52 protein-coding genes (1 of these 52 only partly in view) are annotated in these 57,671 nt (G+C 48.2%); all 52 read left to right on the top strand.

Annotation, left to right across the window (positions count from 1 at the left end):
* Positions 1-180, top strand: partial view of a flagellar biosynthesis protein FlhF gene (gene flhF / locus NSQ39_RS10760; protein ID WP_046128946.1) — the 3' portion only. Its footprint begins 933 nt before the window's first position; the window shows 180 of its 1,113 coding nt (coding positions 934-1,113); its start codon lies beyond the left edge, outside the window; it ends in the stop codon at positions 178-180.
* Positions 181-182: 2 nt separating this feature from the next.
* On the top strand, positions 183-1,067 hold the full coding sequence (locus NSQ39_RS10755) for a MinD/ParA family protein (RefSeq protein WP_046128945.1): 885 nt from the start codon (positions 183-185) through the stop codon (positions 1,065-1,067).
* Positions 1,064-2,122: a protein-glutamate methylesterase/protein-glutamine glutaminase gene (locus NSQ39_RS10750; RefSeq protein ID WP_065894400.1), complete on the top strand. Its 1,059-nt coding sequence runs from the start codon at positions 1,064-1,066 to the stop codon at positions 2,120-2,122. The genes NSQ39_RS10755 and NSQ39_RS10750 overlap by 4 nt, the downstream gene beginning before the upstream one ends.
* An 18-nt stretch (positions 2,123-2,140) precedes the next feature.
* A complete protein-coding gene (locus tag NSQ39_RS10745) occupies positions 2,141-4,168 on the top strand; it encodes a chemotaxis protein CheA (protein ID WP_175076226.1) in 2,028 nt (675 codons plus the stop codon).
* Between the two features lie 55 nt (positions 4,169-4,223).
* A complete protein-coding gene (locus NSQ39_RS10740; protein ID WP_373688015.1) occupies positions 4,224-4,670 on the top strand; it encodes a chemotaxis protein CheW in 447 nt (148 codons plus the stop codon).
* Between the two features lie 8 nt (positions 4,671-4,678).
* Positions 4,679-5,308, top strand: a complete 630-nt coding sequence (locus NSQ39_RS10735) for a chemotaxis protein CheC (RefSeq protein ID WP_046128941.1) — start codon at positions 4,679-4,681, stop codon at positions 5,306-5,308.
* A complete protein-coding gene (locus tag NSQ39_RS10730) occupies positions 5,305-5,811 on the top strand; it encodes a chemotaxis protein CheD (RefSeq protein WP_082094012.1) in 507 nt (168 codons plus the stop codon). The genes NSQ39_RS10735 and NSQ39_RS10730 overlap by 4 nt, the downstream gene beginning before the upstream one ends.
* Before the next feature lie 22 nt (positions 5,812-5,833).
* A complete protein-coding gene (locus tag NSQ39_RS10725) occupies positions 5,834-6,598 on the top strand; it encodes a FliA/WhiG family RNA polymerase sigma factor (RefSeq protein ID WP_046128940.1) in 765 nt (254 codons plus the stop codon).
* Between the two features lie 71 nt (positions 6,599-6,669).
* Complete coding sequence (locus NSQ39_RS10720) at positions 6,670-7,188, top strand: DUF6115 domain-containing protein (protein WP_046128939.1); 519 nt, start codon at positions 6,670-6,672, stop codon at positions 7,186-7,188.
* A gap of 150 nt (positions 7,189-7,338) precedes the next feature.
* Complete coding sequence (gene rpsB, locus NSQ39_RS10715; protein WP_046128938.1) at positions 7,339-8,082, top strand: 30S ribosomal protein S2; 744 nt, start codon at positions 7,339-7,341, stop codon at positions 8,080-8,082.
* A gap of 99 nt (positions 8,083-8,181) precedes the next feature.
* Positions 8,182-9,063, top strand: coding sequence for a translation elongation factor Ts (gene tsf / locus NSQ39_RS10710; protein ID WP_046128937.1), 882 nt, complete (start codon positions 8,182-8,184; stop codon positions 9,061-9,063).
* Between the two features lie 147 nt (positions 9,064-9,210).
* Positions 9,211-9,933: a UMP kinase gene (pyrH, locus tag NSQ39_RS10705; RefSeq protein ID WP_046128936.1), complete on the top strand. Its 723-nt coding sequence runs from the start codon at positions 9,211-9,213 to the stop codon at positions 9,931-9,933.
* A gap of 16 nt (positions 9,934-9,949) precedes the next feature.
* The gene (gene frr, locus NSQ39_RS10700; protein ID WP_202049319.1) at positions 9,950-10,492 is read left to right on the top strand and encodes a ribosome recycling factor; all 543 of its coding nucleotides are present in this window, start codon (positions 9,950-9,952) and stop codon (positions 10,490-10,492) included.
* 129 nt (positions 10,493-10,621) lie between these two features.
* Positions 10,622-11,401 carry an isoprenyl transferase gene (locus NSQ39_RS10695; RefSeq protein ID WP_175076227.1) on the top strand — a complete coding sequence of 260 codons (780 nt, stop codon included), beginning with the start codon at positions 10,622-10,624 and terminating at the stop codon, positions 11,399-11,401.
* 12 nt (positions 11,402-11,413) lie between these two features.
* The gene (locus tag NSQ39_RS10690) at positions 11,414-12,217 is read left to right on the top strand and encodes a phosphatidate cytidylyltransferase (protein WP_046128933.1); all 804 of its coding nucleotides are present in this window, start codon (positions 11,414-11,416) and stop codon (positions 12,215-12,217) included.
* 44 nt (positions 12,218-12,261) lie between these two features.
* On the top strand, positions 12,262-13,413 hold the full coding sequence (gene dxr / locus NSQ39_RS10685; protein ID WP_046128932.1) for a 1-deoxy-D-xylulose-5-phosphate reductoisomerase: 1,152 nt from the start codon (positions 12,262-12,264) through the stop codon (positions 13,411-13,413).
* Positions 13,414-13,419: 6 nt separating this feature from the next.
* A complete protein-coding gene (gene rseP / locus NSQ39_RS10680) occupies positions 13,420-14,685 on the top strand; it encodes an RIP metalloprotease RseP (protein ID WP_099047038.1) in 1,266 nt (421 codons plus the stop codon).
* Positions 14,686-14,731: 46 nt separating this feature from the next.
* The gene (locus NSQ39_RS10675) at positions 14,732-16,450 is read left to right on the top strand and encodes a proline--tRNA ligase (protein WP_046128930.1); all 1,719 of its coding nucleotides are present in this window, start codon (positions 14,732-14,734) and stop codon (positions 16,448-16,450) included.
* A gap of 85 nt (positions 16,451-16,535) precedes the next feature.
* Positions 16,536-20,852, top strand: a complete 4,317-nt coding sequence (locus tag NSQ39_RS10670) for a PolC-type DNA polymerase III (RefSeq protein ID WP_046128929.1) — start codon at positions 16,536-16,538, stop codon at positions 20,850-20,852.
* A 441-nt stretch (positions 20,853-21,293) separates the two neighbouring features.
* Positions 21,294-23,192, top strand: a complete 1,899-nt coding sequence (locus tag NSQ39_RS10665) for a glycoside hydrolase family 9 protein (protein ID WP_396335463.1) — start codon at positions 21,294-21,296, stop codon at positions 23,190-23,192.
* Between the two features lie 60 nt (positions 23,193-23,252).
* Complete coding sequence (locus tag NSQ39_RS10660) at positions 23,253-25,367, top strand: glycoside hydrolase family 48 protein (RefSeq protein WP_046128927.1); 2,115 nt, start codon at positions 23,253-23,255, stop codon at positions 25,365-25,367.
* A gap of 112 nt (positions 25,368-25,479) precedes the next feature.
* On the top strand, positions 25,480-27,135 hold the full coding sequence (locus NSQ39_RS10655; RefSeq protein ID WP_046128926.1) for a cellulase family glycosylhydrolase: 1,656 nt from the start codon (positions 25,480-25,482) through the stop codon (positions 27,133-27,135).
* Positions 27,136-27,214: 79 nt separating this feature from the next.
* Positions 27,215-28,390, top strand: a complete 1,176-nt coding sequence (locus NSQ39_RS10650) for a glycoside hydrolase 5 family protein (protein WP_046128925.1) — start codon at positions 27,215-27,217, stop codon at positions 28,388-28,390.
* Between the two features lie 195 nt (positions 28,391-28,585).
* Entirely contained in the window at positions 28,586-29,059 is a 474-nt protein-coding gene (rimP, locus tag NSQ39_RS10645) for a ribosome maturation factor RimP (protein WP_046128924.1), read from the top strand.
* 31 nt (positions 29,060-29,090) lie between these two features.
* The gene (gene nusA / locus NSQ39_RS10640; protein ID WP_046128923.1) at positions 29,091-30,206 is read left to right on the top strand and encodes a transcription termination factor NusA; all 1,116 of its coding nucleotides are present in this window, start codon (positions 29,091-29,093) and stop codon (positions 30,204-30,206) included.
* 13 nt (positions 30,207-30,219) lie between these two features.
* Positions 30,220-30,495: an RNase P modulator RnpM gene (gene rnpM, locus NSQ39_RS10635; RefSeq protein WP_082094016.1), complete on the top strand. Its 276-nt coding sequence runs from the start codon at positions 30,220-30,222 to the stop codon at positions 30,493-30,495.
* Complete coding sequence (locus tag NSQ39_RS10630; RefSeq protein ID WP_046128922.1) at positions 30,496-30,798, top strand: YlxQ family RNA-binding protein; 303 nt, start codon at positions 30,496-30,498, stop codon at positions 30,796-30,798.
* A 19-nt stretch (positions 30,799-30,817) separates the two neighbouring features.
* Positions 30,818-32,986 (top strand): translation initiation factor IF-2, encoded by a 2,169-nt coding sequence (gene infB, locus NSQ39_RS10625; RefSeq protein ID WP_046128921.1) that lies wholly within the window; start codon positions 30,818-30,820, stop codon positions 32,984-32,986.
* Positions 32,983-33,261, top strand: coding sequence for a DUF503 domain-containing protein (locus tag NSQ39_RS10620; RefSeq protein ID WP_046128920.1), 279 nt, complete (start codon positions 32,983-32,985; stop codon positions 33,259-33,261). Before infB ends, NSQ39_RS10620 begins: the two co-directional genes overlap by 4 nt.
* An 18-nt stretch (positions 33,262-33,279) precedes the next feature.
* Positions 33,280-33,630: a 30S ribosome-binding factor RbfA gene (rbfA, locus tag NSQ39_RS10615; protein ID WP_046128919.1), complete on the top strand. Its 351-nt coding sequence runs from the start codon at positions 33,280-33,282 to the stop codon at positions 33,628-33,630.
* 77 nt (positions 33,631-33,707) lie between these two features.
* On the top strand, positions 33,708-34,637 hold the full coding sequence (gene truB / locus NSQ39_RS10610) for a tRNA pseudouridine(55) synthase TruB (protein ID WP_046128918.1): 930 nt from the start codon (positions 33,708-33,710) through the stop codon (positions 34,635-34,637).
* 16 nt (positions 34,638-34,653) lie between these two features.
* Positions 34,654-35,613, top strand: a complete 960-nt coding sequence (ribF, locus tag NSQ39_RS10605; RefSeq protein ID WP_175076228.1) for a bifunctional riboflavin kinase/FAD synthetase — start codon at positions 34,654-34,656, stop codon at positions 35,611-35,613.
* Between the two features lie 198 nt (positions 35,614-35,811).
* Positions 35,812-36,081: a 30S ribosomal protein S15 gene (rpsO, locus tag NSQ39_RS10600; RefSeq protein WP_006638123.1), complete on the top strand. Its 270-nt coding sequence runs from the start codon at positions 35,812-35,814 to the stop codon at positions 36,079-36,081.
* 199 nt (positions 36,082-36,280) lie between these two features.
* On the top strand, positions 36,281-38,398 hold the full coding sequence (gene pnp / locus NSQ39_RS10595; protein ID WP_046128916.1) for a polyribonucleotide nucleotidyltransferase: 2,118 nt from the start codon (positions 36,281-36,283) through the stop codon (positions 38,396-38,398).
* Positions 38,399-38,616: 218 nt separating this feature from the next.
* The gene (locus NSQ39_RS10590; protein WP_099047104.1) at positions 38,617-39,516 is read left to right on the top strand and encodes a polysaccharide deacetylase family protein; all 900 of its coding nucleotides are present in this window, start codon (positions 38,617-38,619) and stop codon (positions 39,514-39,516) included.
* 37 nt (positions 39,517-39,553) lie between these two features.
* Positions 39,554-40,783: a M16 family metallopeptidase gene (locus NSQ39_RS10585; RefSeq protein WP_046128914.1), complete on the top strand. Its 1,230-nt coding sequence runs from the start codon at positions 39,554-39,556 to the stop codon at positions 40,781-40,783.
* A gap of 87 nt (positions 40,784-40,870) precedes the next feature.
* On the top strand, positions 40,871-41,128 hold the full coding sequence (locus NSQ39_RS10580; protein WP_046128913.1) for a YlmC/YmxH family sporulation protein: 258 nt from the start codon (positions 40,871-40,873) through the stop codon (positions 41,126-41,128).
* Between the two features lie 165 nt (positions 41,129-41,293).
* Entirely contained in the window at positions 41,294-42,178 is an 885-nt protein-coding gene (gene dpaA / locus NSQ39_RS10575; protein ID WP_046132722.1) for a dipicolinic acid synthetase subunit A, read from the top strand.
* Positions 42,179-42,189: 11 nt separating this feature from the next.
* A complete protein-coding gene (gene dpaB / locus NSQ39_RS10570) occupies positions 42,190-42,783 on the top strand; it encodes a dipicolinate synthase subunit B (RefSeq protein ID WP_096892162.1) in 594 nt (197 codons plus the stop codon).
* Positions 42,784-42,908: 125 nt separating this feature from the next.
* Positions 42,909-43,949 (top strand): aspartate-semialdehyde dehydrogenase, encoded by a 1,041-nt coding sequence (gene asd, locus NSQ39_RS10565; RefSeq protein ID WP_335498334.1) that lies wholly within the window; start codon positions 42,909-42,911, stop codon positions 43,947-43,949.
* Positions 43,950-44,047: 98 nt separating this feature from the next.
* Positions 44,048-45,262, top strand: a complete 1,215-nt coding sequence (dapG, locus tag NSQ39_RS10560) for an aspartate kinase (protein WP_046132845.1) — start codon at positions 44,048-44,050, stop codon at positions 45,260-45,262.
* 30 nt (positions 45,263-45,292) lie between these two features.
* Positions 45,293-46,162, top strand: a complete 870-nt coding sequence (dapA, locus tag NSQ39_RS10555; protein ID WP_046132846.1) for a 4-hydroxy-tetrahydrodipicolinate synthase — start codon at positions 45,293-45,295, stop codon at positions 46,160-46,162.
* A 146-nt stretch (positions 46,163-46,308) separates the two neighbouring features.
* On the top strand, positions 46,309-47,973 hold the full coding sequence (rnjB, locus tag NSQ39_RS10550; protein WP_046132847.1) for a ribonuclease J2: 1,665 nt from the start codon (positions 46,309-46,311) through the stop codon (positions 47,971-47,973).
* Positions 47,974-48,076: 103 nt separating this feature from the next.
* On the top strand, positions 48,077-48,823 hold the full coding sequence (locus tag NSQ39_RS10545) for a ClpP family protease (protein WP_046132848.1): 747 nt from the start codon (positions 48,077-48,079) through the stop codon (positions 48,821-48,823).
* Positions 48,820-49,035: a YlzJ-like family protein gene (locus NSQ39_RS10540; protein WP_046132849.1), complete on the top strand. Its 216-nt coding sequence runs from the start codon at positions 48,820-48,822 to the stop codon at positions 49,033-49,035. The genes NSQ39_RS10545 and NSQ39_RS10540 overlap by 4 nt, the downstream gene beginning before the upstream one ends.
* Before the next feature lie 119 nt (positions 49,036-49,154).
* Positions 49,155-51,488: a DNA translocase FtsK gene (locus NSQ39_RS10535; protein ID WP_175076230.1), complete on the top strand. Its 2,334-nt coding sequence runs from the start codon at positions 49,155-49,157 to the stop codon at positions 51,486-51,488.
* A gap of 141 nt (positions 51,489-51,629) precedes the next feature.
* Positions 51,630-52,355: a GntR family transcriptional regulator gene (locus NSQ39_RS10530; protein ID WP_046132851.1), complete on the top strand. Its 726-nt coding sequence runs from the start codon at positions 51,630-51,632 to the stop codon at positions 52,353-52,355.
* Positions 52,356-52,444: 89 nt separating this feature from the next.
* On the top strand, positions 52,445-53,686 hold the full coding sequence (locus NSQ39_RS10525; RefSeq protein ID WP_175076231.1) for an MFS transporter: 1,242 nt from the start codon (positions 52,445-52,447) through the stop codon (positions 53,684-53,686).
* Between the two features lie 130 nt (positions 53,687-53,816).
* Positions 53,817-55,097, top strand: a complete 1,281-nt coding sequence (gene yfmF, locus NSQ39_RS10520) for an EF-P 5-aminopentanol modification-associated protein YfmF (protein ID WP_046132853.1) — start codon at positions 53,817-53,819, stop codon at positions 55,095-55,097.
* Entirely contained in the window at positions 55,094-56,380 is a 1,287-nt protein-coding gene (gene yfmH, locus NSQ39_RS10515) for an EF-P 5-aminopentanol modification-associated protein YfmH (RefSeq protein WP_046132854.1), read from the top strand. Before yfmF ends, yfmH begins: the two co-directional genes overlap by 4 nt.
* 75 nt (positions 56,381-56,455) lie before the next feature.
* Positions 56,456-57,187 carry an elongation factor P 5-aminopentanone reductase gene (ymfI, locus tag NSQ39_RS10510; RefSeq protein WP_046132855.1) on the top strand — a complete coding sequence of 244 codons (732 nt, stop codon included), beginning with the start codon at positions 56,456-56,458 and terminating at the stop codon, positions 57,185-57,187.
* 70 nt (positions 57,188-57,257) lie between these two features.
* A complete protein-coding gene (locus tag NSQ39_RS10505) occupies positions 57,258-57,515 on the top strand; it encodes a DUF3243 domain-containing protein (RefSeq protein WP_046132856.1) in 258 nt (85 codons plus the stop codon).
* The last annotated feature ends 156 nt before the right edge of the window (positions 57,516-57,671 follow it).

Here is a 57,671-nt window from a genome sequence, read left to right as displayed (position 1 = left end):
ATTCCGATCGATCAGCTCATTTTAACGAAGGTGGATGAAACCGACTCGCTCGGAAGCGTCATGAATCTGCTTGCCGAATCGAGGATCGGCCTCGGCTATATTACCAACGGCCAGAACGTTCCCGAAGATATTCGTTCTGTATCAAATGCATCTTTTGTCAAATTGCTTACGGGGTGTTGAACATGGATCAGGCAGAAAGCTTGAGAAAGCGAATGGAAGAGCGATTTGCCGGGACGCCCGCCGTCTATCGCAATAAAGCGAAAACGCTGGCGGTTGTCAGCGGAAAAGGGGGCGTCGGGAAATCGAACATATCGCTTAATACGGCGCTGGCATTATCCGACAAAGGGAAAAAAGTTCTTGTCATCGATCTTGATGTGGGAATGGGCAATATCGACATCTTGATCGGCCGCCAGGCGCTTTATACCGTCGTGGACGTGCTGAATCACAAAATGCCGATTCACCGCGCTTTGTCAACGGGCCCGAAAGGCATCCGGTATATTTCCGGAGGAACCGGGCTCAACACGATGTTCGAATTAAGCAGAGACAAATGGGCGTTTTTTCTGAAAGAACTGTCAACTGTCATCAATGATTTCGACCTTGTCGTGTTTGACATGGGAGCGGGACTGTCAAAAGACCAGTTGCCATTCGCCCTTTCAGCGGATGAAATTCTGGTCGTCACCACCCCTGAGCCGACGTCGATTATGGATGCATACAGTGCGATCAAGCATTTGACTTTAAACGGACCGGAGCTCAGGCTGAAGGTCGCCGTCAACCGCTGCATGAACCAGAAAGACGGAATTTCTGCTTTTTTGCGGCTCTCGAATACGGTGAACGCATTTTTGCAGCAAAAATTGGAATACGCCGGACCGATTCCCGAAGATCCTCTAGTGTCAAAAGCAGTCGTCGAGCAGCAGCCGTTTTTGATCAGACATCCGCGCTCCAAGCTGAGCAGCGCGGTTTATCTTTTGGCGGACTCACTGCTTGAAAGCGGCACGGTGAAGACGGGAGGAAACCGGTCATTTATTGATAAATTATCTTCATTTTTCAGAAGGGGTAATGCTACATGATTCGTGTTCTTGTCGTTGATGACTCTGCTTTTATGAGAAATATGATCACCGAGTTTTTAACATCCAATCAACAGATTGCTGTAGCGGGAACGGCAAGAAACGGGGAGGAGGCCCTCCAAAAAATCGAGGAGCTCCGCCCGGATGTGGTCACATTGGATATCGAAATGCCCGTGATGGATGGAAAAGAAACATTGAAACACATCATGGCCAAAAGGTCCCTTCCGGTCATCATGGTATCAAGCCTGACACAGCGCGGAGCGGATATTACCATCGAGTGTCTGGAGATCGGTGCAGTCGATTTTGTCGGAAAGCCGTCAGGCTCGATTTCATTCGATTTATACAAAGTAAGGGAAGAATTGATAGAAAAGGTTTTGGCAGCCGGACGGGCGAAAGTAAATCCTGCCTCAGCCCGCTTGCCTCACCCAGCGCCTCTTCAAACACCCGCTGCAAAAAGCGGCGGCCGGTTCATTCCTTCCGGGGCTTCTAAACAGCTGGTCTGCATCGGTACATCGACAGGGGGGCCGAAAGCGCTGCAAAGAGTGCTGCCGAAGCTGCCCCGTACGCTGAAGGCGCCTGTATTTGTTGTCCAGCATATGCCGGCGGGGTTTACGGCTTCACTTGCAAACAGGCTGAACTACCTCTCAGAAGTAACCGTAAAGGAGGCTGAACACGGCGAGAGAGCAAAAGCCGGATGGGTCTATATCGCGCCGGGCGGAAAAAACATGACGGTGCACCTTGCAAACGGCGAACTTGTGATTTCGCTTGATGACAGGGACACAGGCAGCCGCCACAAACCGTCTGTCGACTACCTGTTCAACTCGCTGTCGACGCTGACAGGCTTTGAAAAAATCGCCGTGATCATGACGGGCATGGGATCGGACGGAACAGAAGGCGTCAAAAGCCTCTTGAGACATTCGCGGGGTCCGGTAATCGCCGAGTCGGCAGAATCCTGCGTCGTCTTCGGGATGCCCAAAGCGGTCATTAACAACGGACTAGCAAATGATGTTAAGCATGTTGACGAAATAGCTGCAGCTATTATGACGTATACGAAATAAAGAGAGGGCGTGACTTAAATGGAGATGAATCAATATTTAGACGTCTTTATAGAAGAAAGTAAAGAACATTTGCAAACCTGTAATGAAAAACTGCTCGAGCTCGAAAAAAATCCATCAGACCTGCAGCTTGTCCACGATATTTTCAGGGCGGCCCATACGCTAAAAGGCATGAGCGCCACGATGGGCTATGAAGATATGGCGCATTTGACGCACAGCCTAGAAAATGTGCTGGATGCCATCCGGAACGAGGAGATGACGATTACGTCAGAATGGATGGATATCATGTTTGAAGCGCTCGACGATCTGGAGGCGATCGTCCTTTCGATCATCGAAGGCGGCGACGGAAAACGGGATGTTTCAGAAGTCTGCGCCAAGCTTGATGTCACAGGAGCCGGCAAGGAAACGGCGGCAGCGGCCGAAGCCCCTGAAGCGGCACCTTCCAAATCGAAATGGTCCTATGACGAGTTCCAAAGAACCGTCATTGCAGAGGCGGAAGAACAGGGCTTTAAATGCTATGAAATCACCGTTTCTCTTAAAGAGGATTGCTTGCTTAAAGGCGTCCGCGTCTACATGGTGTTTGAACAGCTGAATGAAATCGGCGAAGTCGTCCAAACCATTCCGGAAACGGAAGTGCTGGAAGCCGAAGACTTTGACTCCGAATTTGTAATTTGTTTTTTAAGCAAACACAATGAACAGGATATTTTCAATAAAATTAACGGCGTCTCGGAAATTGAAAAGGTTGAAGTGACTGAGCTGAAAATCGACGCTGCAGCACCTGAAGAGGAGAAGGAGGGCGCCGAAAAAGAAGCAGCTCCGAAACAGCCGGAGAAAAAACCGGAAAAGCCGGCAAAACAGGCAAATGACAAAAAAGAACCGGCAAAACCTGCGGCCGGCGGCGGAACGAAAACGATCCGCGTCAACATTGACCGCCTCGATTCACTGATGAACCTCTTTGAAGAGCTTGTCATTGACAGAGGCCGTCTCGAGCAGATTGCAAAAGAGCTTGACCATGGCGAATTAACGGAAACCGTCGAACGGATGACACGAATTTCCGGAGATCTCCAATCGATCATCCTCAATATGAGAATGGTGCCTGTCGAAACCGTATTCAACCGTTTTCCGCGAATGGTCCGCCAACTGACGAAAGAGCTGAACAAAAAAATCGAGCTTTCCATTTTCGGAGCGGATACAGAGCTTGACCGGACAGTGATCGATGAAATCGGTGATCCGCTTGTCCATCTGCTGCGAAACAGCCTTGACCACGGAATCGAAGCCCCTGAAGTCAGAGTGAAAAACGGAAAGCCTGAAACAGGACACGTCCGGCTGAAAGCATACCACAGCGGAAACCACGTCTTTATCGAGGTTGAAGATGACGGAGCGGGCATCAACCGCAAAAAAGTGCTTGAAAAAGCGATAGAGCGAAATGTCATTTCTGAACGTGATGCGGAAACGATTGAAGATCATGAAATCGATGCGCTCATTTTTGCGCCGGGATTTTCGACCGCGGATCAGATTTCGGATATTTCCGGCCGCGGCGTCGGCCTGGATGTCGTCAAAAGCAAGCTTGAATCATTGGGCGGATCTGTCAGCATCAAATCAACCGAAGGGGAAGGGTCGCTGTTTTCAATCCAGCTTCCGCTGACGCTGTCGATCATCTCTGTGCTTCTCGTCAAGCTTGAAAAAGAAACGTTCGCGATTCCGATTTCTTCTATTATAGAAACGGCCGTCATCGATAAGAAAGACATTCTTCTGACACACGACCGCGAAGTGATTGATTTCAGGGGCCATATCGTACCGGTGGTTTACCTGAAAGAAGAGTTTAACGTTGAGGATTCATCAGACGATCTCGACCAGCTCCATGTCATCGTCGTGAAAAAGGGAGACAAGCTGACCGCGTTTGTCGTCGATTCTTTCATCGGCCAGCAGGAAGTCGTCCTAAAATCGCTTGGCGATTATTTGACAAACGTCTTTGCGATATCAGGAGCGACGATCCTTGGAGACGGACAAGTCGCGCTGATCATTGATTGCAACGCCCTTATTAAATAGAGATAGCGAAAGGAGAGCGATCCTCTTGACCACACAGACTACCACCGGTGAAAAAATGATTGTATTCAAAGTGAATCATAAAGAATATGCCATATCCGTTTCAGAAGTCATGTCGATCGAAAAGTGGCAGCAGCCTACAAGGGTTCCTGGAGTTGAACCGTATATTTGCGGCGTCATCAATTTAAGGGGCGTCGTCACGCCTGTCATCGATTTAAGAAAGCGGATCGGGGCGCCCGGTGATGACATTACGGATGAAACGAGAATTATCATCATTACCTATCAGGACATCGAAGTCGGCTGGGTCGTAGATGAAGCAAACGACGTTATCACCGTCGAAGAGCACGAGATCGAATCAGCTCCCGAAACGGTCGGGAAAGACGGCAGGCAATGGATAAAAGGCATTGTGAAGCAAGGCTCCAGACTTCTTAATCTAATTGACTCTGAAGCCGTATTAAACAGGAAGTCCAGCCTTTCTGCAGCTTCAGAAAACGCGAAGAAGTAGGTAGAGAGATGAGCATATTTAAGGGAATTACAGAACAGCATCTTGATATTTTGCGGGAAGTAGGAAACATTGGAGCCGGTCATTCGGCGTCAGCTTTGGCCCAGTTGCTCAACAGGAAAATCGAGATGGAAGTGCCGTTTGTCAAGCTGCTGTCATTTGATGAACTGGTGAACTTCTTCGGCGGAGCAGACCTTCCTGTCGCCAGTATTTTTTTAAGGATGGAGGGGGATTTTCCGGGCTCCATGTTCGTTATCATGCCTTTTTCAGAGGCGGAGCAGTTAATCAGGGAGCTTGTCGGCAATCCGGAATTCGAGATCGACAGCATGACGCCTGATGATATCGGTGCCTCCGCCCTTCATGAACTGGGCAACATTATGGCGGGGTCTTATTTGACGGCTCTCGCCGATTTGACAAACCGGCAAATGTATCCGAGCGTTCCCGAACTTACGCTTGATATGTTCGGAGCCGTCATCAGCGAAGGGCTGATCGAGCTCAGCCAAATCGGGGACCAAGTGATCGTCATTGACAATTCCATTTTTGACGAAGAGCACAACCGGAAGGTAAATGCGCACCTTTTCCTTTTGCCTGACTATGATTCGTTTGAAAAGCTCTTCCGGACATTGGGTGCAGCGCTATGAAAATGATAGAAAAAGAGACTACTATTATCAGGGTGGGCATTGCAGATGTGAAGATTGTCCGCACTCCGGACCGCATCAGAACATCCGGGCTCGGCTCGTGCGTCGGGCTTGTGCTTTACGATCTGGAAGCGAAAACAGCCGGACTCGTCCATGTCATGCTTCCCGATTCTTCCCTTTCAAAGACCCCGGATATCAATCTGGCAAAATACGCGGACACGGCTGTTGCATCAACGGTTGACATGCTGCTTAAAGCCGGCTGCCGCAAATTCGCCCTGAAAGCGAAGATGGCCGGAGGAGCCGAAATGTTTAAATTTAAAATGACGAATGATTTGATGAAAGTCGGGCCAAGAAACGTGTTGGCGATAAAAAAACATCTATCTCTCTTGAACATTCCGATTGTAAGCGAGGATACAGGCGGAAACAGCGGAAGGACCATCGAGTTTGATCCGCAGACTGCGGAGCTTGTCATCCGCACTGTGAAACAAGGTATAACGACGATTTAATAAGCAATTTAGGGGGATAACGATGCAATCCTTGAACTACGAAGATCAAGAGCTTTGGTCGCGGTGGAAAGAATGGAAAGATCCTCAGGCCGGCGATGATTTGATCCGCCGCTATATGCCGCTTGTCACATACCACGTCGGCCGGATCGCCGTCGGCTTGCCAAAGTCCGTACATAAAGATGATCTGGTGAGCCTCGGCATGCTGGGTTTGTATGATGCCCTTGAAAAATTCGATCCGGGAAGGGATCTGAAATTCGATACATACGCTTCTTTCAGAATCAGGGGCGCGATTATCGACGGCCTTCGAAAAGAGGACTGGCTTCCGAGAACATCCCGGGAAAAAACGAAAAAAGTCGAAGCGGCGATTGAAAAGCTTGAACAGCGCTACTTGCGAAACGTATCACCGAGCGAAATCGCGGCTGAATTGGGAATGACAGAACAGGATGTCGTGACGACAATCAATGAGGGGTTTTTTGCAAATCTCCTTTCCATTGATGAAAAGCTTCACGACCATGAAGACGGGGAGAATGTCCAGGTCATGATCAGGGACGACAAAACGAGCACTCCTGAAGAAAAGATGATCAAAGACGAACTGATATCCCAGCTTTCCGAAAAAATCAGCGAGCTTTCCGAAAAAGAACAGCTTGTCATCAGCTTATTTTATAAAGAAGAGCTGACGCTGACTGAAATCGGACAGATTCTGAATTTATCGACCTCCCGCATTTCGCAGATTCACTCCAAGGCGCTTTATAAACTAAAGCACCTTCTTGATAAAGTGGTACAATAATCTTAGCTGCTGGCTTTGCCGGCAGCGTTTTTTAAGAACCTTTTAAAATCCATGGTTAGCGAGTGAAAAAAATGTCAACAATATTATGGATTACGAGCTTTATGCTCCACGGTATACTGATCTATTTCGTCATCATCCTTTACACGCGGCTCAGCGCTTTTAAAGAGGCCGAAAAAAATCAAAAACAGCTATTGGAAGAAACAGAGAATACGCTGACCGCATTTCTGATGGAGCTGAAAGACGAAAATGAAAGGCTCGTCAGCCAGCTGCAGCAAGCCGGGGAACACGAAGTGCAGCAAGCGGAAAAACACCGTCCGGCCGCCCCGGAAGAAGCCGCCGCCGACCGCCCTGGAGCAAAAGACGCGGACGATCTGCCGCTTCACATCGAATCGATGATTGATGAAGTGGAAAGAAAAGAAGATGTCCTGAATCAGGAACAAACGGGCGAAGCGGTTTCCTTTGAAGAAAAAGCCGTCGCACTGCATGAAGAGGGCTATTCACCCGAAGATATTGCAAGGCAGTTGAAAAGCGGAAAAACCGAAATCGAGCTTTTGTTAAAATTTCGCGGAAAGCTGAAAAACGATTCTTGATTGTCCGGGAAGCTTATGTTATATTAATTCGTGGTGTTAATTACACACGCTTAACGATTTATGCAAGCGGTGCTATCGCGCTGTGCGCGTTAGTCCTGCATAAAAATGACCTAAGCGGAGGAAAAAACCATTATATTAGGAGGAAATCACATGTCAGTCATTTCTATGAAGCAATTGCTTGAAGCTGGTGTTCACTTCGGTCACCAAACTCGCCGTTGGAACCCAAAAATGAAACGTTACATCTTCACGGAGCGTAACGGAATCTACATCATCGACCTTCAAAAAACGGTCAAAAAAGTTGAGGAAGCATACAACTTTACGAAAAACCTTGCAGCTGACGGAGGAAAAATCCTTTTCGTCGGTACGAAAAAGCAAGCACAAGACTCTGTTAAAGAAGAAGCGGAACGTTCTGGAATGTACTATGTCAACCAACGCTGGCTCGGCGGTACATTAACAAACTTTGAAACGATCCAAAAGCGTATCAAACGCCTTAAAGATATCGAAAAAATGCAAGAAAACGGCACATTTGACGTGCTTCCTAAAAAAGAAGTCGTTCAATTGAAAAAAGAATTAGAGCGTCTTGAAAAATTCCTTGGCGGAATCAAAGACATGAAAGAACTTCCTGACGCGCTGTTCATCATCGACCCTCGCAAAGAGCGCATCGCTGTTGCTGAAGCGCGCAAGCTGAACATTCCGATCATCGGAATCGTCGACACAAACTGCGACCCTGATGAAATCGACGTTGTCATCCCTGCGAACGACGACGCGATCCGCGCTGTCAAATTGCTTACTTCTAAAATGGCCGATGCGATTTTGGAAGCGAAGCAAGGTGAAGAAACAGCAGCTGAAACAGAAGAGAAAGAAGCAGAAACAACTGAAACGACAACTGCTTAACCTGATCAAAAGGTGATAAGGGGGAACTGCCTTTTATCACCTTTTTTTTCACCAAATGACAATTTACATAATTTGTTGAATCATAAGGAGGAAATCAAAATGGCAATTAGTGCACAAATGGTAAAAGAGCTTCGCGAAAAAACCGGTGCAGGCATGATGGACTGCAAGAAAGCGTTAACTGAAACTGACGGCGACATGGACAAAGCAATCGACCTTCTCAGAGAAAAAGGAATTGCAAAAGCGGCGAAAAAAGCTGACCGCATCGCTGCTGAAGGTCTGACGCTCGTGAAAACAGAAGGCAACACAGGCGTGATTTTGGAAGTGAACTCTGAAACTGACTTCGTTGCGAAAAACGAAGGCTTCAAAGCGCTTCTAAACGACCTGGCTGATCATATTCTTGCCGAAAAGCCTGAAAACCTTGAAACAGCTATGGCGCAAAAAATGGCAAACGGTTCAACTGTTGAAGAATACATTACGAGCGCCGTTGCAAAAATCGGAGAAAAAATTACGCTTCGCCGCTTCGCTGTGCTTACAAAAGGCGATGACGCTGCATTCGGTTCATACCTGCACATGGGCGGAAAAATCGGCGTGCTGACCGTTCTAAACGGCACAACTGACGAAGAGACTGCGAAAGACATCGCAATGCACATTGCGGCTATCAACCCTCGCTACATCTCCCGTGACCAAGTGTCTGAGGAAGAAGCAAAACACGAGCGCGAAATTTTGACTCAGCAAGCTCTTCAAGAAGGCAAGCCTGAAAACATCGTCGCTAAAATGGTTGAAGGCCGTCTGAACAAATACTTCGAAGAAATCTGCCTCCTGGATCAGGCGTTCGTGAAAAACCCTGATGAAAAAGTGAAGCAGGTTGTCGGCGCGAAAAACGCAACCGTTGAAACATTCGTCCGCTACGAAGTCGGAGAAGGAATCGAAAAACGCCAAGAAAACTTTGCTGAAGAAGTTATGAACCAAGTGAAAAAATAAGACTGAAAAGCGCTTGCCAAAGCAGTTCGGCACGATCTTTTCAAGGAAAATAAGGGACACTGACTGTGTCCCTATTTTTAAAACAGTTTACAAACCTTTTTTTCTCTTGCATAATAAATAACGGCAAGCATGCACTTGGAGGTTATTATGGAAAAACCAAAGTATAATCGTATCGTATTAAAGCTTAGCGGAGAAGCGCTTGCGGGTGAGCAGGGAAGCGGCATCAACCCGACCGTGATCCAGTCCATCGCCAAGCAGGTGAAGGAAATCGCCGAGCTTGACGTTGAAGTTGCAGTCGTTGTCGGAGGAGGCAACCTGTGGCGCGGAAAAACCGGAAGCGATCTGGGAATGGATCGCGCGACGGCAGATTACATGGGAATGCTTGCAACTGTCATGAATTCCCTCGCCCTTCAAGACAGCCTTGAAACACTCGGCGTTCAGTCAAGGGTGCAGACATCGATAGAAATGAGGCAGGTCGCTGAGCCATACATAAGAAGAAAAGCGATTCGCCATCTTGAAAAGAAGCGTGTCGTCATTTTCGCTGCCGGTACAGGCAATCCGTATTTTTCTACGGACACGACAGCTGCGCTAAGAGCGGCTGAAATTGAAGCCGACGTCATTTTGATGGCCAAAAATAATGTCGACGGCGTGTACAATGCCGATCCAAGGACTGACGAAACGGCCGTAAAATATGAACAACTGTCATATCTCGACGTATTGAAAGACGGTTTGGCCGTCATGGATTCGACTGCTTCTTCACTGTGCATGGATAACGACATCCCGCTGATCGTCTTTTCCATTATGGAAGAAGGAAATATTAAAAAAGCCGTGTTCGGCGAACCAATCGGAACAATCGTAAGGGGGAAATAACGTGTCAAATCAAGTGATGAATGAAACTAAAGAACGCATGGAAAAAGCCGTGGCCGCATACCAGCGCGAACTTGCCACAGTCCGTGCCGGACGTGCGAATCCGTCGCTGTTGGATAAAGTAACGGTCGAATACTACGGAGCGCAAACGCCTTTAAACCAGCTTTCGTCCATTACTGTGCCTGAAGCGCGCATGCTCGTCATCACACCGTATGATAAAACGGCGCTCGGAGACATCGAAAAAGCGATTCAAAAAGCCGATTTGGGCGTGACTCCGACAAACGACGGCAGCATTATCCGCATCACGATTCCTCCTTTAACAGAGGAGCGCAGAAAAGAGCTCGTCAAGCTCGTCAAAAAATATTCTGAAGATGCGAAAGTCGCCGTCCGCAACATCCGCCGCGATGCAAACGACGATCTGAAAAAATTAGAGAAAAATGGTGAAATGACTGAGGATGAACTGCGTTCTTCAACGGAAGACGTGCAAAAACTGACAGATGAATACGTGTCAAAAATCGATGAGATCACAAAAGATAAAGAGAAAGAAATCATGGAAGTTTAATGAAAAACTCTGTACAATAGATAATAGTGAAAAGACCCTCTCATGTTTACAGGGGGTTTTTTTGTTAATACTGTTGTTATCTAGCAGGATATCACAGGAAAGCAACCTTTTGGGTGATGGAGGAATCTCATGCTCAATATACTCAAAAATTGGAAGAACCAGCATTCGGCTGCTTCCAATGAATCTTACACAAAAGAAAATATATTAAAGGGAGAAATTCCTGAACATATCGCCATTATTATGGACGGAAACGGCCGTTGGGCAAAAAAACGTGCCATGCCCCGCATCGCGGGCCATCATGAAGGCATGAAGGTAGTCAGGGAGACAACAAAGCTTGCAAGCGAACTTGGTGTCAAAGCATTGACTTTGTATGCTTTTTCTACTGAAAACTGGAAACGTCCAAAGCTTGAGGTTGATTTTCTGATGAAGCTGCCTGAAGAATTTTTGGGCACGTATCTTCCTGAATTGGTGGAAGAGAATGTTCAGGTGCGCATTACCGGTGATAAGAACGGTCTGCCCCCTCATACGATCCGCGCTGTGGAAAAAGCCATCAGCGATACGGAGCACAATGACGGACTTATTCTTAACTTTGCATTGAACTACGGGGGACGTGCGGAAATCGCAAATGCTGCCAAAAGAATCGCCGAGGAAGCAAAAAAAGGGACGCTCGACATTGAAGAAATCGATGAAAAGCTGTTTTCCGATTATTTAATGACCGAATCGCTGCAGGATCCCGATTTGCTGATTCGGACAAGCGGCGAGATCAGGCTGAGCAATTTCATGCTCTGGCAGCTTGCGTACAGCGAGTTTTTATTCACCGATGTTCTGTGGCCTGATTTTAAAGAAGTTCATTTCCTACAGGCCATCGGAGAGTATCAACGTCGAGGGAGAAGGTTTGGCGGAATTTAGAGGATGGTGCAGATGAAACAGAGAATATTGACGGGTGTTCTGGCAGCGGCGATTTTTTTGCCGCTCGTGATTTTGGGCGAGCTGCCGTTCACCTTGCTGGTCTACGCGATGGGCATATTGGCCCTATTTGAACTTTTGAGAATGAAAGGCATGAAGCTTTTGAGCCCCCCGGGCATCATAAGCCTCTTGCTGCTCATGATTTTATTAGTCCCGGCTCAATTTGGCGGAACCGTGGATATCACCGTCACGAAAGGGGAAACCGTGTTTTTGGCCGTGCTGCTCTTGCTTTCTTATACGGTCCTCAGCAAAAACTCGTTTTCTTTTGATGAAGCGGCTTTTGCTGCTTTGGCTGCAATCTATATCGGATTCGGTTTTTATTATTTTATCGAAATCAGAAGCATCGGTCTCAGCTATGTATTTTTTGCGATCGGCGTCGTCTGGTCGACGGATTCGGGCGCTTATTTTATCGGAAAGGCCCTCGGTAAGCGCAAGCTTTGGCCTGAGATCAGCCCCAACAAAACGATTGAAGGCTTTTGGGGAGGCATTTTGACGGCTGTCGTCTTTTCGGCCGTTTACCAGGCCGCAACAGGCTTTCCGCATTCGTATTTATTCGTGTTTTTGATCACCGTGCTTTTGTCGATCGTCGGGCAGCTCGGCGATTTGGCCGAATCTGCGTTCAAGCGGCATTACCAGGTGAAAGACTCCGGACGGATTCTTCCCGGACACGGCGGAATGCTCGACCGCTTTGACAGCTTTTTATTTGTCATGCCGGTTTTATACTTCTTGCTTGTTCTTTTTCAGCCGTTCGGGCTATGATAGAGAAGTACTGATAGCTAGAAAGAAACAGAGGTGCGGCAATTTTGAAGAACATATGTCTTTTGGGGGCGACAGGCTCCATCGGGGAACAGACGCTTGATGTCATAAAAGCGCACGGCGATAAATTTCGTCTTGCGGCGATGACGTTTGGCAAAAATGTAGAAAAAGCGGCTGAGATCATCGAAATGTTTAAACCGAAATACGTAGCCGCCGGTGATGAGCGTACATATAAAAAATTAAAACAGCTTTCTTTTTCCTACTCCTTTCAAACGGGAGTCGGGGAAGAAGCTTTAATGGAAGCGGCTGTTTTCCCGGAAGCGGATATCGTCGTCAACGCTCTTGTCGGAAGCGTCGGACTTATTCCGACGTTAAAGGCGATAGAGCATAAAAAAACAATTGCGCTTGCAAATAAGGAAACTCTTGTGACAGCCGGACATATAGTGAAAGAACATGCAAAACAATACGATGTTCCATTGCTGCCCGTCGACAGCGAGCATTCTGCGATTTTTCAATGCCTCCAGGGCGAAAATCCGAAACAGATCAAGCGCCTCGTCATCACGGCTTCGGGCGGAAGTTTCAGAGACAGAACGAGAAAAGAGCTGGAAGGCGTAACGGTCGAGGAAGCCCTCAACCATCCAAATTGGTCGATGGGTGCAAAAATTACGATCGATTCGGCTACAATGATGAATAAAGGACTCGAAGTCATAGAAGCGCACTGGCTTTTCGACCTGCCGTACGAACAGATCGATGTTCTGCTGCACAAGGAAAGCATCATCCATTCAATGGTCGAGTTTCATGACAGAAGCGTCATCGCCCAGCTCGGCACCCCCGATATGAGAGTGCCGATCCAATACGCGCTCAGCTATCCGAAGCGCCTGCCGTTTGAAGAAGCGAAATCTCTCGAGCTGTGGGAGATCGGCCAGCTGAATTTTGCCCAAGCTGATGTTGAAAGGTTCCGCTGCTTACAGTTCGCATATGAATCAGGCAAAATAGGCGGTACAATGCCGACCGTTTTAAATGCGGCCAATGAGGAAGCCGTTGCAGCGTTTCTGTCAGGCAGGATTACCTTTTTGGAAATCGAAGACATCATCGAAAAAGCATTGGAACGTCATCAGGCGATTGCAAAACCTAGCCTTCAGGAGATCCGTGAAGTGGACAAAGATGCCAGAAGGTTTGTCCAAACATTACTCACATAAGGTGGTATGTCCGTGAATACTGTGATAGCTTTTATTCTCATTTTTGGAACGCTCGTTTTTTTCCATGAGCTGGGCCATTTAATCCTTGCCCAAAGAGCGGGGATCCTGTGCCGGGAGTTTGCCATCGGCTTCGGCCCGAAGATCTTTTCGTTTAAGAAAAATGAGACCGTCTATACGATCCGCCTGTTTCCGATCGGCGGCTTTGTCCGGATGGCCGGCGAAGATCCCGAAATGGTCGAGGTGAAGCCGGGTTATACGGTCGGGCTTTTGTTCAACAAAGAAAATAAAGTCGAGAAAATCATTTTAAATCAAAAAGAAAAATATCCTGATGCATTGGTCATCGAAGTCGAAGAGGCCGATTTGGAGCACCAGATGAGAATTTCCGGCTATGAGCAAGGCAATGAGGATCAGCTCGTTTCCTTTTCCGTCAGTGAAACGTCATTTTTCATCGTCGACGGGGAAGAAGTGCAGGTTGCACCGTACAACCGCCAATTTCATTCGAAAACGGTCTGGCAGCGAATCAAAGCAATTGCAGCCGGTCCGATCATGAATTTTATTCTGGCTTACGTGATTCTCGTCATGCTCGGGTTGATGCAGGGCGTGCCTTCAGATGAGCCGGTGCTCGGAAAGCTGATCGACAACGGACGTGCAGCTGAAGCCGGACTCAAGGAAGGAGACCGCATCCAGACGATCAACGGAGAAAAAATGTCTTCGTGGACCGATATTGTCAACACGGTCAGGGAGCATCCGGAAAAGGAACTGAAGGTCGTTCTGACGCGCGACAATGTCAAGATGACGAAATATGTGACCCCTGAATCGGTCAAATCGGGGAAAGAAACCGTCGGCAGATTCGGCGCTTATAACCCTGTGCAAAAAGGCATGTTAACATCGATTTCATACGGCGCGACCGAAACTGTCGCTGTGGCGCAGAACATCGTCACAAGCCTAAGCAAAATCGTGACGGGCCAGTTTTCGATCGATATGCTGGCTGGACCTGTCGGCATCTATGATATGACAGAGCAAGTGGCGAAAACGGGTATCATCAACCTGCTGAAGCTTGCAGCCTTTTTAAGCATTAACCTCGGGATTGTCAACCTCCTGCCGATTCCGGCTTTGGACGGCGGAAGGCTGTTGTTTCTGTTGATTGAAGCGGTCCGCGGAAAGCCGATCAACCGGGAAAAAGAAGCATTTGTCGTATTCATCGGCGTGGCGTTTCTGATGCTGTTGATGCTTGTCGTTACATGGAACGACATCCAGCGTTTATTTTTATAAAAATGAATAAAAAGTAACCAATTGACATAAATGAGGTGCGAACGAAATGAGACAGAGCAGGACTCTAATTCCGACGCTCCGGGAAGTGCCGGCTGATGCGGAGGCGAAAAGCCATCAGCTCCTTCTCAGAGCGGGTTTTATCCGACAAAATACGAGCGGCGTATACAGCTATATGCCCCTTGCCAATAAAGTAATTCAAAAGATTCAGGCCATCGTCCGCGAAGAGATGGAAAACATCAACGCGGTTGAAATGCTGATGCCGGCGCTGCAGCAGGCTGAAACTTGGCAGGAATCCGGAAGATGGTATACATACGGACCTGAGCTGATGAGGCTGAAAGACCGCCACGGCCGCGAATTTGCGCTCGGCGCCACACACGAAGAGGTCATCACAAGCATCGTACGGGACGAAATCAAATCGTACAAGCGGCTTCCGCTGACCCTCTATCAGATCCAATCCAAATTCCGCGATGAAAAGCGTCCGCGTTTCGGATTGCTGAGAGGCCGCGAATTCATCATGAAAGACGCGTATTCTTTCCATTCATCTGCTGAAAGCCTTGATAAGACATACAACGATATGTATCAGGCTTACATGAACGTCTTTACGAGATGCGGATTGAATTTCAGGCCGGTTATCGCCGACTCCGGCGCAATGGGCGGAAAGGACACGCATGAATTCATGGCGCTATCCGATGTCGGGGAAGATACGATTGCCTATTCAGATCAGTCGTCATATGCTGCCAACATCGAAATGGCAGAAGTGCTGGAATCCGCTGAAGCCAAAAACGAAGACATGAAAGAGCTCCAGGAAGTCCATACGCCAGGCGTGAAAACGATTGAAGAGCTTGCCGGATTTTTACATGTATCCCCGTCAGACTGCATCAAATCGATGCTGCTGAAGGCGGACGACCGCTTCGTCCTCGTCTTGACAAGAGGGGATCATGAAGTGAACGATATTAAGGTGAAAAATCTGCTGAACGCGCAAACGATCGAATTCGCAAGCGCTGAAGAAGTCCAATTGGTCATCGGGACAGAGCCGGGCTTTGTCGGACCGATAGGCCTTAACCCGGACATCGAGGTATACGCCGATTTCGCCGTAAAAGCGATGGCAAATGCAGCCGCAGGCGCGAACAAAGCTGACTACCATTATCAAAACGTCAATATCAGCCGCGATGCGGGCAATGTCACATACGCTGACCTCCGATTCATCCAGGAGGGAGATCCGTCCCCTGACGGCAAAGGGACGATCCGCTTTGCAAAGGGAATCGAAGTCGGACAGGTATTCAAACTCGGCACCCGCTATTCAGAAGCGATGGATGCGACATTCCTTGACGAAAACGGCCGCGCCAAACCGATGCTGATGGGCTGCTACGGAATCGGTATTTCACGGACGCTTTCCGCCATCGTCGAACAGCATCACGACGAGAAAGGCCTGATCTGGCCGCTGAGCGTGAGCCCGTATGACCTTCACATTCTCGCGCTCAACATGAAAAATGACGCACAGGCCGAGCTTGCTGAACGATTATACGGCGAATGTAAAGAGAAGGGTTATGACGTTTTATTTGACGACAGGGCTGAGAGGGCCGGCGTAAAATTTGCGGACTCCGATCTCATCGGCCTTCCGATCCGTATCACGGTCGGAAAGCGTGCTGACGAAGGCATTGTCGAAGTGAAGATCCGCAAAACCGGGGAGACTTTTGAAGTCGCAGCCGGCGAGCTTTCAGACTTCATCGAAAAGCAAATCAAGAGCTTATCTTCACATTCATAAACGTGTTACACTAATGTAAAGGAAGGTACCTCGGGAATCCCTGAGGTACCTTCCATTATGATTTTCTTTTAGGGAGGAATCTGTCTTGGAAGACCAGCTTTCTGTCAACAGAAGACAGTTTCAAATTCTTCTGCAGCAGCTGAATTTTACCGAAGATACAGTAATCCGCCATCTTGAAGGCGGGCAGATCATCAAGCTTACCGTTCATAAAAACAAGAAGACCTGGCATTTCCACTTTCAATTTAAAGCCGTGCTGCCGTATCAGGTTTTCGAACGGTTTCATCACCAGCTGACACGCACCTTTTCCCATATTGCACAAGTGACATGCTCAATCGAAGCCGAAGACCGGACGGTGGACGAGCGGCTCATCCAGGACTACTGGACGCGCTGCATTCAAGAATTAGACGGCATTTCTCCGCCGATTTTAACGCTTTTGAATGAGCAAAAGCCTAAACTTTCAGGGAACAAACTCGTACTGAAAACGAAAACAGATACAGAAGCTTCGGCACTGAAGAAAAAATACGCTTCACTCATTCAGGCAAGCTACCGGACGTTCGGGTTTCCCGAGCTTCAGCTCGAGACTGAAATTTTCGTATCAGATCAAGAGATTCAGAAATTCAGAGAACAAAAGCTGGCTGAAGACAAGGAACGCGCCCTTCAGGCCTTAATCGAAATGGAAAAGCAGGATAAAGAAAGCGCTGAAGATGAGGCGCCGCAAGGGCCGCTGCAAATCGGCTATCCGATCAAAGACACGGAAGAAATCAGGACGCTTGACAGCATCATGGATGAAGAGCGGAGAATTACGGTTCAAGGGTATGTGTTTGATGCTGAAACAAGGGAGCTCAAGAGCGGCAGAACGCTTTGCATCTTTAAAATCACAGATTATACGAACAGCATCCTCATCAAAATGTTCGCCCGCGAGAAAGAGGACGCAAACCTGATGAAATCCTTGAAAAAAGGGATGTGGGTCAAGGCGCGGGGAAGCATTCAAAACGACACGTTCGTCCGCGATTTAGTTATGATCGCCAACGATGTAAATGAAATCAAAGCGAAAACGCGCGAAGATACCGCACCGGATGACGAAAAACGGGTTGAACTTCACCTTCATTCGCCGATGAGCCAAATGGATGCCGTTACAAGCATCGGCAAGCTTGTCGAACAGGCGAAAAAATGGAACCATTCCGCCATCGCAATTACGGATCACGCCGTCGTACAGTCGTTTCCGGATGCGTATGCGGCAAGCAAAAAACACGGCGTGAAAATGATCTACGGCCTTGAAGCGAATCTCGTAGATGACGGCGTGCCGATCGCTTACAACCCCGCGCACCGTCTTTTAGAAGAGGAAACCTATGTCGTATTTGACGTCGAAACGACGGGGCTGTCCGCGGTATACGATACGATCATCGAATTGGCCGCTGTAAAAGTAAAAGGCGGGGAAATCATCGAGCGTTTTGAAAGGTTTGCTAACCCGCATCGTCCTTTATCAGCTACCATCATTGAGCTGACGGGAATTACGGACGATATGCTCAAAGACGCACCAGATGTTGAAGAAGTGATCAGGGATTTTAAGGAATGGATCGGAGACCACACGCTTGTCGCCCACAATGCGAGTTTTGACATGGGGTTCATCAATGTCGCCTATAAGCGGCTTCTGAAAACCGAAAAAGCGCAAAACCCTGTCATCGATACGCTGGAACTTGGACGTTTTCTCTACCCTGAGTTCAAAAACCACAGACTGAATACGCTCTGTAAAAAGTTCGATATCGAGCTCACGCAGCACCACAGGGCGATTTATGATACGGAAGCGACGGGCTATCTCCTCGTGAAAATGCTTAAAGACGCGGCTGAAAAAAATATTTTGTATCATGACCAGCTCAATGAAAACATGGGGCAGTCGAATGCGTATCAGCGCTCAAGACCTTATCATGCGACACTTTTGGCGGTAAACGAAACAGGCTTAAAAAACCTGTTCAAACTCGTTTCACTTTCACACATCAACTATTTTTACAGGGTGCCGAGAATTCCGCGGTCACAGCTGGAAAAGCACAGAGAAGGCCTGTTAGTCGGCTCGGCGTGCGACAAAGGCGAAGTATTTGAAGGCATGATGCAGAAATCGCCGGAAGAGGTCGAGGAGATCGCTTCGTTCTATGACTATCTTGAAGTGATGCCGCCTGAAGTCTACCGCCATCTGCTCGAGCTTGAGCTGGTCAGGGATGAAAAATCGCTCAAGGAAATCATTACAAACATCACAAAGCTTGGGGACAAGCTGAACATACCCGTCGTGGCAACAGGAAATGTGCATTACTTAAATCCGGAGGACAAAATCTACAGAAAGATTTTGATTTCCTCGCAGGGCGGGGCAAATCCGCTGAACAGGCATGAGCTGCCGAACGTTCATTTCCGTTCGACGGATGAAATGCTTGAAGCCTTTTCATTCTTGGACAAGGAAAAAGCGAAAGAAATCGTTGTGACGAATACGCGGATGATCAGCGAAAAAATCGAAGAAATCAAACCGATCAAAGACGATCTCTATACGCCGAAGATCGAAGGGGCAGATGAAGAAATCCGCAACATGAGCTATGAAAAAGCGAAAAGCATTTACGGCGAAAATTTGCCCGAGATTGTGGAGAAGCGTATCGAAAAAGAGCTGAAAAGCATTATCGGCCACGGATTTGCCGTTATTTATCTGATTTCCCACAAGCTCGTAAAACGCTCTCTTGATGACGGTTATCTCGTCGGCTCAAGGGGATCGGTCGGTTCTTCACTCGTTGCGACATTGACTGAAATTACCGAGGTTAATCCGCTGCCTCCGCACTACGTCTGTCCTGATTGCTGCCATTCGGAATTTTTCAATGACGGATCTGTCGGCTCGGGATTCGACTTGCCTGACAAAGACTGTCCGAAATGCGGGGCCGTCTATAAAAAAGACGGGCACGATATTCCGTTCGAAACGTTCCTGGGCTTTAAAGGGGACAAGGTTCCGGATATCGATTTGAACTTCTCCGGGGAATATCAGCCCCGCGCCCACAATTACACGAAAGTGCTGTTCGGGGAAGATAACGTCTACCGCGCGGGAACGATCGGCACGGTTGCCGAAAAAACGGCTTACGGATATGTCAAAGGGTATGCGAACGATAACAATCTGCATATACGCGGGGCGGAAATCGACCGCCTTGTGCAGGGGTGCACCGGCGTTAAGCGGACGACGGGCCAGCACCCGGGCGGAATCATCGTCGTTCCGGACTATATGGATATTTACGATTTTTCACCGATCCAGTTTCCGGCAGATGCCACCGATTCAGAATGGAAAACGACCCACTTCGACTTCCATTCGATTCACGACAATCTGCTGAAGCTTGATATTCTTGGACACGATGATCCGACGGTGATCCGCATGCTTCAGGATTTAAGCGGAATCGATCCGAAGACGATTCCGACCGATGATCCGGAAGTCATGAAAATCTTCCAGGGGCCTGAGTCTTTAGGCGTCACAGAAGAGCAGATCGGCTGTAAAACCGGTACGCTCGGAATCCCTGAATTCGGAACCCGTTTCGTCAGACAGATGCTTGAGGATACAAAGCCTACGACATTTTCCGAGCTCGTCCAGATTTCCGGACTTTCTCACGGCACGGACGTCTGGCTCGGGAACGCACAGGAGCTCATTCATAATAATATATGCGAGCTGAGCGAGGTTATCGGATGCCGCGACGATATTATGGTGTATCTCATCTATCAGGGCCTTGAACCTTCCCTGGCCTTTAAAATTATGGAGTTTGTCCGGAAAGGGAAAGGCTTGACACCGGAGTGGGAAGAAGAAATGAGGAATAATAATGTTCCCGAGTGGTACATCGATTCATGCAAGAAAATCAAATACATGTTCCCGAAAGCCCACGCCACCGCCTATGTGCTGATGGCCGTCCGGATCGCATATTTTAAAGTGCACCACCCTCTGCTTTATTACGCGGCATACTTTACGGTCCGCGCCGATGATTTCGATATCGATACGATGATCAAAGGCTCGACCGCGATCAGAGCCGTCATGGATGACATCAACAGCAAGGGGCTTGACGCTTCTCCGAAAGAGAAAAGCTTGCTTACCGTGCTTGAGCTGGCGCTTGAAATGTGTGAAAGGGGATTTTCTTTCCAAAAGGTGGATTTATACAGGTCAAGCGCCTCAGAATTTATTATTGACGGCAACAGCCTGATCCCTCCTTTCAACTCCATTCCGGGCCTTGGTACAAACGCCGCTTTAAATATTGTCAAGGCAAGGGAGGAAGGCGAATTTCTTTCAAAAGAAGATTTGCAAAAAAGGGGAAAGGTTTCGAAAACCCTTATGGAATACTTGGAGCGGCACGGCTGCTTAGAGTCGCTTCCGGAACAGAATCAGCTTTCTTTATTCTAAAACTGCCGGCTTTGTCGGCAGTTTTTTTGTTAGGTTTTCTTCGAATAGGACAGATGCAGGAGGAAATGCCTCATTCTGCATAAAGGGCTGCCAGATCCATTGACATAAAATATACAATAATGTTAATATCTTCAAAAGAATCTCAGATTTGAAGACAAAAAGCTATCAATCTCTTTAGTTTGTTTCTCGTTTAAACAAACTAAGTTTTTATACAGTACACCATTTCCCCATGTTAACCGCCCCCTCAAAAAAGGTTGCATTCAGAATCTCTCTGTTATTGGCAGACACTATGAGCTTTAACTGAAAGGAGGTGAGGAGGATGTAGCAAACTTTTAGTTTTATCGGTAAACAGAGGTGAGGGGGATGAATCATGTGAAACGGACCGTTTTTTCAAAAATGAAAGCGCTTTTCTCGCTTGCTGTACTTTTGGCCGCCGCGGTTATGATGCCGTTTTCTGAAAGGGACAGTACGGCATATGCGGCGGACAATCAGCAAAATTACGCTGAGCTCCTGCAAAAGTCGATCTTGTTTTATGAAGCGCAGCGCTCAGGCAAACTCCCCGACAACAGCCGGCTGAATTGGAGAGGCGATTCAGGGCTTGATGACGGAAAGGACGCCGGCCGCGATTTAACCGGCGGATGGTATGATGCCGGAGATCATGTGAAGTTCGGGCTGCCGATGGCGTATTCTGCCGCCGTTTTAGCCTGGTCGGTTTATGAATACCGCGATGCGTATATAGCAGCCGGACAGCTCGGGGCGATTTTGGACAATTTAAAATGGGCGACGGATTATTTTATTAAAGCGCATACAGCTCCTAACGAATATTGGGGGCAGGTCGGCAATGGAGCCGCTGACCACGGCTGGTGGGGGCCGGCTGAAGTCATGCCGATGAAGCGTCCCGCCTACAAGATTGATGCCGGCTGCCCCGGTTCGGATTTAGCAGGCGGTACCGCTGCTGCCCTCGCTGCAGCTTCAATCGTCTTTCAGCCGACAGATTCCTCATATGCCGCGACACTTATAACGCACGCGAAGCAGCTGTATGATTTCGCTGACCGATACCGCGGCAAATATTCCGACTGTATCACAGATGCCCGGCAATATTACAATTCGTGGAGCGGGTATAAGGACGAATTGACATGGGGAGCCGTATGGCTGTATCTGGCAACCGATGAAGAGCGATATCTGGACAAAGCGCTCTCTTCGGTCAACGACTGGGGAGATCCGGCAAGCTGGCCTTACCGCTGGACCATTTCGTGGGATGACGTCACATACGGGGCACAGCTCCTGTTGGCACGTCTGACGAACGATTCCCGCTTTACCGCGAGTGTCGAGCGCAACCTTGATTACTGGTCAACCGGCTACAAGCATGACGGAAGCACGGAAAGAATCACATATACGCCGGGAGGGCTGGCGTGGCTTGAACAGTGGGGCTCGCTCCGTTATGCATCAAATGCCGCGTTTCTCGCGTTTGTTTATTCAGATTGGGTAAAAGACGAGGCTAAAGCGAAAAGGTATCGCGATTTTGCCGAACAGCAAATCAACTATATGCTTGGAGACAATCCGGGGAAGCGCAGCTTCGTTGTCGGCTATGGAACAAATCCGCCGAAACATCCGCATCACCGGACTGCACACGGGTCATGGGCCGACAATATGAACGTGCCTGAAAACCACCGGCATACGCTTTACGGAGCACTGGTCGGCGGACCGGGAAGAGACGATTCATACCGGGATGAGACATCAGACTATGTATCAAACGAGGTAGCGATTGACTACAATGCCGCTTTTACGGGGAATATTGCGAAAATGTATGAACTGCATGGAGTGGGACAATTGCCGCTGCCCGGCTTCCCTGAAAACGAAACGCCGGATGACGAGTTTTTTGCAGAAGCGTCCGTCAACAGCTCAGGAATCAATTTCACCGAAATACGGGTGCAGCTCAACAACCGGTCGGGATGGCCGGCAAGAAAATCCGATCAACTGTCTTTCCGCTATTACATTGACCTTACTGAAGCGGCGGGTGCCGGATATTCAGCCGACGACATCAAAGTCGCACTCGGAGGATATCACGAGGGGGCAACCGTGTCTCAGCTGAAGCCTTATGATGCAAAGAATCACGTTTACTACACGGAAGTCAGCTTCAGCGGTGTGCCGATTTATCCGGGCGGACAATCGGCTCACAAAAAGGAAGCGCAATTTCGCATTTCGGCACCGTCGGGAACGGCCTTTTGGAATCCGAATAACGATTACTCCTACCAAGGACTGTCATATATGCTTGCGAAAACCCGGTATATCCCTGTTTATGATGGAGGACGGCTCGTATTCGGAAACGAGCCGAAGTAAAAAGCCGGGATGGAAACCCGGCGTGCAAAACATGGAGAAGCTTTAAAAGGAGGACACACCATGGACAACAAAACCCGTTTTATGCAATTGTATGAGCAGATTAAAAATCCGAATAACGGTTATTTTTCCCCGGAGGGCATTCCGTACCACTCCATTGAAACACTCATCTGTGAAGCTCCGGACTACGGCCATATGACGACATCTGAAGCATACAGCTATTGGCTGTGGCTCGAAGCGATGTACGGGCGTTACACGCAAGACTGGGCTAAGCTTGAAGCCGCTTGGGACAACATGGAGAAATATATCATCCCCGTCAATGAAGGAGACGGAAAAGAAGAACAGCCGACGATGCGCTACTACAACCCTTCAAGCCCTGCCACATACGCCGCTGAACATCCCTTTCCTGACCGCTACCCGTCGCCTCTTACCGGACAGTATCCCGCAGGAAACGACCCGCTTGACGCCGAGCTGAAAGCCACATACGGAAGCAATGAAACGTATTTGATGCACTGGCTGCTGGACGTTGACAACTGGTATGGATTCGGCAATCTTCTGAACCCTTCCCATACTGCTGCCTACGTCAACACTTATCAGCGCGGAGAACAGGAATCAGTCTGGGAAACGATTCCGCATCCGTCCCAGGATGATCAGACCTTTGGAAAAGCAAATGAAGGGTTTATGAGCCTGTTCACAAAAGAAAATCAGGCGCCTGCTCCGCAATGGCGCTACACGAACGCGACGGATGCCGATGCCCGCGCCATTCAGGCGATGTACTGGGCAAAGCAGTGGGGCTACAACAATTCAACGTATTTGAACAAAGCCAAAAAGATGGGGGACTTTCTCCGCTACGGCATGTATGATAAATATTTCCAAAGGATTGGGAGCGCTTCTGGAGGATCGCCGCAAAGGGGATCGGGCAAAGACGCCTGCCATTATTTAATGGCATGGTACACCGCATGGGGAGGCGGGCTCGGACAGTATGCGAACTGGGCTTGGCGGATCGGCGCAAGCCATGTGCATCAAGGCTATCAAAATCCGGTTGCCTCATATGCGCTGTCTACGTCTGAAGGTGGCCTGATTCCAAATTCGCCTTCGGCGCGCGCCGACTGGGAAACCGCGCTGAAACGGCAGCTTGAACTGTATACGTGGCTGCTTTCTTCAGAAGGTGCGATCGCCGGCGGCGCTACAAACAGCTGGAACGGCAACTACAGCCGGTATCCGGAGGATGTCAGCACGTTTTATGGCATGGCGTACACAGAAGCGCCGGTTTACCATGATCCGCCTTCAAACAATTGGTTCGGCATGCAAGCCTGGCCGATGGAAAGGGTCGCTGAACTGTATTATATTTTGGCTGCAAAAGGCGACACATCTTCCGAGAATTTTAAAATGGCAAAGACCGTCATTGAAAAATGGACCGCTTATTCGATGGACTATGTTTTTGTTAACGAACGTCCGCTGTCAGACGATGAGGGCTATTATTTGAATGAAGCGGGAGAAAGAATTTACGGCGGCAACAACCCGAATGTTGCCACAGAGCCTGATCCGGGCGAATTTTGGATTCCGTCCAATCTAGAATGGAGCGGTCAGCCCGACACGTGGAAAGGTTTCGCTTCCTTTACGGGCAACCCGGGGCTGCACGTTACGACAAAGAGCCCGTCACAGGATGTCGGTGTTCTCGGAAGCTATATTAAAACGCTTGTTTTCTTTGCGGCTGGAACAAAAGCCGAAACAGGAAGCTTCACCGCTCTCGGAAACCGCGCCAAAAACCTCGCGAAAGGCCTGCTCGATTCGGCGTGGAATAAAAATGACGGGATCGGTATTGCGGCAGAGGAAGAGCATGCCGATTACGTCCGCTACTTTACGGAGGAAATCTACTTCCCGAACGGCTGGAGCGGAAGGAACGGCCAGGGAAACACCATCCCCGGACCGAATACCGTGCCGTCCGACCCTGCTAAAGGAGGAAACGGCGTCTATATCAGCCATACGGATCTCCGTCCAAAGATCAAAAACGATCCGAAATGGACTTATTTGGAAAACAAATACCGAACATCGTGGAACCCGGATACCGGCAAATGGGAAAATGGTCTGCCGACATTCATTTACCACCGTTTTTGGTCCCAAGTCGACATCGCGACAGCGTATGCCGAGTATGACCGCTTAATCGGAGATGCGTAGAGAACTCAGCATATTTTTGAAAACGCTTTAAATAGAGGCGGTGCTGACCTTAAGCGAACGGCGCCGCCGCTTTACTCTACAAATAAAGATGCGAAATAAGGAGGATAAAAGATTGAGAGATAAGTGCATAAAATCGATCATCGTCTTATTTTTGTTCATGGGAACGGCTGCTCTTGGCGCGATTCCGGCCTCGGGAACAGAAAGGGAAACAAAAGCGACAGTTGAGAATAAACCGTTAGACCTTTTGGAAAAGATGAGCCCCGGCTGGAATCTCGGCAACACGCTTGATGCCGTCCCCACCGAAGGCTCATGGAACAACCCGCCTGTTCAGGAGCACACATTTGACGATATTCGCGAGGCAGGGTTTAAAAGCGTCAGAATTCCCGTGACCTGGGATTCGCATATCGGCGGCGCTCCGGATTACAAGATTGCCCCGGAGTGGATGAATCGGGTGGAACAAGTCACAGACTGGGCGTTAAAAAGAGACTTCTATGTCGTATTAAATGTCCATCACGATTCATGGCTGTGGATCAACCGCATGGGAAGCAGCCAGCAGGAAACGCTGGAAAAACTGGGTAAAGTATGGACACAGATCGCAGACCGCTTCAAAAACAAAAGCGACCGTCTGCTCTTTGAAATCGTCAATGAACCGACGGGAATGAGCGCCTATCAATTGAATCTCCTCAACCGTGAGATGTTGAGGATGATCCGCGCTACAGGCGGGCAAAATGCCGAGCGTCTCGTTATCGTCGGCGGGCTGGAAGACAACAAGGATGAGCTGCTCAATACATTTGAACCGCCTGATGATGACAGAATCGTGCTGACCTTCCACTACTATTCCCCATGGGACTATGTCTCCAACTGGTGGGGCCGGACGACTTGGGGAACGTCCAAAGATATCGAAGACATGGAGCGGGATATTAAACCGGTTTATGAAACATTCGTTGCGAAAGGTTATCCGGTCATTATCGGCGAGTACGGGACGCTGGGCGCCAATGAGAAGTATTCCAAGCGTCTTTACCACGATGCGCTTGTCGGACTGGCTCACAAATATCAAATGGTCACCATGTGGTGGGATAATGGGAATGACCAGTTCGACCGGACAACAAGAACCTGGCGCGATCCGGTTGTAAAAGACATCGTCATTCAAGCGGGGCGGGGCATCTCTAATGCCATCGTCAATCCGGGAGACCTTTATATCAGAAAAGGGCAGTCCATCACCGATCAGACGATGGAAATCCGCCTGAGCGGAAACAAGTTTGCGGGAATCCGGCACCGATCGGAACAATTGCAAAACGGAACTGATTATACGGTCTCCGGACAGTCGGTGACGATCAAAGCATCATATTTGGCAAAGCTCATTGACGGATCGCCGGCATTCGGAACGAAGGCAGAGCTTACCTTTGCGTTTGACAAAGGAGCGAGCCAGGTGGCCGACGTGATTCTGTATGGCGCGCCGAAGCTTGAGAAAGATGAGTTTACGATCAGCAGGTCGAATATCAAGGGAGATTTGGAAATCCCCGCTTCTTTAAACGGGACGAAGCTCGCCACCGTTAAAGGTGTCGTGGACTCGACCGGCAGGCCGGTTCTTGAAGACGTATGGTCATGGACGCCATACTTGAACTATGACGAAGATTTTTATGAAAAAGCCGGGAAGCTGTATCTCAGAGAGCGCGTTTTACACTTCTTGAAGAGCGATTCGACCTTTACATTTGAAATGTGGCCGAAGGGTGTCGAAGTAGCCGTGAAAGTGAAAGTCACGCCTTAAAGAAACGGGCGATTAAAAAGACAGGGAGCGGCGGCGAAAATCAGATGCCGCCGTCACCTCAGTGAAAGCGGGGAGAACCATGAAAGCGCGAAAAATGTTGCTGCACTTGCTGATGGTGCTGTTAGCGGCATGTTCGGCCATGCTGCCCGGCGATAACCGGGCATTTGCCGCATCTCCTTTTGTGGAGACATCGGGAACAATTTTTAAATTGAACGGAAAAGATTTTTATTTTGCAGGAACCAATAACTATTATTTTCACTACAAATCTAAAAAAATGGTCGATGATGTATTTGAAGATATGAAAGCGATGAATCTGAAAGTGATCCGGATTTGGGGCTTTCTTGACGGCACGCCGCAAGAAAACTCCGTCATGCAGCCAAGGCCCGGGGTATTCGATGAATCAGGCTTTTCAAAGCTTGATTACGCCATTTACAAAGCGGGCCAGACCGGGATAAAACTGGTCATTCCCTTTGTGAACAACTGGGACGATTTCGGCGGGATGAATCAATACGTCAGATGGTTTCAGGCTTCCGGACATGATGCGTTTTATACCCATCCCGGCATTAAACAGGCTTATAAAGATTATGTCGCTTATATGCTGAACCGGGTAAACACTTATACGGGCGTAAAGTATAAGGACGATCCCGCCATTATGACATGGGAACTGGCAAACGAGCCAAGGGTTCAGTCGGATAATAGCGGCGACACGCTCATTGAATGGGCTGATGAAATGAGCGCATTTATTAAATCAATCGATCAAAACCATCTTGTCGCGGCAGGAGATGAAGGGTTTTATCGGATTGAAGGCCATCCGGACTGGACATACGGAGGCGGAGAAGGCGTTGACTGGAAGCGGCTGACCGCCTTGCCCGGCATTGATTACGGAACCTTCCACCTGTATCCCGACCATTGGGGCAAAACCGCGGAATGGGGAAACCGGTGGATTTTGGATCATATTCGTGACGGAAACGAAATCGGCAAGCCCGTCGTTCTGGAGGAATACGGCTACCTGGACAAAGCGAGGCGGGATGCCGTCTACAGCACCTGGCTTGATATCATCGAGTCACAGGGCGGCGCCGGAAGCCAATTTTGGATTTTAACCGGCATTCAGGACGACGGCACCCTTTATCCGGATTATGACGGCTTCCGGATTATTCATCCGAGTACGTCTGCTTCCGTCATTTCAGAACATGCGGAGCGAATGAACGAAAAGTCGTTCAAAATAAAGGAGAAAACCGCAACCGATTTGCAATAAAAATATGGTTATGGTATAGTTTTATTGGAAATGCTAACGATAGCCGAGGCGAAGAGTGGGGAAACCCGCTCTTTTGTATTGAACAGGCAATTTTGTCTCGACATGTTCATCGTCTTTTCTTTAGCCCCTGCTTCTTAAAAAGCGGGGTTTTTACGAGAGAGCTGATGAATGGGAGCCTGCACAAGGAGGAAAAGTATGAGTAGCAAAGTGGTCGAAACAGCAAGCGAAATGGTTCAGCCCATATTAGACAATCTTCAGCTTGAACTCGTTGACATCGAATTTGTCAAGGAAGGGCAAAACTGGTTCCTTCGCGTGTTTATTGATTCTGATGACGGCGTCGACATCGAAGAATGTGCAAAGGTTAGCGAAGCGCTGAGTGAAAAGCTTGACGAGGCTGATCCGATTCAGCAGAACTACTTTCTTGAAGTATCATCTCCCGGAGCGGAACGGCCTTTAAAGAAAGAAGCCGATTTCACGAAAGCGCTCGGAAAAAACGTATACATTAAGACGTACGAACCTATTGAAGGCAATAAAGAATTCGAAGGCGAGCTTTCTGCATTTGACGGTGAAACCGTAGAAATTACAGTCACGATCAAAACACGGCAGAAAAAAATCCAGATACCGTACGAAAAAATAGCAAAAGCAAGGCTGGCTGTTTCGTTCAATTAATTTTTGACTGTTTAAGGGGGAAACCATAAACATGAGTAGTGAGTTGTTAGATGCCCTGACTGTTCTTGAGAAAGAAAAGGGAATCAGTAAGGAAATTATTATTGATGCAATTGAGGCTGCGCTCATTTCCGCATACAAGCGGAACTTTAACCAGGCGCAGAATGTCAGGGTCGATTTAAACCGCGACACCGGCACAATCCGCGTTTTCGCACGCAAGGACGTCGTGGACGAAGTCTATGATCCGCGCCTTGAAATCTCGATTGAAAACGCAAGAAACATCAACCCGAACTATATTGTCGGGGACGTCGTGGAAATAGAAGTTACCCCGAAAGATTTCGGCCGCATCGCCGCCCAGACGGCGAAGCAGGTGGTTACCCAGCGCGTCCGCGAAGCCGAGCGGGGCGTCATCTATTCAGAATTTATCGACCGTGAAGAAGATATCATGACAGGCATCGTCCAGCGGATCGACAATAAGTTCATCTACGTTTCTCTGGGCAAAATCGAGGCGCTATTGCCCGTCTCTGAACAAATGCCGAACGAGGTCTACAAGCCTCACGACCGGATCAAAGTGTACATCACAAAGGTCGAGAAAACGACGAAGGGTCCGCAGATTTATGTTTCAAGAACTCATCCCGGATTATTAAAGCGCCTCTTCGAAATCGAAGTTCCTGAAATCTACGATGGAACCGTCGAGCTTAAGTCTGTGGCGAGAGAAGCAGGAGACCGCTCGAAAATCTCCGTCCGGACGGACGATCCAGACATCGATCCGGTCGGCGCCTGCGTCGGCCCTAAAGGACAGCGCGTGCAAGCGATCGTCAATGAACTGAAAGGCGAGAAAATCGACATTGTCCACTGGTCAAGCGATCCCGTCGAATTTGTCGCAAATGCGCTGAGCCCTTCCAAAGTCCTTGATGTCATCGTCAATGAGGAAGACAAGGCGACAACCGTCATCGTCCCTGATTACCAGCTTTCGCTCGCCATCGGCAAAAGGGGCCAAAACGCCCGGCTGGCCGCAAAGCTGACAAGCTGGAAAATCGATATTAAAAGCGAAACTGATGCAAGGGAACTTGGGATTTATCCAAGGGAGCTTGAAGAAGAGTCTGAAGAGCTCTTTTTAGAGAGCGAAACTCCAGAAACGGATGAATAAGAGGTGACCTTTGGTGAAAAGCCGAAAGAAGATCCCGCTTCGAAAATGCGTCGTAACAGGGGAAATGAAGCCTAAAAAGGAGCTCATCCGCGTCGTCCGCTCCAAAGAAGGGGAAGTTTCAGTAGACCCGACTGGCAAAAAGAACGGCCGGGGAGCTTACCTTACGCTTGATAAAGACGTAATCTTAACCGCAAAAAAGAAAAACAGCTTAGCAAATCAGCTTCAGGCACAAATTGATGATCAGATTTTTGATGAATTGCTGGAACTGGCGGAAAAGGAGACCAGATAGATGTCGGAATCAGAGTGGTTTTCCTTGCTGGGCCTGGCGAATCGAGCTCGAAAGGTCGTGTCCGGAGAAGACCTGGTTGTGAAGGAAATCAGGCATTTGCGCGCAAAGCTTGTTTTGCTTGCAGAAGACGCATCAGCCAACACGGAGAAAAAGGTAACCGACAAATGCAAGTACTACGGCGTGCCGTGTAAAAAAGTCGGAGACCGTACGATTCTCGGCCGTGCAATCGGCAAAGAATCCCGTGTGGCAGTGGCCGTCACTGATCAAGGCTTTGCGCAAACGTTGCTCCGAAAGCTCGATTAATTTTTTTGGGGGTGAACGAATGGCTAAAATGAGAGTTTATGAATATGCAAAAGCCATAAATGTTTCAAGTAAGGATGTCATCGCGTCATTGAAAGATATGAATATCGAAGTCAATAACCATATGGCAATGATTGAAGAAAGTGCAATCAAACAGCTTGATAAAAAATTCAAAAAAGGCGCCGGACAGCCTGCGGGAAACAAGCAGGCCGAAAACAAAAAAAGCGCCGATCGAAGCGGCCAAAAACCTCAGCAAGAAGCCGCAAAACAGAATGCCGGAACTAAGCCAAAGAAAAATCGAGACGGAAAGAAGAATAACGTGCAAAATACTCAATTTAACAACAAAAACAAGAAGAAAAACAACAACAACAAAAAAAACAAGCGCAATAGAAACCATCATTCTCCGCAGGAGAAGCAGGTTAAACCGAAAAAGGAACTGCCTGAAAAAATCTCGTTTACAAATTCAATGACGGTCGGCCAGCTGGCCGAAGAACTCGGCAAAGAGCCGTCAGAAATCATTAAAAAACTGATGCTGCTCGGAACTATGGCGACGATCAACCAGGATCTCGACAAAGATACGGTTGAACTGATCGCTTCCGAATACGGCGTTGAAGTCGAAGAAGTGATCGTCCACGAAGAAACCGAATTTGAAAAGTACGAGGAGCCTGATCGCGAAGAAGATCTTGAAATCCGTCCGCCTGTCGTGACGATCATGGGTCACGTTGACCACGGAAAAACGACGCTTCTTGACAGCATCCGCAAAACGAAGGTTGTCGAAGGAGAAGCAGGGGGTATCACGCAGCATATCGGCGCTTATCAAATCGAAGAAAACGGCAAAAAAATCACGTTCCTCGATACGCCGGGACACGCCGCATTCACGACAATGCGCGCCCGCGGAGCGGAAGTCACCGATATTACGATTCTCGTCGTCGCGGCTGATGACGGGGTTATGCCTCAGACGGTCGAAGCGATCAACCACGCAAAAGCCGCAGAGGTGCCGATTATCGTCGCCGTTAATAAAATCGATAAACCGACGGCAAACCCGGACCGCGTCATGCAAGAGCTGACAGAGCACGGCCTCGTTCCGGAAGCATGGGGAGGAGACACGATTTTCGTTCCGCTTTCCGCTCTTTCAGGCGAAGGAATCGACGAGCTGATTGAAATGATTCTGCTTGTCAGCGAAGTAGAGGAGCTTAAAGCGAATCCAAACCGCAGGGCGAAAGGTACGGTCATCGAAGCCGAACTTGATAAAGGAAAAGGCTCTGTGGCAACATTGCTCGTCCAAAACGGAACGCTTCGCGTCGGAGATCCGATCGTTGTCGGAAACACGTTCGGCCGCGTGCGTGCGATGGTCAACGATGTCGGCAGACGCGTCAAAGCGGCCGGCCCGTCAACTCCTGTTGAAATCACAGGTCTTAACGAAGTTCCGAACGCCGGGGATCAGTTCCTTGTCTTCAAAGACGAAAAAACGGCCCGCTCGGTCGGTGAAGCGCGCGCTTCCAAACAGCTTGAAGAACAGCGCAGCGATAAAGCGAAGCTCAGCCTTGACGACTTATTTGAACAGATCAAACAAGGAGACGTCAAAGATATCAATCTTGTCGTAAAAGCCGATGTTCAAGGCTCTGTTGAAGCGCTGGCGGCAGCTCTTCAAAAAATCGAAGTGGAAGGCGTCAGGGTAAAAATCATTCATACAGGCGTCGGCGCGATTACCGAATCAGATATCATTTTGGCTTCCGCGTCAAATGCGATCGTTATCGGGTTTAATGTAAGACCTGACGGTAATGCTAAGAGTACCGCCGAAGCCGAAAATGTGGATATCCGCCTTCACCGCATCATCTATAAAGTCATCGACGAAATTGAAGCAGCGATGAAAGGCATGCTTGATCCGGAGTACGAAGAAAAAGTGATCGGCATGGTCGAAGTCCGTCAAACATTCAAAGTCTCCAAAATCGGCACGATTGCCGGAGGCTATGTGACGGAAGGTACGATCACGCGCGACAGCGGAATCCGCTTAATTCGCGACGGCGTCGTCATCTTCGAAGGCGAAGTCGATGTTCTCAAACGCTTTAAAGATGACGTAAAAGAGGTTTCACAAGGATATGAATGTGGTATCACCATTAAGAATTACAATGACATCCGCGAAGGCGATATGATCGAAGCGTATGTCATGCAAGAAATTGAAAGAAAGTGATCGGTTTCGCCGAATGCGAATGCATCATCTATGATGCATCCTCACTCAAGGAAAAACGGGCGGTTCTGAAGCGGATCATCACAAGGATCCGCGGCAGGTTCAACGTGTCTGTCTCAGAGATTGCCTACCAGGATTCGTGGCAGCGCACATGCATTGGAATCGCCGCCGTTTCTTCCTCTCGCGTTCAAACGGAAAAAGAGCTTCAGCGGGTTCTAAGCTTTATTGACTCTTTTCCGGAAATCGAACGGACGATCACGAGAACAGAGTGGTTTTAACGTAGAGGTGGTATGGACATGAGTATGAGAGCTACCCGTGTGGGTGAACAGATGAAAAAAGAACTTGGCGACATTATCGGAAGAAAGCTGAAAGACCCGAGAATCGGGTTCTTAACGGTTACCGATGTCAGCGTCTCCGGCGACTTGCAAATCGCCAAGGTGTACATTTCCGTTCTTGGCGATGAAAAGAAAAGAGAAGAGACGCTAAAAGGCCTTGCAAAAGCGAAGGGCTTTATCCGGTCCGAATTGGGGAATCGGATCAGGCTCCGCAAAACACCTGAAATCCAGTTTGAATTCGATGAATCAATCGATTACGGAAACCGCATCGAAACATTGATCCATGAACTGCATTCAGACAAAGAAGAATAAACAGCTGAAAAAGAGGATAGGCGGTTTTTTAACCGCCTGTCCTTTTTAGCTGAAATGAGAAAGGAGCGGATGTTTGCATGTACAACGGAGTCCTGCTTTTACATAAACCGGTCGGGATGACCTCCCATGACTGCGTCATGAAGATCCGCAAAATGCTAAAAACAAAAAAAGTCGGTCATACAGGGACGCTTGATCCCGAGGTGTCAGGCGTTCTCCCAATCTGTATCGGCAGGGCGACCAAAATCGTTGAATACTTGACGGAGAAATCAAAAACGTACGATGCCGAGGTTACGCTTGGCTTTTCAACGACGACAGAGGATCAGACGGGGGAGATCACCGAAAGAAAGCCGGTCGGCACTCCGCCTGATGAAGAAGCGGTGAGGAGCGTCCTTAAAAGCCTTGAAGGCAGAATCGAACAAGTGCCGCCGATGTATTCGGCAGTCAAAGTAGGCGGCAAAAAACTGTATGAATATGCAAGAGCGGGGATCGAGGTTGAAAGGCCGAAGCGCACCGTCACCATTCATCATATCGAACTGACCTCTGGAGTCGCGGGAGAAGAGGATACGGCCCGGTTCAGGTTTACTGTGACATGTTCCAAAGGCACTTATGTCAGGACTCTGGCGGTCACTATCGGCGAAAAGCTCGGGCTTCCGGCCCATATGTCCCATCTGATCAGGACGGCTTCAGGCAATTTTTCGCTTGAGGAGTGCCTGACGTTTGAAGAGATTGAGGATCACATCGCAAACGGCACATTGTCCGGGCAGCTCGTCCCGATCGAGCGTGCGCTTGATCATTTGCCGAAATGGATAATTAGTGATACATTAGCTAAGAAAGTGGAAAATGGCGCAGTGCTTGAAACACCCGCGGGCTTAACACACTTGACCGGCGAAGACCGCCTGGCGGTTTTCACGGAAGACGGCCGTTGTATTGCCGTTTATTTTCCTCATCCTGCAAAGCCGGGACTGTTAAAGCCTGCAAAAGTACTCGTGCAAAAAAGCGAACAATAAGAAAAGGTGACCGTTCTTGAAGACGATACATATTTCTCATCCGCACGACCTGAAGCGTGAGGACTTTCCAAAATCAGTTATGGCACTAGGTTATTTTGACGGTGTTCACCTGGGGCATCAGCAAGTGATTCGGACGGCTGAAACAATCGCAAAGAGAGAAGGAGCGAAAACGTCCGTGATGACGTTTCACCCTCATCCTTCGGCCGTGTTGAAAAAAGGCTCAGAGCCTAAAGACTTAATTACGCCTTTAAGCGAAAAGATCAGTATCATCGAAGGGTTGGGGGCCGATTATTTATATATCGTGGAATTCAGCCCCGAATTTGCTTCCCTTTCGCCTGAAGAATTTATCGAGCAATATATTCTCGGTTTTAATGTATGTCATGTCGTGGCAGGCTTTGATTTTACTTTCGGGAAATTTGGAAAAGGCACGATGGGAAACTTCCAGGAATTTGCCAAAGGCCGCGTGAGAGGTACTTGTGTCGCCAAATATTCCAATCAGGATCAAAAGGTGAGTTCGACACGGATCCGCACCGTCATCGGGGCAGGCGACGTAGAGTATGCCGCTGAATTGCTCGGAAGACCGTACTATGTCAAAGGCATCGTGATTCACGGTGATAAAAGGGGCCGGACGATCGGTTTTCCGACTGCCAATATCGGGCTTTCCGACGCGTACATCGTGCCGCCGACAGGCGTATATGCCGTCAAAGCGGAAATCGGCGGGACGTCGTACAACGGAGTCTGCAATGTCGGATACAAGCCGACGTTTTACGAAAAACGCCCTGACCAGCCTTCGATCGAAGTGAACTTATTTGACTTTAACCGGGAGATATACGGAACTGATATAAAAGTCGAGTGGTACAGACGCTTGAGAAGCGAGAAAAAATTCGGCAGCGTGGACGAACTGGTCGCACAAATTTCGAAAGACAGGGAAGAAGCGATCCGCTTTTTTCAAGAAGCGAAGCTGACCGAAATTTAACAGGTATAAAAACAGCGGACATCCGTCAACAATGATGATGAAAATGAAACATACGGCAAAGTTTCTCATAAATGCCTTGCATCAGGCCGGTCTTTCTAGTATCATATTGTCTGTAGCTTTAAAACCGATCACTTGGCAAATCGATTCACCGGCGTTTGCTAGGTAACCGGGGCTAATAACATTTGGAGGTGAAACAGGATGGCAATTACTCAAGAACGTAAAAACCAACTCATCAATGAGTTCAAAACACACGAATCTGACACGGGATCACCGGAGGTTCAGATCGCTATCCTAACTGATCAAATCAACAACCTGAACGAGCATTTGCGCGTTCATAAGAAAGACCATCACTCACGTCGCGGTCTTCTTAAAATGGTAGGTAAACGTCGTAATCTTCTTACGTATCTTCGTAACAAAGACGTAACTCGTTACCGTGAGTTGATCAACAAACTAGGATTACGTCGATAATCGTAAAAAGCGGGAGGATTCCCGCTTTTTTATCGTATAAAAACGAATATCCGGCAACTCCAAAACACGTGGTTCATATATATGATCTTAATTAACTGATTCGATCTCTACATAGCACTTTGCCATTGATATGTTCAATTCATTTCGTTCATAATAGGAGTAACGTAAAAACTATCCGAAGAGAGGAGTTCATATAAGAATGGGACAAGAGAAACACGTCTTTTCCATAGATTGGGCCGGCCGAAAACTGACCGTTGAAACCGGCCAGCTTGCAAAACAAGCAAACGGAGCCGTTCTGATCCGTTATGGAGATACTGCGGTTCTAAGCACAGCAACGGCTTCAAAAGAGCCTAAAACCGTAGATTTCTTCCCTTTAACCGTGAATTACGAAGAAAGGCTTTATGCTGTCGGAAAAATTCCGGGCGGTTTTATTAAAAGAGAGGGCAGACCGAGCGAAAAAGCAATCCTGGCCAGCCGATTGATCGACCGTCCGATCCGTCCGCTGTTCGCCGACGGTTTCCGCAACGAAGTTCAAGTCGTCAGCATCGTGATGAGCGTTGATCAGGACTGTTCGTCAGAAATGGCGGCAATGTTCGGTTCATCCCTTGCGCTGTCGATTTCTGATATTCCGTTTGAAGGACCGATCGCCGGTGTTACAGTGGGCCGGGTCGACAACGAATTCATTATCAATCCGACGCTTGAGCAGCTTGAAAAAAGCGACATTCATTTAGTCGTGGCCGGAACGAAGGATGCCATCAACATGGTGGAAGCCGGAGCAGACGAAGTTCCCGAGGAGATCATGCTTGAAGCGATCATGTTCGGTCATGAGGAAATCAAACGCTTAATCGCATTCCAGGAAGAAATCGTCGCCGTCGTCGGAAAAGAAAAATCAGAAGTCACTCTGTATGAGATCGATTCCGATCTGAAAGAAAAAGTGAAAGCCATGGCTGAAAGCGATCTGTTAAAAGCCATCCAGGTTCACGAAAAACACGCGCGCGAAGACGCGATCAACGAAGTAAAAAAAGAAGTTGCAGCAAAATTTGAAGAAGAAGAGCATGATGAAGAAACGCTGAAACAGGTGAACGACATTTTGTCACAGCTTGTGAAAAATGAAGTGCGCCGCCTGATCACGGAAGAAAAGGTTCGTCCGGACGGCCGGGGCGTCGATGAGATCCGCCCGCTTTCCTCAGAGGTCGGACTGCTTCCGAGAACGCACGGTTCCGGCCTGTTCACGCGCGGACAGACGCAGGCGCTCAGCATCTGTACGCTGGGTGCGCTCGGCGATGTTCAAATTTTGGACGGTCTCGGTGTAGAAGAATCAAAACGCTTCATGCACCACTACAACTTCCCGCAGTTCAGCGTCGGGGAAACAGGACCGATGCGCGGACCGGGGCGCCGCGAAATCGGACACGGAGCCCTCGGAGAACGGGCGCTTGAACCGATTGTTCCGTCTGAAAAAGACTTTCCGTACACCATCCGCCTTGTCTCTGAAGTACTTGAATCAAACGGTTCGACTTCCCAGGCCAGCATTTGCGCAAGCACGCTGGCGATGATGGACGCAGGGGTGCCGATCAAAGCGCCGGTTGCCGGAATCGCCATGGGGCTTGTCAAATCCGGCGACAACTACACGGTCTTAACCGATATTCAAGGTATGGAAGATCACCTCGGAGATATGGACTTTAAGGTTGCGGGAACGTCTAAAGGCGTCACAGCCCTGCAAATGGATATTAAAATTGCCGGTCTCTCAAGAGAAATCTTGGATGAAGCGCTTCAGCAGGCGAAAAAAGGCAGAATGGAAATCCTTGATAGCATGCTGAACACATTGGCTGAATCGAGAAAAGAGCTGTCTCCATACGCACCGAAAATCTTGACGATGACGATTAATCCGGATAAGATCCGCGATGTTATCGGACCAAGCGGAAAACAAATCAATAAAATCATTGAAGACACAGGCGTTAAAATCGATATCGAACAAGATGGCACGATCTTTATTTCTTCAACAGATGAAAGCATGAACCAAAAAGCGAAGAAAATCATTGAAGACCTTGTCAGAGAAGTTGAAGTCGGACAGCTTTACCTAGGTAAAGTCAAACGGATTGAAAAATTCGGCGCTTTCGTCGAGCTCTTCAGCGGAAAAGACGGTCTCGTTCATATTTCAGAGCTTGCGCTTGAACGTGTCGGAAAAGTTGAAGACGTCGTGAAAATAGGCGACGAAATCCTTGTCAAAGTAACAGAAATCGATAAGCAGGGACGTGTCAACTTATCAAGAAAAGCAGTACTCCGCGAACAGAAGGAAAAGGAAGAACAAAAGTCTTAAAACGGTGTCCGTCTTGCTTCTGTTAAGCTGAAAAAACGAAAAAGGAAGCCTGGGGGACCCGGCTTCTTTGTTTTAAGCAAAATTGTTTCCAAAAACCGCTCCAGTTCTATCTTGTCCTTTTCCCACATATTTTGTGGGGAAGGGAGGAAATACAATTGAAAAGAAAATTCGTTCCGTTTGCCGTTTTTTTCTTTTTATTGCTTGTATCATATCAGGTCATGAATCATCCGTACTCACTAGATTACATAGATGCAATGACAAAGGACGCGGCTACCGTTGCCGCCCAAAAGGACGAACTGTATCAGGAACTGCTTCAAAAAGCTCCTGAATATGAAGTGAAAGCCCAAAATGCAAAAATCGATAGAATTTGGAAAGCGATGCCCGGCTATAATGGGTTAAAGGTAAATATCGAAAAATCGTACAAAAAGATGAAGCGTTCAGGCACATTCGATGAAAAGCTTCTCGTCTATGACCAGGTCAAACCGGAGGTCCGCCTTGAGTCTTTGAAGCCTGAACCGATCTACCGCGGGCATCCCGACAAACCGATGGTCTCGTTCCTTATCAATGTCGCCTGGGGAAATGAGCACTTAACAAAGATGCTTCCTGTTTTGAAAGAGAACGATGTGAAAGCCACTTTTTTTCTCGAGGGCAGATGGGTGAAAAATCATCCTGAGCTGGCGAAAACCATTGTAAGAGACGGGCACGAAATCGGAAACCATTCATACAATCATCCCGATATGAGCAAACTGACGAGTGAACGCATTTCGGAACAGCTGCGGCTGACGAACCGGCAAATCAAAGAAACGATTGGCGTTGAGCCGAAATGGTTTGCTCCGCCGAGCGGAAGCTTTCGCAAAGAAGTTGTAGATCAGGCCCGCAAGATGGGAATGGGAACGGTGATGTGGACAGTTGATACGATCGATTGGCAGAAGCCGCAGCCGGCCGTCTTGCAGCATCGGGTATTAAGCAAAGTACATAACGGCGCCATGATTTTAATGCATCCGACAGATCCAACCGCCAAAAGCCTCGGAATCTTGATTCAGAAGCTGAAAGAAAAAGGCTATCATATCGGAACTGTCTCACAGCTGCTGAACGAAAAAAGGCTTGCGGTAAAATAGATGCTCAGGGCCCGTTCTTTGAATAGGAGGAACAGATTTGATAAAACGGTATACTTGTCAAAATGGGGTAAGAATTGTACTCGAGAACAATCCCACTGTCCGGTCCGTCGCGATCGGGGTTTGGATCGGAACCGGATCAAGACACGAAACACCGGAAATTAACGGCATTTCGCATTTTTTGGAGCACATGTTTTTTAAAGGGACAAAAACGCGTACGGCCAGAGACATCGCCGAGTCGTTTGACAGAATCGGGGGACAGGTCAATGCGTTTACCTCAAAGGAGTATACGTGCTATTATGCCAAAGTTCTTGATGAGCATGCGAGCTATGCATTGGAAGTGCTCTCAGACATGTTCTTTCATTCAGCTTTTGACGAAGAAGAATTAAAAAAAGAAAAAAACGTCGTTTACGAAGAAATTAAAATGTATGAAGACACGCCTGACGACATCGTCCACGATCTGCTCAGCAAAGCGTCGTACGGAGGGCATTCCCTCGCCTATCCGATTCTCGGAACAGAGGAAACGCTTGCCACGTTTGACGGGGATGCCTTGAGAGGGTATATGGACGAATATTACACGCCTGACCGCGTCGTGATTTCGATTGCCGGGAATGTTTCTGACAGCTTTATTAAAGAAGCCGAAAAGCATTTTGGCTCATATGAGGCAAAAGGAAGAAGAACGGGAACGAGTAAACCGGAATTCCGGCATGAAAAAATGGCGCGGAAAAAAGAAACCGAACAGGCTCATCTCTGCCTCGGCTTCAACGGCCTGGAAGCCGGCCATCCAGAGATTTACGATTTGATCGTGCTCAACAACATCCTCGGAGGAAGCATGAGCAGCCGCCTTTTTCAGGATGTCCGCGAAGATAAAGGGCTCGCCTATTCCGTATACAGCTACCACAGCTCGTACGAAGACAGCGGAATGATGACCATTTACGCCGGAACAGGCGCGGGTCAGCTTCAGCTTCTTTCGGATACGATCCATGAAACGCTTCGCGTTTTAAAAACAGAGGGCATCACGCCGAAAGAACTTGAAAACAGCAAAGAGCAGATGAAAGGCAGCCTGATGCTGAGCCTTGAAAGCACAAACAGCAAAATGAGCCGCAACGGCAAAAACGAGCTGTTACTTGGAAGGCACCGGACGCTTGATGAAATCATCGAAAAGCTGAATGCCGTTAACCTGGACCGGGTTAACAGCCTCGCGAACCGCATTTTTACCGATGATTTTTCAACGGCCTTAATCAGCCCGACCGGAGAGCTGCCGAAGTAATATATGCCTGAAAAACATGCCTGTTTAAAAGTGCAGGCATGTTTTTTGTTTGGAGAACATACATCATTACAAAAGGGGGGTTTTTCGATGAGGCTCAGTGAACTATCCGGAAAGGAAATCGTGGATGTCAAGCGGGCCGAGCGCCTCGGCATTTTAGGACAGACCGACCTTGAAATCAATGAACAGGACGGACAGATTACCGCTCTTATCATCCCGTCGGTCAAATGGTTCGGCTTTAGAAAACAGGGGAATGACATCAGAGTGCCCTGGAAGCAGATCCGCAAGATCGGATCTGACATGATCATTCTCGACGTTCCGGAAGAACTCGGGAATCACGACGAATAAACTTCTTTTTCATAATGCAAGAACCGGCCCGGCTCCTCAAGCCGGGTTTTTTTATTGCCTTGAGATCACCCGGAATATTTCAATTCACCGCCATTTCCTTTTTTTCATATGATGACATTAGCTTATGAATTAGATCCTTGTCAAAAAGAAGGTGAATATAAAGCCATGTTAACCGGATTGACGATTGCAATCATCGGCGGTGATGCGAGGCAGCTTGAAATCATCCGCAAGCTGACCGAACAGGATGCACAGGTGTTTCTGGTCGGTTTTGACCAGCTTGACCACGGATTTACGGGCGCCACCAAATTAAAATTAGGCGAACTCGACTTCGGAGCGGTAGACAGCATCGTTCTGCCTGTATCAGGAACATCGGCAGACGGCGCGGTTGCCACCGTTTTCTCGAATGAAGAAGTTGTGCTAATGCAGGAGCATTTGGAAAAAACAAAGCCTCATTGCACGATCTATTCAGGTATATCAAACGATTATTTAGAAGGTATCGCCAAGGGATCAAACCGCCGGCTCATCAAGCTTTTTGAAAGAGACGATATCGCGATTTACAACTCGATACCTACAGTTGAAGGGGCCATTATGATGGCTATCCAGCACACCGATTATACGATTCACGGCTCAAACGTCATGGTTCTCGGACTCGGACGGACCGGCATGAGCATCAGCCGGGCGTTTTCCGCTCTCGGAGCCCGCGTCAAAGTCGGCGCGAGAGCCTCGGCACACCTTGCCAGAATCATGGAGATGGGCCTCACTCCTTTTCACATACATGAACTTGGGGAGCACGTCGAAGATACCGATATTTGCATCAATACCATTCCAAGTCTCATTCTCGATCACGCCGTCCTATCCCGAATGACACCCAGAACATTGATTCTCGATTTGGCGACCCGCCCGGGGGGCACCGACTTCGAATTTGCCGAAAAACAGGGCATCAAAGCGCTGCTTGCGCCGGGTCTTCCGGGTATTGTCGCTCCTAAAACGGCGGGTCAGATCATCGCCAACGTTTTGTGCAATCTTTTATCACCATCAACAACCGATTGAAGGGGGCTGTCATAATGTCGATCAAGGGAAAAAGAATCGGATTTGGCCTTACGGGTTCTCACTGTACGTATGATGCCGTTTTTCCGCAAATCGAAAAGCTCGTCGATCAAGGAGCAGAGGTCAGGCCGATCGTGACGACAACGGTAAAATCGACGGACACACGCTTTGGAGAAGGGGAAGAATGGGTTAGGAAAATCGAAGAGCTCACGGGTTTTGAAGTTATCGATTCCATACCGAAAGCGGAGCCCCTCGGACCGAAAACACCGCTTGACTGCATGGTGATTGCGCCGCTGACGGGAAATTCGCTGAGCAAGCTCGCAAACGCGATGACGGACTCTCCGGTATTAATGGCGGCCAAGGCGACGGTCCGCAATTCCCGCCCCGTCGTCCTCGGCATATCGACGAACGATGCGCTCGGTTTAAACGGAGTGAATCTGATGAGGCTGATGACGACGAAAAACATTTTCTTCATCCCGTTCGGGCAGGATGATCCGTTTAAAAAACCGAACTCGCTCGTCGCAAAAATGGATCTTTTGTTGCCGACAATAGAAGAAGCGCTTGCATACAAACAGATGCAGCCGGTTCTGATCAGCAATTACCAATAATTTTTGAGAAAATGAAGATGTAACAAAAAATATCAATCATCAGGCTTACTTCTATGTTAAAATATAATGTAAAATTGCATAGTCAACCAATCGTCATTAACGATAGGGTGGAAGGAGTTTTACAATTGGGCAGAGGATTACATGTAGCAGTAGTTGGTGCGACAGGAGCTGTAGGACAGCAAATGTTAAAAACGTTAGAAGACAGAAACTTTGAACTGGATAAACTGACTTTATTATCCTCAAAACGTTCAGCAGGTATGAAACTTACATTCAAAGGCGAAGAGCACACTGTACAGGAAGCGGTTCCGGAAAGCTTTGAAGGGGTAAACATCGCATTGTTCAGCGCAGGGGGAAGCGTTTCAAGGGCGCTCGCTCACGAGGCTGTCAAACGCGGTGCGATCGTCATTGACAATACGAGTGCGTTTCGGATGGATGAAAACACTCCTCTCGTCGTGCCCGAGGTCAATGAAGAAGATTTGCATCAGCATAACGGAATCATCGCAAACCCGAACTGTTCAACGATCCAAATGGTTGTAGCGCTTGAGCCTATCCGCAAGGCTTTCGGTTTAAATAAAGTCATCGTGTCAACCTACCAGGCTGTTTCAGGTGCCGGCAATGAAGCTGTAAAAGAGCTGTACGGCCAAACGGAAGCCATCTTAAAAGGCGATTCGTACGAACCGCAGATCATGCCTGTAAAAAGCGATGAAAAGCACTACCAAATCGCATTCAACGCGATTCCTCAAATCGATAAGTTCCAGGAAAACGGCTTTACGTTTGAGGAAATGAAAATGATCAATGAAACGAGAAAAATCATGCATATGCCTGATCTGGAAGTTGCGGCCACTTGCGTCAGACTGCCGATTGCAACTGGGCATTCAGAGTCCGTCTACATCGAGACAGACCGCGATGATGTCACAGCAGAGGATATCAAAAATCTGTTAAAAGAAGCTCCGGGCGTCATTCTTCAGGACGATCCTGCAAATCAGGTATACCCGATGCCGGCTGATGCAGTAGGGAAAAGAGACGTGTTCGTTGGACGCGTCCGCAAAGACCTTGACCGTCCGAACGGATTTCACCTGTGGATTGTGTCCGACAACCTGCTGAAAGGTGCGGCCTGGAACTCCGTACAAATCGCAGAAAGCCTAAAAGCTTTGGATTTAGTTTAAAATATACTAAGATTTCTTACTGGAGATGCGAGAAGAGAGTGAGGCCCATTCGGCCCCTCTCTTCTGTTGCGTCCGAAATAAACTTGGAGTGAAATACATTGAAAATCATCGTTCAAAAATTTGGTGGAACCTCTGTTAGGGATGACCGCGGCAGAAAGCTTGCCTTGCACCATATACAAGATGCGGTCAATGAAGGATATAAGGTTGTTGTTGTCGTATCGGCAATGGGCCGTAAAGGCGATCCGTATGCGACCGATTCGCTCCTTGATCTCCTTTACGGGGGACAGGAAACGATTACGGAACGGGAGCAGGACTTACTGCTCTCATGCGGTGAAACGATTTCTTCCGTCGTGTTTACAAGCATGCTGCTGGAAAACGGCATTAAAGCCGCTGCATTGACCGGTGCTCAAGCCGGTTTTTTAACCGATAATCAGCACACGAACGCGAGAATCCTCGAAATGAAGCCGGAACGCCTTATCAGCATGCTGGCTGATCATGACGCTGTCGTCGTCGCAGGCTTTCAGGGAGCTACTGCCAAAGGTGATATCACGACGATCGGCCGCGGCGGCAGCGATACATCGGCCGCGGCGCTCGGAGCGGCGCTGGACGCCGAATTTATTGATATTTTCACAGATGTCGAAGGCGTTATGACCGCCGATCCGAGAATCGTAGAAAAGGCAAAGCCGCTTCCTGTGATTACCTATACGGAAATCTGCAATTTGGCTTACCAGGGTGCAAAGGTTATCCACCCGAGGGCTGTGGAAATCGCGATGCAGGCGAAAGTGCCGATTCGCGTGCGCTCGACCTATTCAAAAGAAAAAGGAACGCTTGTGACAAGCCACCATACGTCAAAGGCCGGAAGCGACGTATTTGAACGGCTCATCACAGGCATCGCCCATGTCAAAGATGTAACGCAGTTTAAAGTCCCGGCAAAAGAGGGACAATACATCGTGCAGACAGAAGTGTTTAAAGCGATGGCGAACGCAGACATCAGCGTGGATTTCTTTAATATTACGCCGAGCGAAATTGTATATACGGTCGCCGGAAACATGACAGACCGGGCAGAAAGCATACTGAAGGAATTAGGCTATGAGCCTGCCGTTACAAGAAATTGTGCAAAGGTTTCGGCCGTAGGGGCAGGCATCATGGGCGTGCCTGGCGTCACCTCAAAAATCGTTACCGCTTTATCGGAAAAGGGCATTCCAATCCTTCAGTCGGCAGACAGCCATACGACGATTTGGGTGCTCGTCCACGAGAAAAACATGGCGACTGCCGTGAACGCTCTGCACGAAGTGTTTGAACTATCAAAATAAATGTGATTGAATCATGATGAGGTGAAAAAAATGAATTTCGGAAATATTGCAACCGCAATGGTTACGCCCTTTGACAAAAACGAAAATGTCGATTTTCAAAAATTGTCAAAGCTGATCGATTATTTATTGAAAAACGGAACGGATTCACTTGTCGTCGCCGGAACTACCGGTGAATCGCCGACCTTGTCAGAAGAGGAAAAAGTTGCACTCATTCAATATACCGTCAAGGAAGCGGCAGGCCGCGTGCCTGTGATCGCGGGTACGGGCAGCAACAATACGAAGGCATCGATCAAGCTGACGAAAAAAGCGGAAGAAGCAGGGGCAGACGCGATCATGCTTGTGACGCCGTACTACAACAAACCTTCCCAGGAAGGAATGTACCACCATTTCAGAGCGGTTGCCGAAGAAACATCGCTGCCGGTCATGCTGTATAATGTGCCGGGACGCACGGTTGCATCGCTGGCTCCGGAAACGGCGATCCGCCTGGCGGAAATTCCGAATATCGTCGCGATCAAGGAAGCGAGCGGTGATCTCGAGGCGATCACAAAAATCATCGCTGAAACGCCTGATGATTTTGCTGTGTACTCAGGTGATGACAGCCTGACGCTTCCGGTTCTGTCAGTGGGAGGAAGGGGAATCGTTTCCGTTGCTTCACACATCATCGGACCGGAAATGCAGCAGATGATCAAACATTACATCAATGGGGAGACGAAAGAAGCGGCCTTGATCCATCAGAAGCTTCTGCCGCTGATGAAGGGGCTTTTCGCTGCTCCAAATCCGTCGCCTTTAAAGACCGCTCTTCAGCTGAAAGGTCTTGACGTCGGCTCTGTCCGGCTTCCTTTAGTTCCGCTGAATGAAGATGAGCGTCTCCGTTTAAGCAGCCTGATGAACAGCCTGTAACAACATATACGGACGAAAACGGTCATTCTCTTTTTTGGGTTTGGCCGTTTGTTCTATACATAATGGTTCTTGTTTTCTAAATTTAGATTCAGGTATAATAGGGACAAGTGATGATGGACGGGTACTTAGATTAGGAGGATTACAATTTGAAAAAAAATACAGAAAATATTAGAATCATCGCCTTAGGTGGCGTCGGGGAGATCGGAAAAAACCTTTATGTCATTGAAATCGACTCTGACATATTCGTGGTTGACGCCGGACTCATGCATCCAGAAAATGAAATGCTCGGGATCGATGTGGTTATACCGGACATTTCCTACTTAATTGAACGATCTGACAGAGTAAAGGCGATTTTCCTCACACACGGACACGAAGAAAACATCGGAGGCGTGTTTTACTGCCTGAACAAGCTATCCGTGCCTGTTTACGGAACAAAACTGACACTTGCCCTTTTAAAAGAAACGCTAAAACAATACGGCTCAAATAAAAAAGCCGATTTAAGAGAAATCCACTCCAAATCCGTTATTACATTTGAATCAACGAAAGTATCTTTTTTCAGGACAAACCACAGCATTCCGGATTCGGTAGGCATCAGCTTTAAAACGTCCCTCGGATCCATCGTGTGCACGGGCGATTTTAAATTCGACCAGACGCCTGTTTTAAACCAGACCAGCGACATCGGCGAAATCGCCAAGATCGGCAATTCAGGCGTGCTGTGCCTGCTGTCGGACAGCGCCAACGCCGAAAAACCGGGTTATACTCCTTCTGAAGCAGTCGTCGGAGGCGAAATTTCTGATGTGATGTATAATGCCGAAAACCGTGTGATCGTGGCCGCGTTCGCTTCAAACTTCAACCGGATTCAGCAGGTGATTGACGCTGCTCTGCAAAACGGCAGAAAACTGGCGGTATCAGGGAAAAATATTTCCGCTATTCTGCAGCTGGCGATCAAGCTCGGTTATGTGACCGCTGATGAGGACATGTTCATACCTGTCCAAGACGTCAAAAAGTATCCGAAAAGGGAAGTGGCCATTTTAACGGGAGACAATCACGGTGAACCGCTGGCGGCCTTGACAAGAATCGCAAAACAGGGTCATAAGCAGCTTGACATTGAAGAAGGTGATACCGTATTGATCGCTTCTTCTCCTATACCCGGCCAGGAGCTGATTTATTCCAAAGCCGTCGATCTTTTAACAAGGGCGGGCGCCAACGTCGTATTTGCACAGAAGCGCGTACATGTGTCAGGACACGGCTGCCAGGAAGAGCTGAAGCTCATGCTGAACCTGCTGAAGCCGAAGTATTTAATTCCCGTAAACGGCGAATACAGAATGCAAAAAGCGCACTCAAAGCTTGCCGAAGAAATCGGGATGAAGCGAAGCGACATCTTTTTGGTTGAAAAAGGAGACGTCGTTGAGTTCCGCGGGCAAAACGTAAAAATCGGCGATAAAGTCCAGTCAGGAAATATTCTGATTGACGGCCTCGGCGTCGGAGACATCGGCAACATCGTGCTCAGGGACCGTCGCCTTCTGTCCCAGGATGGAATCTTAATCGTTGTCATCACCCTCGATAAAAAGAAAAAACATCTTGTATCAGGACCCGAAATTATCACGAGAGGTTTTGTCTATGTCAGGGAATCTGAACAACTGATCGTAGAGGCGACAGAGCTTGTCAGAGAAATCGTAAAAGAAAGCACCGAAAACGCCGTCGTCGAATGGTCCGCTTTAAAACAGACCATGCGTGACGCATTAAATCAATTCTTATATGAAAAAACAAAACGAAAACCAATGATCATCCCAATCATCATGGAAGTATAAAACCAAGAGGATTCCCTCTTGGTTTTTTTGTCCCGTCTGCACTGAATGAAAAAACCGCCATTGTCCATAATACAAAAAGAAACTCGAGAAAGAGGTGGGCCAGATGGACTCAAACCGGATGCAAAACGGGGAAGGACAAGGGGAGCAGCCGGCAAAGCAGGACGCTAAGGACAATCTCGTCAACAAAATTCAGCAGCTTGGCGAAACGACGCTTCCTCAAATGGGACAGGATTCAAACATTCACTGCCTGACCATCATCGGACAGATTGAAGGGCATGTACAGCTTCCGCCCCAAAACAAAACGACAAAATATGAACATGTCATTCCACAGATTGTCGCTATCGAGCAAAATCCTAAAATCGAAGGGCTGTTGATCATTTTAAATACCGTAGGCGGAGACGTGGAGGCAGGTCTGGCGATTGCCGAGATGCTTGCTTCTCTTTCAAAACCGACCGTATCGATCGTGCTAGGAGGCGGGCATTCAATCGGTGTTCCGATCGCTGTTTCCTGCGATCACAGCTATATCGCCGAAACGGCTACGATGACGATCCATCCGGTCAGATTGACGGGGCTTGTGATCGGTGTACCGCAAACGTTTGAATACCTTGATAAAATGCAGGAGAGAGTCATTAACTTTGTGACCAGCCATTCAAACATTTCGGAAGAGAAATTTAAAGAGCTGATGTTTTCAAAAGGCAACCTGACAAGGGATATCGGAACGAATGTCGTCGGGAAAGATGCGGTCAAGTACGGGCTGATCGATGAAACAGGCGGAGTCGGTCAGGCGATTCAAAAGCTCAATGAATTGATCGAACAAGAACGCGGCGGGAAGGAAAGGATGATTCAATGATTCTTTATACAACAATGCCGCAGGAAATCGTGTTCGCCGGCCAGGCGGAACAGACAAACCTGAGGCAGATCGACGTCAACGGCGTGCCGCTCCTCGTCGAAATGAACGGGGAAGAAGCGAAAGTGGTTCAGGTCTTAAGCACAAATCCGATGGATTTTTTAAAGCAGGAGACGGCTCCGGGCCAAACGCTCAAACTGACATTTTATAAATAGCTGAAGTGTCGTCAGGATAAATATGCTATAATAGGGGAATCCAGAGGAAAAATCGCAGCCAAAACCGGGCTGCTTTCTCTTTGTTTTTACATTTTTTACATGCAGTAAGGTGATGGAACATGGCAAAAAGAAAAAGAAAATCAAAAAAGAAGCAAAAACAGGTTAAAAGAATTAATCTAAAATATGAACTGTACGGTTTAATCTGTATCGCCATTTCGATTATTACGGTGTTGCAGCTTGGCGTTGCAGGCCAAACGTTCATTTACATGTTCCGTTTTTTCGCAGGCGAGTGGTTCATTCTGTTCGTTCTTTCTCTCTTCCTAACAGGCGTATCGCTGTTTTGGAAGAAAAAAACGCCGAGTTTTTTGACGAGAAGAAAAGCGGGGCTTTATTGCATCGTCGCAAGCATATTGCTTTTATCACACGTCCAGCTGTTTCAGCATTTGACAGACAGGGGGATGATCGAATCTCCGAGCGTGATCCAAAATACGTGGGAGCTGTTTTTAATGGACGTAAAAGGCGAAACCGGAACGCCTGATCTGGGAGGCGGGATGATCGGGGCGCTCTTGTTTGCGGCATCTTATTTTCTGTTCGCATCAGCAGGCTCGAAAATTATCGCTATTTTTCTGATCCTGATCGGGCTCCTTTTGATCACCGACCGCTCCCTTCAGGAGACGCTGATCAAATGGACGGCTCCTGTTGCCGGGTTCGTGAAGAATCAGTGGCTCGCATTTCTCGATGATATGAAGGATCTGAAACAGCAATCGTCCAAAAAGAAATCCGGAAAAAAACAAAAAACCGAGCGGAAACCAAAACCCGCGGCAGAGCCTGTTCAGGATGCGGCGGAGCAAGATGCGGTAATTCATACGGAGCCGATTATTTCAAGCTTTTCGGACCGTGACGAAAAGCCGGAAATTCAAGCTTATGAAGCGGCCGAACCGGCAGCAAAAACGCCGCCGGAACCCGAAAGCGGTGGGGATGCAGAGGCTGCTCCCGAGATCGCCTTTACAGAGCTTGAAAACAAAGACTATCAGCTGCCGCCGATCAGTTTGCTGGATGATCCGAAGCATACAGGACAGCAGGCTGACAAAAAAAATATTTATGACAATGCACGAAAGCTCGAAAAGACGTTCCAAAGCTTCGGAGTTAAGGCGAAAGTAACCCAGGTTCATCTCGGCCCGGCCGTGACGAAATACGAAGTCTACCCTGATGTCGGCGTCAAGGTAAGCAAGATCGTCAATTTAAGCGATGACTTGGCGCTTGCACTTGCCGCCAAGGATATCCGCATCGAAGCGCCGATACCGGGCAAATCGGCGATTGGAATCGAAGTGCCGAATGCGGAAGTCGCGATGGTTTCCTTAAAAGAGGTGCTCGAATCGAAGCTGAATGACCGCCCTGACGCAAAGCTGATGATCGGCCTCGGCCGGAATATTTCCGGAGAGGCGGTTTTGGCCGAATTAAACAAAATGCCCCATCTCCTTGTCGCAGGTGCAACGGGAAGCGGAAAAAGCGTCTGTGTCAACGGCATCATTACAAGCATATTAATGAGAGCGAAGCCGCATGAGGTCAAAATGATGATGATCGATCCGAAAATGGTCGAGCTTAATGTGTACAACGGCATTCCGCACCTGCTTGCGCCTGTCGTGACAGATCCGAAAAAAGCGTCACAGGCTTTAAAAAAAGTTGTAAATGAGATGGAGCGCCGCTATGAACTGTTTTCTCACACGGGGACGCGGAATATTGAAGGATACAACGACCACATCAAAAAGATGAATGCATCCGAAGAAGCAAAGCAGCCGGAACTTCCGTATATCATCGTCATTGTGGACGAGCTTGCAGACTTGATGATGGTCGCTTCCTCTGATGTCGAAGACTCGATTACAAGGCTGTCGCAAATGGCCCGCGCGGCTGGAATCCACTTGATCATCGCGACGCAGCGTCCTTCCGTCGATGTCATCACAGGGGTCATTAAAGCGAATATTCCGTCAAGGATCGCCTTCAGCGTGTCTTCACAGACCGATTCCAGAACGATTCTTGATATGGGGGGCGCTGAAAAGCTTCTCGGAAGAGGGGACATGCTGTTTCTGCCTGTCGGAGCCAACAAGCCGCTCCGCGTTCAGGGGGCTTTCTTATCAGATGAAGAAGTCGAAAAAGTCGTCGATCATGTCATCACACAGCAAAAAGCCCAATACCAGGAGGAAATGATCCCGGAAGAAACGTCTGAAACGCTCAGCGAAGTGACGGATGATCTCTATGATGAGGCTGTAGCGCTCGTTGTCGGCATGCAGACGGCATCCGTTTCGATGCTGCAAAGGCGGTTCCGCATCGGCTACACGAGGGCGGCCCGGCTCATCGATGCCATGGAAGAACGGGGAGTTGTCGGTCCTTATGAGGGATCAAAGCCCCGTGAAGTCTTACTGTCAAAAGAGCAATATGAAGAACTCTCTTCCTGATAGAAGAGAGTTCTGTTGGACATAAAATTATTATGTAAATTAAACAAGTGTAAAACGTCTATTTATTTATTTGACAAAACATGATATAGTTATCCTCAATTAAAGATAATTTTAATTTGATCTGTCAGACGGAGGGAAAACATGTCTATACAAGCTGACAATCAACGGTTATGTTTAAAGGTGATTGATCGGATAAAAGAAGATATTCAAAAAGGTATTTACTGCGAAAATGAACAGCTCCCCTCTGAATTCGAGCTGTCAAAGATGCTGGGCGTCACAAGAACGGCTTTGCGGGAAGCGCTCAAAGTGCTGGAGGATGAAAACGTCATCATCAGACGGCACGGCGTCGGTACATTCGTCAACCCGAAACCTTTATTTTTATCAGGCATCGAACAGCTGAACAGCGTGACGAAAATGATTGAACAGGCGAGCATGACCCCGGGAACCATCTTTATGTCTTCACAGGTGACCGACCCGACTGAAGATGATCTGCTTCGTTTTCAAAATGCGGACGAAAGCGGGATATTCTTGCTTGAGCGGGTAAGAACGGCGAACGGTGTACCCGTCGTCTACTGTCTGGATAAAATCCCGATGTCGATTCTGCCGGATGGTTTTTCGCATGAGCAGGAATCGATGTTCGAATGGCTTGAGAACAAGTCTGGAGCGGTGATCAGCTATGCGGTCGCCGATATTGTGCCGATCGGCTTCCACGATACGATATCCCAAATTCTTGAGTGCGATCCGGAGACGGCTTTGCTTCTCTTGAAACAGATTCACTATGACCAGCATGATAAGCCTGTATTGTATTCTTTAAACTATTTCCGGGCTGACAAATTCAGATTCCATGTCGTAAGAAAACGATTTTGATAAAGGCGGGCGCTCAGGAACCGAGCGGCTGTTTTTTTGCCTTACATAAATTCACCCTTTTCTAGCAACAATAACAGATGGAAATACTAATGAATTGGGTGAAAAAGTTGAGCAGAAAAAAAGGCGTTAAAAGCATCATCGCGCTGTCTTCCGTCCCGCTTGTCATGACGCTTGGCAACTCGATGCTGATACCTGTTTTGCCTGTGATTGAAAAAAAATTAGGCATCACATCTTTTCAGGTCTCCTTGATCATTACGGTTTATTCGATCGTGGCGATCCTGTGCATCCCGATCACGGGCTATTTATCCGACCGGTTTGGGAGAAAAAAGGTCATGCTGCCGTGTCTTATCATCGCTGGTGCGGGAGGCGCCGTAGCCGGTGCAGCCTCCTCCTGGTTCAATGAGCCGTACGCGCTGATCTTGGCGGGGCGTGTGCTTCAAGGCATCGGTTCAGCCGGCGCCGCTCCGATCGTAATGCCGTTTATCGGAGATTTGTTTCAAGATGATGAAGAAGTAAGCGCTGGCCTTGGAGATATTGAAACGGCAAATACTGCCGGAAAAGTGTTGAGCCCGATCTTAGGGGCTTTTTTAGCATCCTGGGTTTGGTTTATGCCGTTCTGGTTTATCCCGGTCGTCAGCCTGATCAGCTTTTTTCTCGTGTTGTTTTTAGTTCCAAAGCCAAAGGAGAAAGTCGCAGAGACAAAATCTTTGAAAGAGTTCGCCAAAAACGTAAAGACCATTTTTAAACGGGAAGGCCGCTGGCTCGTTTCCATCTTTATCATTGGCGGGATTATCATGTTTCTGCTGTTTGGGGTGCTCTTTTACCTTTCGGAGAACCTTGAGAAAGCATACAAGATTGACGGGATCGTGAAAGGGGCGCTGCTCAGCATTCCGCTGCTTTTTCTGTCGGTCAGTTCGTATTTAGCCGGAAAGCTGATCGGAAACAACAAAATCAGAATGAAAATCTGTGTGATGGTCGGGATGATCCTGTTTGTTTTGTCTTTTGGCGGGATGTGGTGGAACCACTCTTTTTATCCGCTTTTTTTGTTTATGTCAATCGGAGGCATCGGCATCGGGATGGCCCTGCCCTCGCTTGATGCGCTTATTACGGAAGGGATCGATAAAGAAGAGCGCGGCACGATTTCGTCATTTTACAACAGCATGCGGTTTATCGGAGTTGCCCTCGGGCCGCCGGTTTTTGCGTATATGATGACAAATGCCGCCCGCTTGATTTTCATCGTCTCGCTTTTGTGCAGTTTGGCCGCTTTAACCCTTGTGTTATTTTATATTGATCCGAAAGAAAACGAAAATGAAGCGGCAAAGACGGTGTGACGTGCACCGTCTTTTCTTTTTTATTTCCTTAATCATCCTTCAGTTGATATAATTACAACCAAACGGCCCAAAGCATATGCTCATTTATGGTCATAATACATAATATAAACAAGGACGAAGGAGGTTCTTTATGACATACCTTAACGAAATAAAGGGAAAACACAAGGGGTTAACAAGCCATATTGTGAAAACGGAAAAATTTAAAACCGTTTCCATCATCTTTAAAATGCTCGCCCCTTTAACAAAAGAAGAGGTAACAAAACGGGCCCTTTTCCCGCATGTGCTTTTGCGGGGAACGAGCACACACCCGAAAACGGCAGATCTCAGAACGTACCTTGATGAGCTCTACGGCACTTCAGTGACCGCAGACCTTTCCAAAAAGGGCGAACAGCATGTGGTTACATTCCGCCTGGATATCGCAAACGAAAAGTATTTAAAGGATCAGACGCCGCTTTTGGAAAAAGGGCTGGAGCTTCTGTCAGAGATTATTTTTTCGCCTGCGCTCGAAAACGGTGCTTTTGACTCATTATATGTCTCTCAGGAAAAACGGACGTTAAAGCAAAGAATTCAAGCTGTTTACAATGATAAAATGCGCTATTCCAATTTAAGGCTCATTCAGGAAATGTGCAAAGATGAGCCGTATTCCCTGCATGTAAACGGAGAACTCGACGATGTAGAAAGCATCACACCGGAGAGCCTTTATGAAGCTTATACAAAAGCGATTAAAGAGGATCAGCTTGATCTATACATCGTGGGGGACGTTGACGAAAAACAGGTGGAGCAGTACGTTTCTTCTTATTTCGATGTTGACGAAAGAGAGGCGAGGCCTAGAGCCGGTATTCGGCGCGACCTTGCTCCCGAACCGAAAGAAATCATTGAAGATGCGGATGTTAAACAGGGAAAATTGAACATTGGCTTTCGGACCAATACGTTTTTTACAGATGAAGATTACCCGGCTTTGCAGCTTTTCAACGGTCTGTTCGGTGGATTTTCCCATTCAAAGCTGTTTATCAACGTCAGGGAAAAAGCGAGCCTTGCCTACTATGCGGCTTCCAGGATCGAAAGCTTTAAAGGCCTGTTAATGGTCATGTCCGGGATCGAAGTCGGCAATTATCAAAAGTGCGTCGACATCATTAAAGAGCAATTTCAAGAAATGAAAAAAGGCAGTTTTACCGATGAAGCGATCGGCCAGACGAAAGCGGTCATTAAAAACCAGATTCTTGAAACCCTTGACACGCCTTACGGATTAGTCGAATTCATTTACCAGCAGGCCGCCGCTCAAACCGAATTTTCTTTGGAAGAATGGCTCGGCCGCATTGACAGTGTCACAAAAGACGACATCATCGAAGTCGGAAAGAAAATCGAACTGGATACAACGTACTTTCTGAAAGGGACGGAGGGAGCATCTTGACGAAAACGATCGAATTTGAGCAGCTCAAGGAAACGCTATACTACGAAAAAATGCCGGGCGGGCTTGACGTATATGTCCTTCCGAAAGAAGGCTTTAATAAGACATACGCCGTGTTTACGACGAAATACGGCTCGATTGACAACGAATTCGTCCCGCTCGGCAAAGAGGATTTAGTCCGCGTGCCTGACGGGATCGCCCACTTTTTGGAGCACAAGCTGTTTGAAAAAGCCGACGGCGACGTGTTTCAGCAATTCAGCAAACAGGGGGCCTCGGCGAATGCTTTTACCTCCTTTACCAGAACGGCGTATCTCTTTTCAAGCACATCAAACGTAGAAGAAAATCTGGAAACGCTCGTCGATTTTGTGCAGGATCCGTATTTTACGGAAAAAACGGTTGAAAAGGAAAAAGGCATTATCGGCCAGGAAATCAATATGTACGACGATAATCCGGATTGGCGCCTTTTCTTCGGCCTGATCGAAAACATGTATAAAGAGCACCCTGTCAAGATTGACATTGCCGGTACGATCGAAAGCATCTCACACATTACGAAGGATCTTTTGTATGAATGCTATGAGACGTTCTATCACCCGAGCAATATGCTGCTTTTCATCGTCGGTCCGGTCGATCCGGAAGCGGTCATCCGCCAGGTGAGGGACAATCAGCAGAACAAGCCGTATACGGATCAGCCTGAAATCGTCCGCAAAGAAGTGAAAGAGCCTGCGGCGGTATATCGAAAAGAGCAGGAAATCAAAATGAACGTCCAAAGTTCGAAATGCCTGGTCGGATTAAAAAGCATCAATCCGACCAATACGGGCGACGATCTCTTAAAGCATGAACTGACCATGAACCTGATTCTCGAGTGTCTGTTCGGCAAAAGCTCGGCCGATTATGAAAGAATTTATGAAAAAGGCTACATTGACGAGACGTTCAGCTACGACTACACCGAGGAACACGGCTTCGGCTTCGCCTCTGTCGGCGGCGATACGCCGGAGCCCGACAAGCTAGCCGATGAACTGAAACAGGTGCTCTATAAAGCGAAGGAGACGATCACGGCAGAAAAACTCGATTTGGCGAGAAAGAAAAAAATCGGTACATTCCTAAAATCGATGAACTCTCCGGAGTATATCGCCAACCAATTTACACGGTACGCTTTTTTAGAAACGAGTTTGTTTGATATCGTATCCGTTTTGGAATCAATCACCTTGGAAGACGTTCATCGTGTTGTCGATGAAGAGATAGAAGAGGACAGAATCACTGTCTGCAAAGTTGTTCCAAAATCATAACCGTCAGGAAAGTTCAGCGTGAGCAGCATGTTGTAGCATCACGCTGAACCTTTCTTTTTTAGGAAGGATGGAAATATGGCAAAACTGGCTCTTGTAACAGGAGCAAGCGGCGGAATCGGCCAGAGCATATGCGAAAAGCTGGCGCAAAGCGGCTTTGACCTGCTCCTTCACTACAATACAAATGAAAAGGCAGCCGTCTCTTTAAGCGAGCGGCTGTCAAATACATATCACATTCAAACCGAAATCATTCAAAGCGATCTGTCCGACCCCGGCGGTGCGGCGGCTGTTTCCGCTTGCATTGGCGGCCGGGCGCTGGACGCCGTCGTATTAAACAGCGGGCAGAGCTACCGCGGCCTTGTTACAGACATGACAGACGAAGAAGTTCATGAGATGGTCCAGCTTCACGTGACAAGTCCGTTTACGCTGACAAGAAACGTGCTTCCGGCCATGATCAGAAGAAAAGCCGGCGCGATTGTCGCGATCACTTCGATATGGGGAGAAACGGGGGCTTCCTGCGAAGTGCTTTACAGCATGACAAAGGGGGCGCAGCATTCGTTTGTCAAAGCCCTCGCAAAAGAGCTGGCGCCGAGCGGCATCAGAGTGAACGCCGTTTCCCCCGGGGCCGTCAAAACGAATATGATGAGCGGGTTTTCGAAGGAAGAAGAGGACATGATCGCAGAAGACATCCCGATGGGAAGGCTCGCAAAGCCCGAAGAGGTCGCAGATGCCGTTCAATTTCTGCTTTCGGAAAAAGCGTCATATATCACCGGCCAGATTTTATCGGTAAACGGAGGCTGGCATTGCTAAAACAATGTATAGTTTATGATCCCTCAGATAATAATAAGGCTGTAACTTTAAGAGAATGGAGGGGCCTGATATGTCCGTACTGGATAATTGGGATCAGTGGAAAAACTTCTTGGGCGACCGTCTCAACTACGCCCATGAAAAAGGAATGTCAAACGAAACCATCTCGGATCTTGCTTATGAGATCGGCGATTACTTAGCCGGTCAGGTCGATTCAAAAAACCATCAGGAAAGAGTGCTCGCAGATCTGTGGAGCGTAGCTTCTGAAGATGAGCAGCGCGCGATTGCGAACGTGATGGTCAAGCTTGTTGAAAACAACGGCTCGCATTGAGGAGAGAGTGTGTTCACTCTCTCTTTTTATACGTTTACTTTGTTTTTTTCGGTTTCTTCCAGCGGCCGGAAGGGTAAAAAAGATTTAGAGGGGGGCAGATTGCAGCGCCCGATTTTTCCCGATTTTGGGAAACGGACGTTTTTCTTATTTAATCAC

This window comes from Bacillus sp. FSL W8-0848 (assembly GCF_038007805.1).
Classification (GTDB): domain Bacteria; phylum Bacillota; class Bacilli; order Bacillales; family Bacillaceae; genus Bacillus; species Bacillus glycinifermentans.
The sequence above is the reverse complement of the archived record's forward strand: the minus strand, read 5'-3'. Positions and strand labels throughout refer to the sequence as shown.

Coding starts and splice junctions, on each gene's coding strand:
- dapA (WP_046132846.1), top strand. CDS start 45,293: ATGAATTTCGGAAATATTGCAACCGCAATGGTTACGCCCTTTGACAAA.
- rpsO (WP_006638123.1), top strand. CDS start 35,812: ATGGCAATTACTCAAGAACGTAAAAACCAACTCATCAATGAGTTCAAA.
- frr (WP_202049319.1), top strand. CDS start 9,950: ATGAATGAAACTAAAGAACGCATGGAAAAAGCCGTGGCCGCATACCAG.
- NSQ39_RS10740 (WP_373688015.1), top strand. CDS start 4,224: ATGATTGTATTCAAAGTGAATCATAAAGAATATGCCATATCCGTTTCA.
- NSQ39_RS10720 (WP_046128939.1), top strand. CDS start 6,670: ATGTCAACAATATTATGGATTACGAGCTTTATGCTCCACGGTATACTG.
- rpsB (WP_046128938.1), top strand. CDS start 7,339: ATGTCAGTCATTTCTATGAAGCAATTGCTTGAAGCTGGTGTTCACTTC.
- NSQ39_RS10540 (WP_046132849.1), top strand. CDS start 48,820: ATGATTCTTTATACAACAATGCCGCAGGAAATCGTGTTCGCCGGCCAG.
- NSQ39_RS10545 (WP_046132848.1), top strand. CDS start 48,077: ATGGACTCAAACCGGATGCAAAACGGGGAAGGACAAGGGGAGCAGCCG.
- NSQ39_RS10730 (WP_082094012.1), top strand. CDS start 5,305: ATGAAAATGATAGAAAAAGAGACTACTATTATCAGGGTGGGCATTGCA.
- NSQ39_RS10755 (WP_046128945.1), top strand. CDS start 183: ATGGATCAGGCAGAAAGCTTGAGAAAGCGAATGGAAGAGCGATTTGCC.
- NSQ39_RS10665 (WP_396335463.1), top strand. CDS start 21,294: ATGATGCCGTTTTCTGAAAGGGACAGTACGGCATATGCGGCGGACAAT.
- infB (WP_046128921.1), top strand. CDS start 30,818: ATGGCTAAAATGAGAGTTTATGAATATGCAAAAGCCATAAATGTTTCA.
- ymfI (WP_046132855.1), top strand. CDS start 56,456: ATGGCAAAACTGGCTCTTGTAACAGGAGCAAGCGGCGGAATCGGCCAG.
- rseP (WP_099047038.1), top strand. CDS start 13,420: ATGTCCGTGAATACTGTGATAGCTTTTATTCTCATTTTTGGAACGCTC.
- truB (WP_046128918.1), top strand. CDS start 33,708: ATGTACAACGGAGTCCTGCTTTTACATAAACCGGTCGGGATGACCTCC.
- NSQ39_RS10735 (WP_046128941.1), top strand. CDS start 4,679: ATGAGCATATTTAAGGGAATTACAGAACAGCATCTTGATATTTTGCGG.
- NSQ39_RS10525 (WP_175076231.1), top strand. CDS start 52,445: ATGAATTGGGTGAAAAAGTTGAGCAGAAAAAAAGGCGTTAAAAGCATC.
- NSQ39_RS10630 (WP_046128922.1), top strand. CDS start 30,496: ATGTCGGAATCAGAGTGGTTTTCCTTGCTGGGCCTGGCGAATCGAGCT.
- NSQ39_RS10660 (WP_046128927.1), top strand. CDS start 23,253: ATGGACAACAAAACCCGTTTTATGCAATTGTATGAGCAGATTAAAAAT.
- NSQ39_RS10535 (WP_175076230.1), top strand. CDS start 49,155: ATGGCAAAAAGAAAAAGAAAATCAAAAAAGAAGCAAAAACAGGTTAAA.
- pyrH (WP_046128936.1), top strand. CDS start 9,211: ATGGAAAAACCAAAGTATAATCGTATCGTATTAAAGCTTAGCGGAGAA.
- NSQ39_RS10725 (WP_046128940.1), top strand. CDS start 5,834: ATGCAATCCTTGAACTACGAAGATCAAGAGCTTTGGTCGCGGTGGAAA.
- NSQ39_RS10750 (WP_065894400.1), top strand. CDS start 1,064: ATGATTCGTGTTCTTGTCGTTGATGACTCTGCTTTTATGAGAAATATG.
- NSQ39_RS10580 (WP_046128913.1), top strand. CDS start 40,871: ATGAGGCTCAGTGAACTATCCGGAAAGGAAATCGTGGATGTCAAGCGG.
- NSQ39_RS10590 (WP_099047104.1), top strand. CDS start 38,617: ATGAATCATCCGTACTCACTAGATTACATAGATGCAATGACAAAGGAC.
- nusA (WP_046128923.1), top strand. CDS start 29,091: ATGAGTAGTGAGTTGTTAGATGCCCTGACTGTTCTTGAGAAAGAAAAG.
- NSQ39_RS10650 (WP_046128925.1), top strand. CDS start 27,215: ATGAAAGCGCGAAAAATGTTGCTGCACTTGCTGATGGTGCTGTTAGCG.
- NSQ39_RS10695 (WP_175076227.1), top strand. CDS start 10,622: ATGCTCAATATACTCAAAAATTGGAAGAACCAGCATTCGGCTGCTTCC.
- rbfA (WP_046128919.1), top strand. CDS start 33,280: ATGAGTATGAGAGCTACCCGTGTGGGTGAACAGATGAAAAAAGAACTT.
- yfmF (WP_046132853.1), top strand. CDS start 53,817: ATGACATACCTTAACGAAATAAAGGGAAAACACAAGGGGTTAACAAGC.
- pnp (WP_046128916.1), top strand. CDS start 36,281: ATGGGACAAGAGAAACACGTCTTTTCCATAGATTGGGCCGGCCGAAAA.
- NSQ39_RS10530 (WP_046132851.1), top strand. CDS start 51,630: ATGTCTATACAAGCTGACAATCAACGGTTATGTTTAAAGGTGATTGAT.
- tsf (WP_046128937.1), top strand. CDS start 8,182: ATGGCAATTAGTGCACAAATGGTAAAAGAGCTTCGCGAAAAAACCGGT.
- dpaA (WP_046132722.1), top strand. CDS start 41,294: ATGTTAACCGGATTGACGATTGCAATCATCGGCGGTGATGCGAGGCAG.
- rimP (WP_046128924.1), top strand. CDS start 28,586: ATGAGTAGCAAAGTGGTCGAAACAGCAAGCGAAATGGTTCAGCCCATA.
- NSQ39_RS10745 (WP_175076226.1), top strand. CDS start 2,141: ATGGAGATGAATCAATATTTAGACGTCTTTATAGAAGAAAGTAAAGAA.
- NSQ39_RS10675 (WP_046128930.1), top strand. CDS start 14,732: ATGAGACAGAGCAGGACTCTAATTCCGACGCTCCGGGAAGTGCCGGCT.
- NSQ39_RS10690 (WP_046128933.1), top strand. CDS start 11,414: ATGAAACAGAGAATATTGACGGGTGTTCTGGCAGCGGCGATTTTTTTG.
- NSQ39_RS10505 (WP_046132856.1), top strand. CDS start 57,258: ATGTCCGTACTGGATAATTGGGATCAGTGGAAAAACTTCTTGGGCGAC.